Source organism: Pseudomonas sp. GW821-FHT09A09, assembly GCF_059418405.1.
Genome location: NZ_JBWKPU010000043.1, coordinates 1 through 50,251, shown reverse-complemented (window position 1 = coordinate 50,251; position 50,251 = coordinate 1). Strand labels below are relative to the sequence as shown.

Below are 50,251 nucleotides of genomic sequence, written 5' to 3'. Positions count from 1 at the left end.
TGGCGTCCCCTAGGGGACTCGAACCCCTGTTACCGCCGTGAAAGGGCGGTGTCCTAGGCCACTAGACGAAGGGGACAAAACCTTCTGTACAACTGATCAGCGCTGAGAACTGATCGATTCAAAGCCGGTGTGGCCAGACCTTGAACCTGTAAATTGGTGGAGCTAAACGGGATCGAACCGTTGACCTCTTGCATGCCATGCAAGCGCTCTCCCAGCTGAGCTATAGCCCCTCATCGGTGAGGACGGGGCGAATCTTAATGGCGCTTTGGAAGTGTGTCAAATTTATTTTCAACAATTTCCAAAATTTTTTGCCGGGATAACAATCACTTACCGGCGAAACCCCGGAAAACCGGGGTTTCGCCGTGGTAGCAGGCTGATTAAGCGATAGCGCCCAACAGCTTTTCCCACTCTTTGTTTTCTTTCTTCGACACACCACCAAGCAAATCAAGGGCTTGGCGCAGACGGAAACGCGTGAGGTCCGGACCGAGAATTTCCATCGCATCCAGCACCGACACCGAACTCGCCTGCCCGGTGATCGCGGCAAACATCAGCGGCATGGCATCACGCAACTTCAACTCCAGGGATTCCACCACCGCCTGGATCGTCGCGGTGATCGCGTCCTTCTCCCACTGGCGCAGGCTCTCGAGTTTCCACAGGATCAACTGCATCAACTGGCGCACCTGGTCGCCCGAGAGCTTCTTGGACTCAAACAACTTAGGATCCGGGTTCACGCCCCCGGCAAAGAAGAAGCTGGCCAACGGCGCGACCTGGCTGAACGTCTCCACCCTGCCCTGCACCAGCGGCGCGATCTTCATCATGTACTCGGGGTTCAGCGCCCACTGCTGCACACGGCTGGCGAATTCTTCCACCGGCAGGTCACGCAACCATTGGCCGTTGAGCCACGACAGCTTCTCGATATCGAAGATCGGCCCGCCCAAGGAAACGCGGGACAAGTCAAAGTTGTCGACCATTTCCTGCAACGAGAACTTCTCGCGCTCGTCCGGCATCGACCAGCCCATGCGCCCCAGGTAGTTAAGCATCGCTTCAGGCATGAAGCCCATGCGCTCGTAGAAGGTCACCGAGGTCGGGTTCTTGCGCTTGGACAGCTTGCTCTTGTCCGGGTTACGCAGCAGCGGCATGTAGCACAGCTGCGGCTGCTCCCAACCGAAGTACTCGTAGAGCAGGATCAATTTCGGTGCCGACGGCAGCCATTCTTCGCCACGCAGCACGTGGGTGATGCCCATCAGGTGGTCGTCGACCACGTTGGCCAGGAAGTACGTCGGCAGGCCGTCGGTCTTCATCAGCACCTGCATGTCCATGCGGTCCCACGGGATCTCAACGTCGCCACGCAGCATGTCCGGCACCACGCACACGCCTTCACTCGGCACCTTCATGCGGATCACATGGGGTTCACCGGCCGCCAGGCGGCGCGCCACTTCTTCTTTGGACAGCAGCAACGCACGGCCGTCGTAGCGCGGGGTCTCGCCACGGGCCTGTTGCTCGGCGCGCATCTGGTCCAGCTCTTCAGCCGTGCAGAAGCACGGGAACGCGTGCCCCATGTCGACCAACTGCTGGGTGTACTGCTTGTAGATGTCGCTGCGCTCGCTCTGGCGATACGGGCCGTGCGGGCCGCCGACGTCCGGGCCTTCGGCCCAGGTAATGCCCAACCAGCGCAGGGCATCGAAGATCTGCTGTTCCGACTCGCGGGTGGAACGCAGTTGATCGGTGTCTTCGATCCGCAGGATGAATTCACCGCCGTGCTGCTTGGCAAAGCAGTAGTTGAACAAGGCGATGTAAGCAGTGCCGACGTGGGGATCCCCAGTGGGCGATGGCGCGATGCGCGTGCGGACGGTGGTCATGGCAGGTCTCGAATGGGCGATAAAACTGAAAATTGAAACAAGGGGCGAATGGTAACAGCCCCAGGTGGTTGGGCTCCAGCTTGGGTGATTCTGATGGACCGCGCCGCCCCTATCGCAGGCAAGCCAGCTCCCACCTCGAACTGCGAACGCGGTCAAAATGTGGGAGCTGGCTTGCCTGCGATGAGGCCAGGCCAGTCACCGCAAATCACACTGCCAGCAAACGCTCGCGCAACTTGCCAATCTCATCCCGCGTCTGCGCCGCGGCCTCGAACTCCAGGTCCCGCGCCAGTTGGTACATCTTCTCTTCCAGTTGGCGAATACGCTTGGTGATCTCACTCGGCGAGCGCAATTCGTTCTCGTACTTGGCGCTTTCCTCGGCCGCCTTCGCCATGCCCTTGCGCTTCTTGCTGCGCGAGCCCGGCACGGTAGCGCCTTCCATGATGTCGGCGACGTCCTTGAACACGCCCTTGGGCGTAATGCCGTTGGCCAGGTTGAACGCAATCTGCTTGTCCCGCCGACGCTCGGTCTCGCCAATCGCCCGCTCCATGGAGCCGGTGATGCGGTCCGCATACAGGATCGCGCGACCATTGAGGTTACGCGCCGCACGGCCGATGGTCTGGATCAACGAACGCTCGGAACGCAGGAAGCCCTCCTTGTCCGCATCGAGGATCGCCACCAGCGACACCTCCGGCATGTCCAGGCCCTCACGCAGCAGGTTGATGCCCACCAGCACATCAAAGGTGCCCAGGCGCAGGTCGCGGATAATCTCCACGCGCTCCACGGTGTCGATGTCCGAGTGCAGGTAGCGCACGCGCACGCCGTGGTCGGCCAGGTAATCGGTCAAGTCTTCGGACATGCGCTTGGTCAGCGTGGTGACCAGCACCCGCTCCTCCAAGGCCACGCGCTTGGTGATTTCCGAAAGTAAATCATCGACCTGGGTCAATGCCGGGCGGATTTCGATTTCCGGGTCCACCAGGCCGGTGGGGCGCACCAGCTGCTCGATCACTCGGCCCGCATGTTCGGCCTCATAGTTGCCCGGCGTCGCCGACACAAAGATGGTCTGCGGGCTGATGCTTTCCCATTCGTCAAAGCGCATCGGCCGGTTATCCAGGGCCGACGGCAGGCGGAACCCGTATTCCACCAGGGTCTCCTTACGCGAACGGTCGCCCTTATACATCGCGCCCACTTGCGGCACGCTGACGTGGGATTCGTCGATCACCAGCAGCGCGTCCGGCGGCAGGTAGTCATACAGCGTCGGCGGCGGCGCACCGGACTCACGGCCAGACAGGTAGCGCGAGTAGTTTTCGATGCCGTTGCAGTAGCCCAGCTCCAGGATCATCTCCAGGTCAAAGCGCGTGCGCTGCTCCAGGCGCTGGGCTTCCACCAGCTTGTTGTTGGAACGCAGGTACTCCAGGCGCTCGGCCAGTTCCACCTTGATGCCCTCGACAGCCCCCATCAGGGTTTCGCGCGGCGTCACATAGTGGCTTTTCGGATAGAAGGTAAAACGCGGCAGCTTGCGGATGACCTCGCCGGTCAGCGGGTCGAAGGCCGACAGGCTCTCCACTTCATCATCGAACAGCTCGATGCGGATCGCTTCCAGGTCGGATTCGGCCGGGTAGATGTCGATCACATCGCCGCGCACGCGGAAGGTGGCGCGGGCAAAGTCCATGTCGTTGCGGGTGTACTGCAGGCTCGCCAGGCGGCGCAGCAATTCGCGCTGGTCAAGTTTGTCGCCACGGTCGACGTGCAGCACCATCTTCAAATAGGTTTCCGGGCTGCCCAGGCCGTAGATGCAAGACACCGTGGTGACGATGATCGCGTCCTTGCGCTCCAGCAGCGCCTTGGTCGCCGACAGCCGCATCTGCTCGATGTGGTCGTTGATCGAGGCGTCCTTCTCAATGAAGGTGTCGGAGGACGGCACGTAGGCTTCGGGCTGGTAGTAGTCGTAGTAGGAAACGAAGTACTCCACCGCGTTGTTCGGGAAGAACGACTTGAACTCCCCGTACAGCTGCGCGGCCAGGGTCTTGTTCGGCGCCAGCACCAACGTCGGGCGGTTGATCTGCGCGATCACGTTGGCGATGCTGAAGGTCTTGCCCGAACCGGTCACCCCGAGCAACGTCTGGTGCGCCAGGCCGGCTTCAATGCCTTCGACCATCTGGCGAATGGCTTCCGGCTGATCGCCGGCGGGTTCGAAGCGGGTGACGAGCTGGAAATCCGACATAACGTACCTCGTGAAGTCACCCCAGACTCAAAACCGCCAGGGACGAAATAGCTCAGCAACCCGCGAATAGTCATCGCTGGTTGCAGGAAAAAACCATGATAGCTGTAGAAGTGGTGCCGAATGTGACGGGTTTCAAGGCAATCGCCCTACTGGCCATTCCGGATCAATGTTGCAATAAGACTAACGGTCAGCAAATAAACCGAAAAACTTGGCCGAAAAGCCGTTTCGGTTGTCGCCTCAGGCGGTGATGGCCTCTATACTAGCTCCCCGTTTGTGCACCGCTCTAGTGCATTCGGCTGGAGCGCGACACGTCCCTCCCTTCCCCCATAGAGCTGCCGCAAAAATGAGCCTGTTCTCCGCTGTCGAAATGGCACCACGCGATCCTATCCTGGGCCTCAACGAAGCATTCAACGCCGACACACGAACCACCAAGGTCAACCTTGGCGTAGGCGTTTACTGCAACGAAGAGGGGAAGATTCCACTCTTGCGTGCCGTTGCCGAAGCGGAAGCCATTCGCGTGGCGCAACACGCCGCCCGTGGCTACTTGCCAATCGACGGCATCGCAGCCTACGACAAGGCCGTGCAAACCCTGCTGTTCGGCGCTGAGTCGCCCCTGCTGGCCGCTGGCCGCGTCACCACCGTACAGGCCGTTGGCGGCACCGGCGCACTGAAGATCGGCGCAGACTTCCTCAAGCAACTGCTGCCAGATGCCGTCGTGGCCATCAGCGACCCCAGCTGGGAAAACCACCGCGCCCTGTTCGAAACCGCCGGTTTCCCGGTGCAGAACTACCGCTACTACGACGCCGCCACCCACGACGTGAACCGTGCCGGCCTGCTCGAAGACCTCAACGCCCTGCCGCCACAGTCCATCGTGGTGCTGCACGCCTGCTGCCACAACCCGACCGGCGTCGACCTGAGCCCGGCCGACTGGCAGAACGTACTGGACGTGGTCAAGGCCAAGAAACTCGTGCCGTTCCTCGACATGGCCTACCAGGGCTTCGGCGACGGCATCCACGAAGACGCCGCTGCGGTGCGCCTGTTCGCTGAGTCGGGCCTGACCTTCTTTGTGTCCAGCTCGTTCTCCAAGTCGTTCTCCCTGTACGGCGAGCGTGTGGGCGCACTGTCCATCGTCGGCGAGTCCAAGGAAGAAAGCGCGCGCATCCTGTCCCAGGTCAAGCGCGTGATCCGCACCAACTACTCCAACCCGCCGACTCACGGCGCGGCGATCGTGGCAGCGGTGCTGAATAACCCTGAGCTGCGCGCCCAGTGGGAAGCCGAGCTGGGCGAAATGCGCCTGCGCATCCGTGGCATGCGCGAGCAGATGGTCAGCGAGCTGGCCAAGGCTGCTCCGGGCCACGACTTCAGTTTTGTCGGTCGCCAGCGCGGGATGTTCTCCTACTCCGGCCTGACCGTTGAGCAAGTCACCCGCCTGCGCAGCGAGTTCGGCATCTACGCCCTCGACACTGGTCGTATCTGTGTGGCGGCGTTGAACCAGTCGAACATTGATGCTGTGACCAAGGCGATCGTTCAGGTGCTGTAAGCCTTTGCGGTTGTGAAAAAAGGGAAGCCATTGAGTGGCTTCCCTTTTTTAATGCCTGTCGCAAAAAGCCCGGCTCCCCTAGACTGAAGCCAAGCAGCAATCCCGTAGGAGCCCGGCTTGCCGGCGATGGCGCCCTTGAGCATGTCATCGCCGGCAAGCCGGCTCCTACAGGTGGTCCATTCCAAGGCGAGGTGGCGGGCGGTGGGTAGATCGACCGGCTCGAAGCGGATTTTATCGCCGGCCTTGAGCTGGCCCAGTTGCCATAAGTCCGCCTCGATCACCGTGACCGGGCACACGAAGCCGCCCAGGCTTGGGCCATCCGGCCCGAGGATCACCGGCATGTCCCCGGTGAAATCCACCGCGCCGATGGCGTAGGGGTTGTCATGGATGTTCGACGGGTGCAGGCCGGCCTCACCACCATCCGTGCGTGCCCACAATGGCTTGGGCCCAATCAACCGCACGCCGGTGCGGCTGGAGTTGAAATGCACTTCCCATTGAGTGGCGAAGAAGGTGTCGATGTACGCGGGCAGGAAGTATTCCGGCGCGCCGTGTGGGCCGTAGATCACCCGGATCCGGCGCACGTCTGGCAAGGGCTCTGGGACAATCTGTTGCCCGGCACTGGTGTCCTGCAACGGCAGCAGGTGCAACACATCCCCGGCCCGCAACGCGCGCCCGCCGTGCCCGCCAAACTGGCCGAGGGTGAAGGTGCTCTTGCTGCCCAGGTAGTCCGGCACCTGCAACCCGCCGCGCAGGCACAGGTAGCTGCGCGCACCGGCGCCCGCGATCGTGCCGAGGCTCAACACCGACCCGGCCGGGATCAGCAATGCGGTGTTCATCGGCACCGCTTGATCATCCAGCAACAGCGGGATTTCAGCCCCGGTGACGGCAACCACCGCCGCACAGTTGAAGCGCAGCAGTGGCCCGCTCATGGTGATTTCCAAGGCGGCGGTGCCTTCGCTGTTGCCCAGCAGGCGGTTGCCCAGGCGCAGTGCATGGCTGTCCATCGGCCCCGATGGCGGCACGCCCACGGCCCAGTAACCGAGACGACCTGGGTAGTCCTGCACGCTGGTCTGGGTACCGGCGCTGAGTACCTCGAACGTATCGGCGGTATAGACCAAACCTTCCAGGCAACGCGTCCATGGCCGGCCGCTGGCGAAGGGCGCGGCAAGCAGGATCTGGCGCAGGTAGTCGCGGTTGGTTTCCACGCCGTACAGCTGGCTGTCGTTGAGTGCATGATGCAGGGCCAGGCGCGCCTGTTCGCGGGTGGGCGCCCAGGTGATGAGCTTGGCGATCATCGGATCGAAGTAGGGCGGGATCTCGCAACCGGCCTCGACCCAGGTGTCGATTCGCAAACCCTCGGCCACCGGAAACTCTACCTGGGTCAACAAGCCAGGGCTGGGCTGGAAATCCCGGCCGGGGTCTTCCGCGTACAGGCGCGCCTGAATGGCATGGCCCTGAGGCGTTAACTCCAACTCACTCAGCGGCGGCATTTCTCCCGCCGCCAGTTGCACCATCCAGCGCACCAGGTCCACGCCCCACACCTGTTCGGTGACGCCATGTTCCACTTGCAGGCGCGTGTTCACTTCGAGGAAATAGAAGCGACCGTCGGCGCTGTCGAAGATAAATTCCACGGTGCCGGCACTGCGGTAGTTCACGGCTTTTGCCAGGGTGATGGCGGCCGCGCACAAGGCGTCTGCCATGCCGTCAGGCAAGTTCGGTGCCGGGGTTTCTTCGAGGACTTTCTGGTTGCGCCGCTGCACCGAACAGTCGCGCACGCCAAGGGCGACCACCTCGCCGGCGCCATCGCCGAATACCTGCACCTCCAGGTGGCGTGCGTGCTCGATGTACTTCTCGATAAACACACCGGCATCGCTGAAGTTGTTCTGCCCCAGACGCTTGACCGCCTCGAAGGACTCGCTCAATTCCATTGCACTGCGGCATACGCGCATGCCAATCCCGCCACCGCCGGCGGTGCTCTTGAGCATCACCGGGTAGCCCACGTTGTCGGCGGCCAGCAAGGCGGCTTCAAGGCTGTCCAGCAGTTCGGTGCCTTCCAGCAGCGGGATCTGATGCCTCTTGGCCAAGGCCCGCGCCGTGTGCTTGAGGCCGAACACACGCAGTTGCTCCGGTGTTGGACCGATGAAGGCAATGCCGGCGTTTTCACAGGCTTCGGCGAACGCCGCGTTTTCCGAAAGAAACCCGTAGCCCGGATGAATTGCCCGGGCACCCGTGGCCTTGGCGGTGGCGAGGATTTTCTCCACCGCCAGGTAAGTGTTCGCCGCCGCGCCTTCACCAAGGCTATAGGCTTCGTCGGCCTGCTGGATATGCAGGCTGGCCGCGTCGGCTTCGGCATACACGGCGACGCCTGTGACGTGCAGCTCGCGCAAGGTGCGCAGGATGCGGCAGGCAATGGCGCCACGGTTGGCGATCAAGACTTTTTCGAACATGGCAAAACCCTGCGGGCCGTCCCGCACAATGGGGCAAGCGCCCACGGTCGTCCGTGGCGCAAATCTATGGAGTCAATGTGGGGCCAATGTGGGAGCTGGCTTGCCTGCGATAGCGGTTTATCAGCCACCTGATTGGTTGGCTGGCATACCGCAATCGCAGGCAAGCCAGCTCCCACATTTGAACCTCATGGCCTACGCAGGCACTGCCCGGCGCGGGCCTGGCACAGGGTGAACAGCCATTGGCGCAGTTGCTTTACTCTCAGTTCCATACCAGCAGCTCCGCAGGGGTGGGGTTGTACGCATTGCACGGGTTGTTCAGTTGCGGGCAGTTGGAGATCAGCACGATCACGTCCATTTCCGCACGCAGGTCGACGTACTTGCCGGGGGCGGAAATCCCGTCTTCGAAGGTCAGCCCGCCGTCGGCCGTCACCGGCACATTCATGAAGAAATTGATGTTCGGCCCGATGTCGCCTTTACCCAGCCGGCCATCGTGGGCGCAGGCGCGCAGGTAGTTGTCGCGGCAGCTGTGCATGTAGCGTTTTTCCAGGGCGTAGCGCACCGTGTTGCTCTCCTGGGCGCAGGCGCCGCCGAGGGTGTCGTGGCGCCCGCAGGTGTCGTCGACGATGGTCAGCATCGGCTGGCCGAGGTTGGAATACAGCACGCTGCCGGTGCCCAGGTACACGCTGTTCTGCCGACGCAACGTGCGTTGCACGTCGTAGCGTTCGCGCGGGTTCTTGAGGCTGTAGAACAGCGTGTCGACGGCCTGGTTGCCTTCCAGGTCGAGGATGCGCAGGGTCTGCCCGGCCTTGACCTCCATCAGCCAGGGTTCACCGGCGGGAATGGTGGCGCGGTACACGGCCGCATCCGCTTGTTTGATTGCGATAGACATGGCAGCTCCTCAGGCGAACAGACGGTTGGTGTTGATAAAGCCGCGCTCGTTTTCCGGGCGCGAGGTGCGGCAGTGTTCGGCGACGCTGGGGTCGGCGTTCATCCAACTGAGTTTCAGCGGTTGGGGCGCGTAGTCGGGGTTGGGGTCCATCGGGTGTTGCAGGGCGGTGAGCACCACCAGGGTGTCCATCGGCGCATAGAGTTCGATGCAGTCGCCGGCTTTTGAATTACCCGGCACGAAATGCAAACCGCCCTCGCTGTCCACGTTGACGCGACTGAACAGGTTGAGGGTCATCAGCAGGTCGGATAGCCCCAGGCCCCATTTGCCCAGCTCCACCAGCAGGTTGTCGGTGCCGTTGCGAAAGAAGCCGTTGCGCAGTTCCTGATAGCGGCCCTGGCCGTACTTTTCGGCGACTTCGGCGGCGCAGAGCACGCCGCCAATGCTGTCACTCCAGCCGCAGGTGTCGGCGGTAATGGCAGCCAGTACGCGGCCCATGTCCGAGTACAGGCAGTGGCCCGCGGTGAGCTTGGCGGTGTGTTGGCATTTGAGGCTGTCGGGCAGGTTCAGGCGCTCGGTTTTTTCGTTGGCGTTGAGCAACGTCAGGCTGACGTTGGCGCCACCGCGCAGGTCGGTCAGGCGCAACAGTTGGCCGCGCTTGAGCACGAAGGAACGGTGGCCGCCACCGGGGAGCATTTCCTCGGCGAAGGGGGTGAACAGGTGGGTGGATTCGGTCATTTGGAAGTCGCTCCAAGTTCAGCGGCGAGCGCCTTGCGGCGGTCGCTGTTCAAAGGGATGTCGTAGGTGATGCGGGCGCCATAGGCGCCGGGGGCGTGGGGGTCGACGCGGACCTTGTCGAATACCAGCAGGCGGGTGCCCAGGCTGAAACCTTCGCTGAGGTCGTGGGTGACCATGAACACGGTCAGTCGGGTTTCGCGCCACAGTTCCAGCAGCAACTGGTGCATGTCTTTGCGAATGCCCGGGTCGAGCGCGCCGAAGGGTTCGTCCAGCAGCAAGACGCGGGGCTTCATGATCAGTGCCTGGGCGATCGCCAGGCGCTGTTGCATGCCCCCGGAGAGTTGCGCCGGGTACTTGTCGAACGCATGGCCGAGGCCGACTTTTTGCAGCAGGATGGCGGCCTGTTCGCGGGCGTCTTTCTTGGCCTTGCCCAATAGCCGGCCAAGGAAGCGTGAGCGCGGCAGTTCAAGGCCCAGGGCAACGTTGTCGAGCACGCGCAAGTGCGGGAACACCGAGTAGCGCTGGAACACCACGCCACGGCTGGCGTCCGGCTCGGCGGCGAGGGCTTTGCCGTCGAGCAGGATCTGGCCCTTGCTCGCGGTTTCCTGGCCGAGCAGCAGGCGCAGGAAGGTGGACTTGCCACACCCGGAGGTGCCGACCAAGGTGCAGAACTCGCCTTCGTTGACGTGCAGGTTGAGCCCTTCGAGCACCACCTGGTCGCCATAGCGCTGCCACACATTGTTGACGCTGATAAAGCTCATGGCCGCGCTCCCTCGTACCAGGGGAACGCACGTCGGGTCAGGGCCTTGAGGCCCCAGTCCATCAGCCAGGCGAGCAAGGTGATCCACACCACGTAGGGCAGGATCACGTCCATCGCCAGGTAGCGGCGCACCAGGAAGATCCGGTAGCCCAAACCGTCGGTGGAAGCGATGGCCTCGGCCGCAATCAGGAACAACCACGCCGAGCCCAGCATCAGCCGCAGCGAGATCAGCAGGCGCGGCAACAGTTGCGGCAAGACCACACGCAGCATCAGGGTCCAGGTGGAGGCGCCGAGGGTCTGCGCCTTCACCAGCAGCTCGACGGGAATTTCCCGTGCGCGCTGTTCCAGGTCGCGGGCCAGCGCCGGGGTGATGCCGATCACGATCAGCATCACTTTGGACAACTCCCCCAGCCCGAACACGATGAACAGAATCGGCAGGATCGCCAGCGGCGGCACCATCGACAACACCGTCAGCAACGGTGACAGCGGCGCGCCGAACAGCGGCAAGGTGCCGGCCGCAATGCCCAGGCACAGGCCAGCGAGGGCGCTGATGCCCAGGCCAATGCCCAGGCGGCGCAGGCTTGACGCGCTGTCTTGCCACAGCACGTATTCACCGGTGCGCGCGTCGGCACTGAATGCCAGGCGTTTTATGGCGTCGCCCATTTGCACGGCGCTGGGCAGCAGCTTGTCGTTGGGGTTGTCCGCCAGTCGCTCGGCCGAGCCCACGAAGTAGGCGAACAGCAGCAGGGCGAACGGCAGCAGCACCAACAACAGGCGGCTGGAGCGTTCCGGGTGACGGTTGATCAGGCGCATGGCCGGGTCCTCTTACAGCGTGCCGTCGGCCGCCATTTGCACGTAGCGGGGGTCGAAATGCAGCTTGAGGTTGGCGGTGTCGCCGCTGGTCACGCCGTTGGCAAAGCTCATGCCCACCGCGCTGGTGTCCTTGGCGCCTTCGCCGAGCAGGCCGTGTTCAAAGGAGAACTCGGCGACCTTGCGCATGGTGGCCGGCAGTTGCGCGCTGGTGGCAAACGCCAGGGCTTCCTTGGGCGTGGCGAACAGCTTGGTGGTGTCCAGTTGCGCCTGGAACCCCTTGAGGTCGGTGCCGGAGGCCTTGGCCATATGTTCGAGGGCTTCGGTGCTGGCGGCGCCTTTGGCGTTCATCAGCGCGACGGTTTCAAACCAGGCGCCGGTGAGGGCCTTGCCCAGGGCCGGGTTGTCCTTGAGGACCTGGGTATTGACCACCATCATGTCCATGATTTCGCCGGGCACTTTGCTGGAGTCGAACACCTGGGTGACGCCAGGCTTGGCCTTGATCTCGGAAAGCATCGGGTTCCAGGTGGTCACGGCTTGCACCTGGTCGGTGTTGAAGGCCGCGGCGATGTCGGCGTCGGAGGTGTTGACCACTTTCAGGTCTTTTTCCGTGAGGTCAGCCGACTCCAGGGCGCGGGCCAGCAGGTAGTGGGACACGGAGAGTTCCACCAGGTTGACGTTCATGCCCTTGAGGTCGGCCACGGTCTTGCCGGTGCCCTTGATCACCACGCCATCGTTGCCGTTGGAAAAGTCGCTGACCACCAGTGCGGTGCTGTCCACACCGCCTGCGGCGGGAATGGTCAGCGCATCCATGTTGGTCATGGTACAGCCGTCAAACTGGCCGGCGGTGTACTGGTTAATGGATTCGACGTAGTCATTGAGCTGCACCATGTCGATCTTGATGCCGTACTTTTTGGCCCACTTGTCGAGGATGCCCTGGCTGCCGGCGTACTCCCACGGCATCCAGCCGGCATAAATGGTCCAGCACACGCTGAAGTGGTCTTTGGGGGCGGCTTGGGTTTGTACACTCAACACCGCAGCAAAGGCGGCGGCGAGCAAGGCGGGTAAACGCAGTGAGGGCATGGGGCTTCTCCAGTTGATCAAGGGCGAGCAGGAGCAACGCGGCACCGTGAACGGTGGCTTGTCTCCCGGGCTTTTATCCCGCCGTGTAACCTCAACTGGAGGTCGCCAACTCTCGGACCAGCCACTCGCTTTTGGCGAGCCGGAACCCTAGTCGGCCATTGCAAATTGTGGTGCCGCGAACCTGTTTTCAATCCTGCACGCCAGAGGCAAAGCGAGAGTCGTGCCAAGTGGCAGGCACGCCTGAAGATCGCGGGTTTGCGCGATACACGAGAACAGGCAGGGCTGGGTGGTGCGTTGTGCTGGTGCGCGGTCGCACTGAGATGAGGCATCCGTTTCGTCTGAAACAGATGTTTCAACCTGTGTCGGAAACGCACCAGATTCGGTTTTTGATGTCAGATGTTTCGTCATTCAGTGAAAGACGAATGCCGCCCTCCAGCGTCGCTGGAGGTGCTCTTCCGCGGTCCAGGAGGCCGCCATGTATCGACGATTGCTTCTCAGCGCTTTACTCGGTCTGACCCTTTCTGCGTGTGTGCCCTATTACGAGGGCGGCCAGAGCTATTACCGTTCCGAGGTCTACACCGCACCGGCGCCAGCGTATTACTACGGCGGCGGCACGGCGTATCAATACGGGCGCAGTTACTACCCGGCGCCGCGTTACTATGCGCCGCAACCGCGCTATTACTCGGCACCGCGCTACTACCAACCGGCACCGCGCTATTATCCACGGCCCGATTACCGGCCCTACCCGAACCAGGGCTGGGGCAACCGTTGGGGTAATGGCGGTGGCCACAACAGGGGCGGCGGGCATGGCGGGCACGGCGGCCATGGCGGCCGCTAAATGTCGGACAAGTCCGCCAGCGGGTGGCGGCCTTCCCAGGCCTTGTGGAAGTGCGCGTGCACCACGGCGTCGGGAATCGCGTTGATATCCGGCCAGTGCCAGTGAGGTTTCTGGTCTTTATCGATCAAGCGTGCCCGCACGCCCTCGGCGAATTCCGGATGGCGGCAGCAGTTGAGGCTCAAGGTGTATTCCATCTGGAACACCTGGGCCAACGACAGGTGGCGGGCGCGCTGGATCTGTTCCCACACCAGGTGCGCGGTCAGCGGGCAGCCCTCGCTCAAGGTGGTGCCGGCACGCTTGAACAGTGGGTCGGCGTGATCTCGCAGCAGGCTCAAGGCCCGCCAAGCGCAGCGCACATCGCCCACGTCCAGCCATTCGTCGATCTGTGCCCGGCGCGGTAGCCACTGGGCTTCGGGTTGCTGGCCGACCGCTTCCTGGGCCAGGGCCTTGAGCAGGCTGTTGATCTGCATCGCGGTCTGTTCCTGCCAGTTCAGTTGCAGCAAGCCTTCGATCAGTTCGTCTTGCTGGTCATCGCGCAGGAAGCGGTCGGCCAGGCCCAGGTTCATGGCATCACGGCCATTGATATGGGCGCCGGTCAGGCCGAGGAACAGACCGAGCTTGCCGGGCAGGCGTGACAGAAACCAGCTGGCGCCCACGTCCGGGTACAGGCCGATGCTGATCTCCGGCATCGCCAGGCGGCTGGTCGGCGTGACGATGCGCACCGCCGCACTCTGCAACAAGCCCATGCCACCGCCCAACACGTAGCCGTGGCCCCAGCAGATCACGGGCTTGGGGTAGGTGTGCAAGCGGTAGTCGAGGCGGTACTCCGCAGCAAAGAACTGTGCGGCCAACGCCGGCACTTCACCAGGCTGTTCACGGCAGGCCAGGGCCAGGCTGCGCACTTCGCCACCGGCGCAAAACGCCTTGGCGCCATTGCCGCGCAACAGCACACAGACAATGTTGGGGTCTTTGGCCCAGGCGTCCAGGCGTTCGCCCAGCGCCAGGATCATCGGCAGGGACAAGGCATTCAGGGATTTTTCAGCGTCCAGGCTGGCGATGCCCAGGCGGGCACCGTCGCTGCCGGTCAGCTCTTCGAAGTGCAGGTTCATCATGACCTCATTCGGGGGAGTGAAGGTTCAGTATGCTCGCATCCCAGGAAAGTGCCGCAGGTGTGTCAGATCAATTGACAAGCGGGGGCGGCTTTCCTAGGGTTCGCCTCATTCTTTTTTACAAGACCATTCAAACATGACCGACGGCGACCGTATCAAACTCGAACCCAGCTGGAAGCACGCCCTGCGTGATGAGTTCGAAAAGCCCTACATGGCCGAGCTGCGCGAGTTCCTGCGCCTGGAGCACGCGGCCGGCAAAGAGATCTACCCGCCGGGCCCGCTGATTTTCAATGCGCTCAATTCCACGCCGCTGGACAAGGTCAAGGTGGTGATCCTCGGCCAGGACCCGTACCACGGCCCCGGCCAGGCCCACGGCCTGTGCTTCTCGGTGCAACCGGGCGTGCCGACGCCGCCGTCACTGGTCAACATCTACAAAGAACTCAAGCGCGACCTGAACATCGACATCCCCAATCACGGTTGCCTGCAGAGCTGGGCTGACCAGGGCGTGCTGTTGCTCAACACCACCATGACCGTCGAGCGCGCCAACGCCAATGCCCACGCAGGCAAGGGCTGGCAGTTCTTTACCGATCGCATTATCGAGGTGGTCAGCGAGCACCAACCCCACCTGGTGTTCCTGCTGTGGGGCGCCCATGCCCAGGGCAAGCAGAAGCTGGTCGATGCCACCAAGCACCTGGTGCTGACTTCGGTGCACCCGTCGCCGCTCTCGGCGTATCGCGGGTTTCTGGGATGCGGGCATTTCAGCCGTACCAACAAGTTTCTTGAGCAGAATGGCGAGACGCCGATTGAGTGGTGTTTGCCGCCGCTTTAAGCACGCGTGGGGACAACGCAAGCAAGCTTTGCGCCGTAGGCACCTGTGAGTTCTGACAGTATTCAACCTGTCGATTTACGTTTTAACTGTTCTCCTGACCGTAGGCGGAGGGTTCGCACCAGCGCAGTAGCCCATGGTCGCCACATCATGGGTTGCGTTGGGAGAATGAGATGACTGACTCGAAGGTGCGCCAACAGAAAAAAACCGTCGCCCAAAAGGCCCGTCCCAACAAAAGAAAAAAGAGCTCTCCTGCCGGGCTTGCCGCTCCATCGCCAGGGGTGGTGGGCCCACTACCGGAAGACGGCCTTCCACTGTTATGGGACGAAGCCGCACACAAAATCCCCCTGTCAGTTCGGGGCCAGCCTTTCAAAGTCACCATTCCAAGCGTGTGGACGCCCAATAACGCAGCCACAAACGTGCGCACCAACATTGAATACTTCTGGAAGGGCGACCACGTGTGGACCGAGGAGATCCTCGGCCCCTATGATCCCGCCGTCTTGTTCCCGTACACCAAAGCGCTGCCGGCATGGTTGCTGGATACGCCCGGTGTCAGCCAGATGTATTACAAGATCAGTGGGGTATTGTTGCCGACGGGCGAGTCGGAGCGAACGCTGATTGATGTCGACGATCTTGCCCCCAACCAGGATAACCCGGGTGCCGAACTTATATTCGGCCCCGACACACTTGACGGCGTGAGTGATGCCGAGCTCACCGCCGACGCAGGTATCCCCTGTGAAGTTCCACGTTACCTGGTCATGCGCACCGAAGACGTGGTCATGGTGTTCTTTGGGACCATCCCCAATATCGACTATGTCGGCAGTTTTACGGTTGAACGGCGTCACATTGAAGACGGTGACCCACTGCTGTACCTGATTCCCGAGGCAGTTGTTCGCACCAGTGGTGGTGGTGAAAGGTGGGCGTCCTATCGGTTGATGGACCGTGTCGGCAACATCGGACCTTTTTCCGATCCGGTCAAACTCGATATCAACCTGGTTTCCTTGCCCGATTTGCTCCGGCCTTTGGTGCCTCGGGCAGAAACCGATGGCCTGATTGACCTGGATGATATCCGCCAAGGCGTGAGTTTCTCCCTGCAGGAGGTGATAGGGGCGGAGGAGGGCGATACCCTGACTCTGCGCTGGAACACCCATATTCTGGCGACGATTACCGTAGGTGCGACGCAGATCTGGCCCATTTCCGTGGACGTCACGTGGCCGATATTCCTGGTTGGCGGGTTTGACGCTCGATACCCGGTAAGGGTGTGGTACGCGTTTGCGCGGGGTTCGCTCACCAAGAACTCACCGGACACCTTCATTGAAGTCGATGCTACGGTGGCAGGTGATCCCCCGGTCAGCCCCGATCCGATCAACCCCGCGTTGCCGATTGTAACGGTCAAAGGGGTCACCGCGGATAACGTGGTCACTCCCGCAGACTCACCCGGCCCTGCCTTGGTTGAGGTGCCTTTGTTCTTCAATCCGCAGGTGGGGGAAAACCTGCGTCTGTTCTGGGGCAATGACGCCACATTTGCCGATATAAAAGTGGTCGATCCCGGAGATGTCGCCGGGCAAACCGTGCAGCTGTATGTGCCGTGGGCCTTGATCGTCGCGGGGGGTGGGCTGGTAGAGGTTTATTACTGGACCTATAACGGCGTCAATTATCAACGAAGCCGTGCCACCCAGGTTCGTGTTGAGTTGGATACCTTGACGGGGCTGGCAGCGGCAAGCTTGCTGAACAATCACCCGTCTAAAATGATCGCGTGCGATACCGTACCTCAGCCCTATGAGGCGGTCATCCTGGGGATTCCCTGGAGCACGACTCACTTTGAAGTCGGCGATAAGGTCAGGTTGTTCTGGAGCAGTCACCGCACGACCAATGGTGGGGGGGCGCCTATTGCGGGGTCTCAGGTCTGGTTTGAACTGGAACTGACGGACGCCCACAGGACTGCTGGAGTGGCAGAGGTCTACATAGAACCCTTCGACCCGTTGATCACAGTGCCTGGGCTGATTTCAACCAATGGTTCCGGGTTGTTTTACTTCCGTCTCTACAAAATGTCGGGCCCAACCGGCAAGTCAGCTGCCAATTTCGCACGGATTGATCTGATTCGGCCCGGTGGAACGACATGCCTCGCGCCTCCTGCAGGTAAGCCGTCGAAACCCGGCAAAGCAAAAACCCAGTAGAAAACAGGTTGAATGTCAGGGGGGCCTTAGGCCCCCTTGTTGTTTTGATTCAAGCGGGCACTGGCAGGGTTTGATCACATTAAATCAATCGTGCATGTCCTTATTGTCGTCAGCGATGTGCGTAGGGGCGCGACGATAAAACAACGACGACGCAGAAGTGGATAACACGCAAAACTGTCAATGTTGACAGGTGTGCGAATGTTTTTTGGGGCGCTTAATACAAGTGGCTACCTGTCTGTTTTTGAAGCGGGCACGTTATCTAAACTTCCGGAGTCAACCAAGATGGCAAGTTTAAAGAAACCCAAAAATATCAAGGAACCCAAAGCGCCCAAGAAAGCCAAGAAAAAAGCCAAAGCTTCCGGTCGCTCGGTTTTGACAGAGCCTCGATCCACGCGAAGAGCCCCACGGGCAGGCTCACTGGCTGCCATAGACGTGTTGAATGCACTGCCAGATGTGCCCGGTGGCCAGCCTGGTTTGATGAGTCTCCAGACGCTTTACCTGGAGGGTTTGATGATTGAGATCCCCAGATGGTCCCCAGGGGGAGGCGGCCCGTTTGCGAGGTACGCTCTGGAGATCAGGATCAATAATGTGCTCGTGGGGCCCCGTGAGGACCTTGGCCCCAACCTGAATGCCCCCGAGCTGATATGGCCTCGCCCTTACACGTTCGATCAAGCGCAATTGGGTGATCACGGTCTCAAAAACCTGACCTACGAAGTGTTTCATGGTACGACGTCTGATAGTTCGAGTGGGCCCGCGGTCGTTACGGTTGACCGATACGACACACACGCCGGGACCCGGCCGGCCAGAGCAACGCTTCCGGCCTGGGTGGTCAGTGGCAAAGTGACGGTGGAGTTGCTCAACGTTCCGACCAACATTTTCACCGTCACCTGCAGCCCTCGGTTTGATCCTCAGGTAGGGGATCAACTCAGTATTTTCTGGCATTACACGGATCCGACGCCGATTGCCACAGTCACCGATTTGCCCGTCAATAATTTACCGGTGAGCGTTACCTTGGACAAGGCGGACATCTTGGACATGGAGTCAGGCGTCTACCAACTGGCGTATACCTACTACGACCGCGCCGGTAATGAAACGACCTTCCCCCCTTATTTGACGGAGATAACGCTTACAGTTGACCCCAGTCCTTCAAACCTGCAACCGCCTGTCGTGCCCGAAGCGCCGCTGGATCGGGAGGACGCTCAGTTGAATCGCGCCTATGTTCGAATCACGGGCTACGACAACGTTAAAATTGGCCAACAAATCGTTGTCAATTTTAACGGGCTATTGATCTATGCACCGGTGAACAACTTAACGTTCCCTAAAGACATTCCAATACCGTGGAACGTTTTGGCGTCTGGAGGTGAGGATGCCCCTTATATCGCCGATGTCTTTTACGTGGTTGTTGCAGACGGTAATGCCTCGCCGTCTTCCAGCACGATCAGCGTTCCCGTGGATCTGACGGCTCCGGGCCTGATTCCCGATCCGGGTGGCCCCGGTCCGGTCAATCCTAATCTTGGGCTGCTCACAATCACCTCGGCTGGCGGTTTGACCAACGAGATCGGCCCGGGCGATACAGGTAATGCCACGGCCACTTTTGCGGTCTATACCGGCGCTGTGGCAGGTGACCGAATCCAGATTTACTGGAACGGCTCTCCGGCGCTTTTACCACCTTACACCGTTACGCTGGCGGATGAGACGGCTTCACAATTCAGTATCCCGGTTCCTGCGTCAGTCATTGCCCTGGTGGGTAACGGAGTCCACGATGTTTATTACAGCCTCAACAATGGAACCAACAACAATTTCATTGATTCCCTGCCAACCCCAGTCGATGTAAAAGCGTTCGTGATTGGAGATTTGGAACTGCTGCAATATCCAGATGCGCAGGGGACTGGGGCTGACGACGATCCGTTCTTCATTAACTGTGATGATGGCATTACGTCAGGCATCAAAACCAAAATCATCAGCCCGGGCAAATTGAAAGCTGGCGATCAAGTGACCCTGGTATGGGTGATCTATGGGCCTGATGACTTCTTCTCGTCAGTCGTGGTACTCGAACATGAGTTCCCTCCGGTGACCGTCACGTTGGATCACTTTGCCGGACACCCTGGCGAAATATTCACGGTGCCCTACGCCACTTACATCTCCCCCGTCACACAGGGGCGTGTCGAGGCTTATTACAAAGTACTCACGCTGGGGGGGACTCCGGGAGAGTCCGACCCTAGTGCCTTGTACGTCAGTCGGTATCAGCTGGGCGGAGGCGTTTGCGGTTAAAGCGCTGTTTCAAATGCATTGAGTGACGCCCATTAACCCTTGGGGGCAAGCCCCAAGGGTTATCGATGCTGGCTTGAGGGTTCACCTCAAAATTTCGCCCACCCACCATTAAGGAAAGTCCTACAGGGTCGTTGATTCGGCCTACATGAAGTTCCCCTTCGGGTACGTAACCTCGGCGCCTCTGAAAGCCTGAGTCGATGAGTCCTGTAATCGATTGGCTTGTTCAGTCATCCGACTAGAGGTTCTACCCTATGAATACCCAAGTACTCTTCAAGCGCTCGCGCTTGTCTACCGCGATCAAAATCCTGGCGATTGCACCTTTTTCACTGGCGGCAACTCACGTGTCTGCCGTAGACCTGGGCGCAGGTCAGCAACTCGTCATTGATGCCGAGAGCCCGTTTGATCGCTACACCCTGAAAGACGGTGCCAAGCTGACTTCCAACGGTGGTTCGATTCTCAGCGTGCTGTCGCAGAATTCGATCTTTGAAATGAATGGCGGCCAAGTGGTTGCGGGCTCCGAAGACGGCGTTCGGTTGTTCGGCAGCCAGGCAGCCATTCGCGACGCTCACATTTCCAGTGCAAGCGGCATTGGGCTGGTCGTGGGCGAGCAGGATGGTGTGGGCAGTCACGCGGTGGTGTCCAACAGCCTGATTGAAGGGGCCACCTATGGCGTCAACCTGGGGCGGGAAAGCACGCTGCAGATGATGAACACCGATGTCGTCGGTGGAGAGTTCGGTGTGTTGGCGATCGACGGTAACCTGGCCGCCCAAGGCGGCAGTCTGACCGGCGGCACCAATGGTCTTTACGTCTATCGCAGCGGTGGAGAAACCGCACCCACCCGCTTTCACCTTGATGGCACCCGCGTCGTCGGTCAAACCGGTGCCGCCATTGTGGTGGATGGGCCGGGGACGGGAGTTACACCGATTACCCTCAGCAATGGCACCACACTGGAAGGTGGCAACGGCAACATGCTGGAACTGATCAACGGCGGCTCCGCTGACGTACTGGTCAACAACAGCAACCTGGTCGGCAACATCCAGGTCGGCAGCGGCAGTGCGCTGGACCTGAACCTGGATTTCGCCTCGATGACCGGCGACATCATCAACAACGGCGGCACTGCCAATGTGGGCCTGAACAACGGCGCGATCCTCACCGGCCGCCTGGAAAACGTCGACAAGCTGTCGGTCAACAGCGATGCCACCTGGGTGCTGGTCGATGGCCAGGATGAACTCAAGGAACTGTCGATGAATGGCGGTAACGTCAAGTTCGGCGACTCGGGCGCGTTCTACCAACTGGACGTGACCAATCTCAATGGCACGGGCGGCACCTTTATCATGAAGGCGGATTTCTCCACCTTGACGGGTGACTTCCTCAACGTGACAGGGACTTCGTCCGGCGCCCACCAGTTGCTGATCTCCAGCACCGGTGCCGACCCGTTGTCCGATGACCGTTTGCATGTGGTCCACACCGCCGACGGCGGTGCCACATTCAGTCTGGTCGGTGATCGTGTTGATGTGGGTACCTATTCGTACGGCCTGGTCAGCGATAACCGTGACCAGGACTGGTACCTGGACCCGAACAACAAAGTGATCAGCCCGAGCACCAATTCGGTACTGGCGCTGTTCAACGCGGCACCAAGTGTGTTGTTGGGCGAAATGACCACCCTGCGTACCCGCATGGGTGAGTTGCGCTTCAACGATGGCAAATCCGCCGGGTTGTGGAGCCGTGCCTACGGCAACAAGTATGAAGTGTCCAACGACAAGACCGGTCTGGGTTACAACCAATCCCAACGCGGTTTCACCATCGGTGCCGATGCACCGCTGCAAGCCGGTGATGGTCAGTGGTTGATCGGTGCGATGGCCGGCCACAGTACTTCGGACCTGGACCTCAACCGTGGCAGCAAGGCTGAGATCAAAAGCTACTACGTGGGTGGTTATGCCACTTGGCTGGATGCCGAAAGCGGCTTCTACTTCGACGGCGTGCTCAAGCTCAACCGCTTGCACAGCGATTCTGACGTGGCGATGAGCGACGGCAAGAAAGCCAAGGGCAACTACACGCAAAACGCTGTGGGCGCTTCGGCGGAAGTGGGCCGTCACATCAAGTTGGACGATGGCTATTTCGTTGAGCCGTATGGACAAATCGCGGCAGTGATCACCCAGGCCCAGAGCTACACCCTGGACAACGGCCTGCAGGCCAAGGGCGATCGTTCGAGCACGGTGATCGGTGAAGTCGGCGTGACCGCTGGCCGCAACTTCCAACTGGAAAGTGGCAGCGTGTTGCAGCCGTACCTCAAGGCCGCAGTGGCCCATGAGTTCGACCAGAGCAACAAGGTGTTCGTCAATGACAATTCGTTCAATAACGACCTGTCGGGGTCACGCTTGAAGCTGGGCGCGGGCGTGGCGATGTCGGTGTCGCAGAATGTGAAGTTGCATACTGACCTGGAGCACAGCACTGGCAAGAATATCAAGCAGCCATTTGGGGTTAATTTAGGGTTACGGTACGAATTCTGATTCTGAGTACCAGGCACAAGATTCTTGTGCCTGTGTTGCATCACAAAAAACGCCCTGTGCTGCTGAGCACGGGGCGTTTTTTGTGTCAGCGCAGTTCATTCAAGCAAGTTGGCCTTAGTTCTCGCCTTCTTCACACTAGGGCACCAAGCACCAGGCCCAAAATTGATTGTTCGGGTTTCGGCAGTAGATGCCGTTGGGGTACTGGATGCTCCAGACCGCCCTGGATAATGCATCGCATCCACCGTCAAGGCATAGCCAATAGACCGATCCCTGGTCAGTAAACCAAGTACTGGGAGGGCCATAAACCCTCTCCATGAGGTTTATCCCATCGTAGTAGGGCAGGCCCACTGCACCGGACAACGAGTTACGCCAACTGATCGCTTGATTGAATGTCAAGCCCGAATTATATGTGTACAGTTGCCATACATTTCTCACCGATACTGGATACGAGACGGTATTGCCAAGGCTATCCCGTGCATCGATAACCGTGTCGCCGTTGTGCCTTCCGATTACTTTACCGGTTGCTGCCGCTACGGTCGCTATACCCGTATTTCTGGATGAATAGGAAATCGAACCTGTACCGCCGGAGGCCGTACGAGTTTGAGTGTTGCCGATGTAGTCTTGCCCATTGTGGTTCAGAGTGGGCGCGTAAATCGCACGGCCATGTAAATTCATCTGGGAGGTATCAATGGTGAGCGCGGGGGCTTGTTTGATCTGATACGCCACTGGTTTGAGCTTGATTGCTGTCGCTTTGTCAGCCATCTCGTCCAATGACACATGGGCTTGAACTGTTACTGACGTCCCGTTGGGAAGAGCCATCAAGTACGCCTTCTGAATCAAGTTCACCGTTTGTTTGGCAGCGAACTCCGCGGCGCTGACTACGACGCCGTTTCGCACATTCTGGTCGCCAGAAGTGTGCAGGATATCGACGAACACCGGTTGTCCAGCCTTGAAAAATGGCCACTGCGTAACGCGCACATTGTTGGCGCCATTGGCAGTAATAACCCCTCCCACCGCTTCAGGTACGCTCACTAATTCAGGTGTTTGTTCCGACAGCGCATCCACGTTAACGGTCAGCTTAGGAGACTCAATAACGTTTCCGTTGCGCTGCACTTCAGCATGCGCGGTGAAGGGCTCACCCAAATAAGCTGCGACAAAGTCACTGCCGTAGGCAAACGTGATGTAGTCATGGCCTGCATCCGGAACGCCGGGTTTAGACGGGATAGAGGGCATTCCCAGACCTGGCTTGCCCTGCACCACCAGTGTCACAAGATCTGTAGGCTGCATCAGATATTTGACCCTGAATGTGACGATACGAGGCGAGGGCGTCCAGACGTTCAGCGGATTAAGTTGCGTGACGCAAGGTGACACAAAGGTGCTTTCGAGCAGGCTTGGGCAGTCGGTGATTTGCAGCATCGCGCCTACGTTGACGATCAACGGTAGAGATTTGAGCGGTGTGTCTGTAGGCAGTGTCCTGACTTCCCAGTGCAGTGTCATGGTGCCTTCTTTGTTCGCCAGCACAATCGCGCGCGCAATCGTGAAAGGCAGCGGTGAGTTAAACCAGGTGGGCGTCACTTTCAACCACGCGGTGGTGATACTGCCACCTGGTTTGCTGCCAATGGCAACAACCCGGACCTCATCGTTCAGGGCGATGCTCGAATGTGGATGGACGAGTGCCTTCAGGTTGCCTTTGCTGACGAGTTCATCAAATACATGGTCAGGCGGTGGTGCTTCTGGCGAAGTAGGAGGCGGCAGTGTCACCGCAATGTCGCCCACCTGAACGACTACCGATTTCGACGGACGAGTGGTGTCGTCATTGACCACATAGTACGCCTTGAAAGATGAACCCTCCAGAGGGGCGAATACGCTGGAGTAGTCCAGAAAGTAGTCGAGGTCTCCCGTGCCTGCGATCTCAGTGTATTTCGCATACACAGGGGTGCCGTCCAGGGCCTTGCCTTCGATGATCAGGTCGACCTTGTCACTGGGGTCTTGTCCGAAGAAGGGCACGGTAATTTCCACTGGATCAGTATCTACCGGCAGGACACCGCCTACGAGCCCTTTGACCACGGGGGCTGGCCGGCTGTTGTCAACAGGCGTGCCGCGCATGCTGTAAACGACGGCATTGGAGGGCGTATTCGCCTCACCCACTCGCACGCGTTCGTAAGTAATCAACAAGCGGCCCCCCGCAAGTTTTTTGGCAAACTCCAATGGTATGGGAACGTAAATTCGCAACGCGTTGGGCTGTGGTATGTCAGCGGTTTCGATATGCTTGAGAGGCTCACCTGTCGAGGTAAGCCCTAGATAGGTGACAAGTACTTGGTCGTTGAGGGCCCAGCCATAATTTCTGATTGATATTTCAGTGTTCAGGTCGCTCAATTGTGCATCAGTGTCAATGAAGTCTTCGTCTGAACCCCCGTCGTAATCGGATTCAAGCACATACGGTTCAGGCAACAACGGGCCGGTGCCCCCGCCCACATTGTTTTGTATAAGCCTTGGAATCGAAAAGCCGTGGGACTGATTGCCGGCCTTATCCCGCACGAACCATTCAAAAATGTTTACACCGGGCGTTACCTGCTGCCAGGTGCCATAGTTGATAGTGATAACGATGGGCGCGCTGCCGGAGGCCTCAAAACTGGTGACTGTGTGGGTGACGATCACCCCGCCAATACTGATGAAGATCACATCACCTTCTTTGCGGTGGTAGACCTGATCCACCAGCGGGTTCACCGGGTAATCATCAATGATCACCTTGATGCCGAGTTGAGCGGCCGCCTGGGTGATGATGCCGAAGGCTTCGATGGTGGGATCTTCGAAGCGGGGACGCGCCAGGTTTTCATTGATGGTGGGGGTACTGGCCTGTGGGTCTAGGCCCCCGGGCGCTTTGGTGTCCACCCAGACGTTCAAAAGGGTGGTCTCCTCGACGACACCGCTCAAGCGCCTGACGAAGCCTTGCAGTGTGTTGTTTGCCTGGTCGATAAACCGAACGGACTCAATGTTCAGCGTAATATCCTTGCCAAGGGTGGCGTCAGTGTCGGAGACGTTGTAGTTGGCGACTTCCAAACCATTGAGTTCAACCCAGACAAAGTCATTCTCGGCCTGCTCGAGCCAGGCGTAGAGGATGTAGATGACGCCGAGGGCGCTGACTGTCAGGGCGGCGTTATTGAGGGCTCCGTCGGTGCCGACGATGGGAGTGAGATTCGGAATATAGGGGTACAGCGCAGCGAAGGGCTGTCGGGATGACGGTGGCCTGTGAAAGCCTGGGGGGCAGCCTCCAGGATCAGGCCTGTCAGGTAGGCGCCCCCCAGGTTTTCTACCAGGTTTTCTGCGTTGCACTATGGGTACGCAGCCGCAGGGCACGGCTGGCGGCTGGGTTTGATCAGATGTCAAATCCGTCGATGTGCAGCTACAGGTGGTAGCTGGTAGGGAGTTTTGATCATGTGTCATGACGGGATACCTGTCTGAGTATTAATCAAGAGCACGACCCGTGATTCATCGTTGAATTGAGTCGAGGCCTTGATTCAGCGCTCCGCCTCACGGCCTGACCAGCTGTGAGAATTGACAGTTCAGACCAGCGGCCGTAGCTCGTTGCGAGCCACGCCCGTCCAGGTCAAGGTTGGCGGTTCCAGTGCCGGAACAACGGCTCCGCCAGAAACAACACAAACAACAAGCGCATCACCTGCATCGCCGTCACCAACGGCACCGACAGTTGCAGGGTTTCGGCGGTGAGGCTCATCTCGGCAATGCCGCCGGGCATCATGCCCAGGGTCAGCGAGCGCAAGTCCAAATGAGTCAGCGCACTCAACCCCACCGCCGCCAACGTCGCCAGTGCCATGGTCAGCGCGGTGCCGATCAAGGTGCGGCCCATGAACGAAGGCGCGCGGCGAAAGAACTGCCGGTTGAAGTGGCAACCCAGGCCGCTGCCGATCAACCATTGGCCGATCTGGCTGCCGCCATCGGGCAAGCCGATGTGCAGATCCCACACAACGCTGGCAGTCGCACTCACCAGTAAGGGCCCGAACAGCCACGGGTTCGGCTGGCGTAAACGTTGCCAACCCCAGGCCACCAGTGCGCCCATCGGAAACAATGCGAACAGCCAAGGCCAACTGACCGGTGCCGGATGAAACTGTGGCGTGCCGCCTTCAAGCAGGTACTTGAAGATCGCCGGCACACACAGCACCACCACCAACACCCGCAGACTCTGCCCCGCCGCGACACGGCTGAGCACCGCGCCGTTGCGTGCGCCGAGGTTGACCATCTCACCGGAACCGCCCGGCATGCTGGAGAAAAACGCCGTGGCGCGGTCTTCACCGCTGCGGCGCATCAACCACACGCCGACAATGCTCGACAGGCTGGTGACCAGTGCGCCGAAGAAGATCAGCCCGAAGTGGCTCATCACCTGCTCGATCACCACCGGGGTGAAGTGCAGGCCAATGCCGATGCCCACCACCCATTGGCCGCATTTGCGCCCGCCGGGAATCTCCGCCAACTGCCACGGCGTGAGGCAACGCACCAGAATGATCGCCAGCAACGAGCCGACCATGTACGGCAAAGGCCAGCCGACCAGGCTGGCCAGGTAACCGCCGGCCAGGCCGACCAGCGGTGTTCCCCACCAATGTTTAAAGGTGACCTCAGACATCGGCCAGGGCACGACGCTGCAGGGCACGTTTGCGGTAGATGCGCACCAGCGGGAAGGCCAGCATCAGCGCGGTCAGTACCCACACACCAAAGGTGATCGGGCTCGACCAGAGGATGTCCAGCGCTCCGTTGGAGATCGACAGTGCACGGCGCAGGTTCTGCTCCATCAGGCCGCCGAGGATAAAGCCCAGCAGCACCGGCGACAGCGGGAAGTCGAGCTTGCGCAGGATATAACCGAAGATGCCGATACCGACCATCAGGAACAGGTCGAAGGTGGTGGCGTGAACCGCGTACACACCGATCGCGGTGATGATGGCGATCACGGGTACCAGCGCCCAGTTCGGCACGGCGAGGATGCGCGTGAAGATACGGATCATCGGGATGTTGAGGATCACCAGCATGATGTTGGCGATGAACAACGACGCGATCAGGCCCCAGACGATGTCGGGTTGCTGTTGGAACAACAGCGGACCCGGGGTGATGTTGTACAGCGACAGGGCGCCGATCATCACCGCCGTGGTGCCCGAACCGGGTACGCCGAGGGTCAGCATCGGCACCAGGGCGCCGCAGGCAGAAGCACCAATGGCGGTTTCTGGGGCGGCGAGGCCGCGCATGTCGCCCTGGCCGAATTTGCCGCTGGCACCGGCCAGGCGTTTTTCGGTCATGTAGGCAACGGCCGAGGCCAGGGTGGCGCCGGCGCCGGGCAACACGCCCATGATGAAACCCAGCAGGCCGCAGCGGATGTTCACCACGAAGACCGCCGAGGCTTCCTTGAAGTTGAACAGCATGCGCCCGGTGGCTTTGACCGCTTCCTGGCCGCGGTGGGTTTTTTCCAGTAGCAGCAGAATTTCGCTGATGGAAAACAGGCCCAAGACCAGCACGACAAATTGAATGCCGTCGGTGAGGTGGATGTTATCGCCGGTAAAACGGTACACGCCGCTATTCGCGTCGATACCGACCGCCGACAGGAACAGGCCGATCAGCGCCGCCACGAAGGTCTTCAGCGGTTTGTCACCGGCCATGCCACCGAGGCAGACAATCGCGAACACCATCAGGACGAAATATTCCGCCGGGCCGAAGGCAATCGCCCATTTGGCCAGCAGCGGAGCAAACAGCACCATGCCGCAGGTGGCGATAAAGGCTCCGATGAACGAACTCCACGCCGACAACGACAGCGCCACACCGGCCAGGCCTTTGCGGGCCATCGGGTAGCCGTCGAGGGTGGTCATCACGGTGGAGGCTTCGCCCGGGATGTTCAACAGGATTGAGCTGATACGGCCGCCGTATTCGCAGCCCAGGTACACGGCTGCCAGCAGGATCAACGCCGACTCTGGCGGCAGGCCCAAGGCAAACGCGATGGGGATCAACAGCGCAACGCCGTTGATCGGGCCCAAACCCGGCAACAGGCCGACCACGGTGCCGATCAAGGTGCCGCACAGCGCGGTCACCAGGTTGTAGGGGGACAGTGCAACGCCGAAGCCCTGACCCAAATAGCTGAAAGTATCCATGTCAGTTCTCCAGAACGTCGAGCAGGCCGAGGGGCAGCGGTACATCCATGGCTTTGTCGAACAGCAGGTACAAGCCGATGGCCATCAACGTGACGATCACCACGCTCGGCAACCAGCGGCCACCGTACAGGCGGGCCATGGGGATGCCGATCAGCATGCTGCTGAGGATGAAACCCAGGGGTTCGAAGGTGCCGGCAAACACGATCAGCAGCGCTACGCAGATGCCGATCTTGATCAGGGTTTCGCGGTCCAGCGCCGGTTCGTCTTCGGTGTGCTTGGTGGGCTGTGGGCGAAACAGCATGTAGATCAGGCCCAGGCTCATCAGCCCAAGCATCAGCAGCGGGTAGGCGCGCGGCCCCACCGGCTCGTAGGAAAACGCGGCCTGGTACGGCCACGCCATCAGCGCGAGACCGGCACAGACCAACAGCATCACGCTGGCGAAAATGCGTTGTAAAAGCATAGGAAGCTCCTAGGCCGCTTTTGTGGGAGCGGGCTTGCCCGCGAAAAATCCAAGGACGCCGTGCGTGTCCAGGCAGCACGCGTCATCGTTGATGTCTTTCGCGGGCAAGCCCGCTCCCACAGAAGGGCGTTTATTGGATCAGGCCGAACTCTTTGGCCAGCACTTTGTAGTCAGCCACCTGTTTCTTCACGTAGGTGTCCAGCTCGGGGCCGGTCATGGCGAACGGGAACAGCTCGCGCTGGTCACGCAGCTTGGCGAACTCGTCGGACGCCAGCAGTTTGTCGAACGCGTCTTTCCACCAGGCGTAGTCGGCATCGCTGACTTTTGGCCCGAGGTAGAAGCCGCGCACTACTGGCCAGACGATGTCGTAGCCTTGCTCTTTGGCCGTCGGAATGTTCTTCATTTCTGGCTCGTCCAGGCGCTGCTCGGAGAACACCGCCAGCAGGCGCATGTCACCGCTGAGGATGTGCGGCATGGAGTCGGAGATGTCGGTACTGCCGACCTGAATGTGACCACCGAGCAGGGCCGTGGCGATTTCACCGCCGCCTTCGAGGGCCACGTAACGCAGCTCGCGCGGATTGATCCCGGCGGCCTTGGCGATCAGGGCGGTTTGCATCCAGTCCTGGCTGCCGACGGTGCCACCGGAACCGATCACCACGCTGCCCGGATCTTTCTTCAGGGCTTTGACCAGGTCGTCGAGGGTCTTGTAGGGCGAATCGTTTTTCACCGCGATGGCACCGTAGCTGGTGCCGACGGCTGCCAGCCATCGCACGGCGCTTTCATCGAAGCGGCCGAACTTGCCCTGGGCCAGGTTCAACAACGAACCGCTGGACCATGCCACCAGGGTGCCGGCGTCCGCAGGGCGCTGTGCGACCACCGCGTTGTAGGCCACCGCGCCCACGCCACCCGGCATGTAGGTCACGCGCATTGGCTTGCTCAGCAGCTTTTCGTTGACCAGCGCGCTTTGCGCCAGCTTGCAGGTCAGGTCAAAACCACCGCCTGGCGAGGCCGGAGCGATGCACTCCGGGCGCTTGGGCTCGTCGGCGGCCAACAGTTGGCCGGCGAACATCATGCAGCCGGCGGCGAGGGCCAATTTACGCAGTGAAAAGGTCATCTGTTTATCTCCGTCTTTGTTGTTATGAGTGGCTACTTACCAGAGGGCACTTACCAGAGAGCGACGCTGTAGCTGACCAGCAAGCGCACTTCATCCGCATCACGGGCCGAGTAGTTGGTGCGGTAGGTGGCATTGCGCAGGCGCACGGCCACATCCTTGAATGTGCCGCTCTGCACCACGTAGCGGATCTCGCTGTTGCGTTCCCATTCCTTGCCGGTCTCGCCGTTCTTGAGCTTGATGTTGTCACCCGACAGGTAACGGCTCATGAAACTCAGGCCGGGAATGCCCAGCTTGGCGAAGTCATAGTCGTAGCGGGCTTGCCAGGAGCGCTCTTCGGCGCCGGCAAAGTCGTTGATCTGCACGAAGTTGACCAGGTACGGGTCGCTGCCATCCACATACGGGAACGCGCTGTCACCGAACATGCGCTGGTAGCCGGCGCTGAGCTTATGGCCATTGAGGCCATAGCTGAACAGGCTGCTGAAGGATTTGTTGTCGATCTTGCCGCCACGGGCGCTGCCGGTGTCATCACTGATGGCCAGGCGCAGGTCGGTGCCGAAGGTGCCGGGGCCCATCGGGCGCGCGGCGACCAGGCCGAGGAAGTGCTGGCGGTACACGTCGTCGAGCTGGGCGAAGTGGTAGCTGCCGGTGATCTTGTCGGCGAATTTGTAGTCGGCGCCACCGAAGTTGAAGTGCTTGCCGGTGGCTGCGGTCAAGAAGCGGCTGTTCTTGTTGTTGAGGGCGATATCTTCGTAGTTGGTGTCGTCGCGGTCCTTGGCTTTGTCCAGGCGGCCAGCGGTGAACACCAGGTTCTTGAACTCTTTGGAGGTGATCAGGCCGCCGTTGAAGGTCTGCGGCAGGATGCGGCCATCGTTGGGCTTGAGGATCGGCAATTCCGGGATCAGCGAGCCGATCTTCAACTCGGTGGCGGAGATTTTTACTTTGCCGGTCAGGCCCAGCTTGGAATACTCATTGGCAGCGCGACCGTCGTCGTGGGTTGGCAACAGGCCGGTGCCGGTGCGGTCGGGGCTGGAGTCGAGCTTGACCCCGAGCATGCCCAGCGCGTCCACGCCAAAACCGACGGTGCCGTCGGTGTAGCCCGATTGCAGATTGAGCATGAAGCCCTGGGCCCATTCGTCGCGCTTGGATTGTTGGGCGCTGGTGCCGTCGCGAAAGTCGCGGTTGAAGTACATGTTGCGGGTTTCGAGGGTGGCGCTGCTGTCTTCGAAAAAGGCAGCCTGGCTGAGCGGCGAGAAGCCGGCAAAGGCAGCGGCACTGGCGAGGGCGGTCTGGGTCAGGCGGGAAAAACGCACAGGCGAGGAGGCCTGGGGCTGTGTCGACAGCATCGTTGTGTACTCCGTTATTGTTCTTATTTTGGCGAAAACGCTTCGAGGCGTTTTTCGGGCGCTACGGATCAGGTAGCTGGGCGGGCAGAACCCACCGTTGCCCGATGCTAAAGGGCGAAGCTTTCACTAACCTTTCAGTTGCCTTTCAATGTTTTCGGGCTTCACAGGGCAGGTAGCGCCTGTAAACTGCCCGGCAAAGCGTGGCGTCGACCATGCCCGAATGAGGTAAAAAAACCATGCGTGTCCTCCTGGTTGAAGACCATTTGCAGCTCGCCGAAAGTGTCGCCCAAGCGCTCAAGAGCACGGGTTTGACCGTCGACGTGTTGCACGATGGGGTGGCCGCGGACCTGGCCTTGAGCAGCGAGGAATACGCGGCGGCGATCCTCGACGTGGGGCTGCCGCGCATGGACGGTTTCGAGGTATTGGCACGCTTGCGCGCCCGTGGAAAAAACTTGCCGGTGCTGATGCTGACGGCTCGCAGCGATGTGAAAGACCGCGTGCACGGCTTGAACCTGGGCGCCGACGACTACTTGGCCAAGCCGTTTGAACTGACGGAACTGGAGGCGCGGGTCAAGGCGCTGTTGCGACGCAGCGTGTTGGGAGGCGAGCGTCAGCAGGCCTGTGGGGTGCTGGTCTATGACCTGGATACGAGGCGCTTCACCGTCGGCGGCGAGCTGATGACGTTGACCTCTCGCGAGCAGGCGGTACTGGAGGCGTTGATCGCTCGCCCGGGCCGCGTGATGAGCAAGGAACAACTGGCCTCCCAGGTGTTTGGCCTGGACGAAGAAGCCAGCCCTGACGCGATTGAGATCTACGTGCACCGCCTGCGCAAGAAACTCGATGGCCAGCCCATCGCCATCGTGACATTCCGCGGTCTCGGCTACCTGCTGGAAGCCCGCGATGCATAAGCCCAGCAGCCTGCGCTGGCGGCTGCTGTGGAACCTGGCGCTGTTGCTGGTGCTGTTGATGCTGGCCAGTGGCATGAGTGCTTACTGGAATGGTCGCGAGGCGGCCGATACGGCCTACGACCGCACGTTGCTGGCCTCGGCGCGCACCATCGCAGCGGGCCTGACCCAGGTGGACGGCACCCTAAGCGCCAATGTGCCGTATGTGGCCTTGGATACGTTTGCCTACGACAGCGCCGGGCGTATTTATTACCAGGTCAATGACATCGACCAGAAGCTGATCTCGGGTTACGAGCACCTGCCCGGCCCACCGCCCGGCACGCCGCGCACCGATGATTATCCGGCGCTGGCACGCTTTTACGACGCCGTGTATCAGGGCCAGCCAGTGCGCGTGGTGAGCCTGCTCAAGGCCGTCTCCGAGCCGAACATGAACGGCATGGCGGAAATCCGCGTGGCGGAAACCGACGAAGCACGGGTGGCCATGGCTCGCAGCCTGATGGCCGACACCTTGCTGCGCTTGGGCATGCTGGCCATTGGTGCGTTGATGTTGGTGTGGTTCGCCGTAAGTGCGGCGCTGCGCCCGTTGGAGCGCCTGCGAACGGCGGTAGAAGAGCGCCAGCCCGATGACCTGCGCCCACTGCCGCTGGTGGAAGTGCAGCATGAGTTCGGCCCGTTGGTGCGTTCCCTCAACCACTTCACCGAACGCCTGCGCGGGCAGTTTGAACGCCAGGCGCAGTTTATTGCCGATGCGGCCCACGAGTTGCGCACGCCGCTGGCGGCGCTCAAGGCCCGGCTCGAACTGGGCCTGCGTGCCGAAGAACCGGCGACCTGGCGCAGTACCCTGGAAACAGCGGCCCAGGGCACTGATCGCCTGACGCACCTGGCCAATCAGTTGCTGTCCCTGGCGCGCATCGAAAATGGCGCCCGGGCGATTGCCGAAGGTGGCGCGCAATTGCTCGACCTCAGCCAATTGGCCCGTGAGCTGGGCATGGCCATGGCGCCTTTGGCCCACGCACGAGGTGTTGCGCTGGCCCTGGAGGCGGATGAACCGGTGTGGTTGCGCGGGGAGCCGACGCTGCTCAATGAACTGCTGAGTAACCTGGTGGATAACGCCCTGGCCCACACGCCACCGGGTGGTAATGTGATTTTGCGCGTGACGACGCCGGCAGTGCTGGAAGTAGAAGACGATGGCCCCGGTATCCCGCTGGATGAGCGGGACCGGGTGTTCGAGCGTTTTTACCGACGCAACCAGCAAAGCATGGGGTCAGGCCTGGGGCTGGCGATTGTCGGGGAGATCTGTCGGGCACACCTGGCGCAGATCAGCCTGCATGATGGCGAGTTGGCGGGGTTGAAGGTGCGGGTGAGTTTTATCGCGGGTGATCAATAAAACATCGAACGCGCCTCATCCAGCTCGGCGCGCAGCGCGTCGCTGTAAGGGTCTACGCGCAGCTTCTTGATCGCCGGAAGACTGGAGACAGCCACACTCGCCAGCGGGTGTTGGGTGCCACGATGGCAATACAGCACGGCGACCTGCACCAGGTCGATGTAATCCAGGGTGGCCGAGTCGCGTTCCAGGTCCAGATACTGGCCCGGCAGGTTCGCCAGCATTTCCGGGAAGTCCCAGCCACGCAGCAGTTTGTCGCCCAGTACGGGATGGATGCTGTCGATCACATGGTTGAGGCTGACCGGGTCGGACAGCAGCTCGTAGTGGTCTTCGGCGTAGGTGAGGATCGGTAGCACGCCGATCTGGTGCACCAACCCGCCGAGCGCGGCCTGATCCGGCTTGAGCTGGCTGTGGCTGCGGCACAGGGCGTAGCTCACGCCCGCCACTTCCAGGCTGCGACGCCAGACGTCGCGCATCTTCTGCTCGACGGCTTCGGAGCGGGCGTGAAAGATCTGTTCCATCACCAGGCCAATCGCCAGGTTGCTGCTGTAGTTGGTGCCCAGCCGAGTGATTGCGGTGTGCAGGTCGGTGACTTCCTGGGACGCGCGCAGCAGCGGGCTGTTGACCACTTTGATCAGGCGCGCCGACAGCGCGGTATCGCGACCAATCACTTTGCTTAAGTGGCTGATGCTGATATCCGGGTCTTCTGCGGCCTGACGGATGTTCAGGGCCACTTCCGGTAATGTCGGCAGAACCAGGTCATCGTTATCGATGGCCGTCACCAAAGCCTGTTGGACTTTTTCCGCCAGCTTGTTCATTCATGCTCTCTAGGGTGTTGCAAAAAGGTACGGCGATCAGCGCTGGATCTCTCGGTCACGGTCGAGCGTGTAAGGCAGGTCATGCAGTTGCAGGCTGGGGCCTTCCAGTGTGCCTAAGTGCACATCGCCACTATCGGCAGCTTCGGCTTGCAGCACGGCAAGAAGTTCAATCGTCTGGTCAGCTTTTGCCGCCAGCACCACTTCGCCGATCGAGCTGTTGTGGCTAGGGGAAAACAGCGGGGTGCCTGGCTCGGGCATATGCGGCGCATCGAGGCTCAAGCGGTACAGGCGACGCTTGAGTTTGCCCAGGTACTGCATGCGCGCGACGATTTCCTGGCCGGTGTAGCAGCCTTTCTTGAAGCTGACGCCGCCTACGGCTTGCAGGTTGAGCATCTGCGGGATGAACAGCTCGCGGGTTTGCGGCATGACCTGGCCGATGCCGGCACGCACTTGGCCGAGCAGCCAGTCATTCAAGTCAGCTTCTTTCAATTGGGCGGCCAATTGGCCGTGCACAGCATCGGCCTGGTCGGCAGGCACCCAGAGCTCGGCGCGACCAGGGGAGACGCGGATGGCGATCAGCGAATCGGTACGTGCGACGCTGTCGTTTTCAGCCGGCAGCTCAAGGCCGAGGCTGGCCAGGGCTTGATCCGCCTCCACCAGGCCGAAGCGTGCCCATGCAGCGCTTTCGTCGGTGAGCTTGGATTTGGAGAACACGGCGTATTTTTTCAGGTCGGCCAGTTGCGGTTCGAGCAGCTCGGTGGCCATGGCCAGGAGTACGCCATCACCATGCAACAGGATGCGAAAGCTCGACTGCATGCGGCCTTTTTGCGTGCAGCGCGCGCCGAGGCTAGCCTGGGTATCGCTCAGGTAATTGAGGTTGCAGGTCAGTTGCCCTTGCAGGAACTTGGCAGCGTCGGCGCCGCGGACGGCGAGAACGCCTTCGTGGGACAGGGGGCAGAAGAAAGCAGAGTCAGCCATGGGTCATCGCAGGTCAAAAAGTCATGGGTGCATCATAGAGGGGCGCCCGGCAAATGGATAGTTTCCGTATGGGGCGACCAAAGCCGACTGTTCCAGTGCCGTCGGGGCTGTATACTTGCCGCCTATTTGAGGAGCGCTCCATGGTCGAAGATGTAGAAATCAATCGTCTCTTCTGGCACAGCCGTCGTGGCATGCTGGAGTTGGACGTGTTGCTGGTGCCTTTCACCAAAGAGGTCTACGCGACCCTCAACCAGGTCGATCGCGACCTCTACGTCCGGTTGCTGACCTGCGAAGATCAGGACATGTTCGGCTGGTTCATGGAACGTTCCGAATCCGAAGACCCAGAGCTGCAGCGCATGGTCCGGATGATCCTGGACCGTGTCCAGCCCAAGTAACCGATTCGAATGCCGCTGGCAGGCCTCACGGTTATTGCTGGCGGCGTATCTTTTTGCCCAGCTGTTCGCGCTGGGCGCCTGTTTACTTGTTGATTTACTTTATTCGAGCCTCGGCCTGCTGGTGTGCTTGGCGCATGCCGCCTGGGTTTTACCGCGACACATCCTGCTGATTCACCGTTCGTCGGCTTGTGGCCTGCGCCGTGACGAGGACGGCTGGCAGCTGTTCAGTGCAGAGCGTGGTTGGCACAGTGTGCAGCTGTGCCCCGACAGCCTGGCGTTGCCGTTGATCGTGGTGCTGCGCTATCGGGTGCCGGGAAAGGGGTGGGTGCGCTCGATCTGTGTGCCGAGGGATTCGCAGGTCGCCGATGTGCACCGGCGCCTGCGGGTACGCCTGAAGTTCAGCCGCCGTAGGTGGTTGGCACCAGGATAGTGTCCCGGGCTTCGGGCAGCATCTGCGGGTAGTCGAGGGTGTAATGCAGGCCCCGGCTTTCCTTGCGCTCCATGGCCGAGCGGATCATCAACTCCGCCACCTGGGCCAGGTTGCGCAGCTCGATCAGGTCGCGGCTGACTTTATAGTTGCTGTAGAACTCGTCAATTTCATCAAGCAGCAAGCGCACGCGATGCTGTGCGCGTTGCAGGCGTTTGTTGGTGCGCACGATCCCTACGTAGTCCCACATGAACCGTCGCAGCTCGTCCCAGTTGTGGGCGATGATTACGTCTTCATCCGAATCGGTCACCTGGCTGGCGTCCCAGCGGGGCAGGGCGGCGGGCACTGCGATGCGTGGCAGTTGTTCGAGGATGTCGGCCGCCGCTGAGCGGGCGTAGACGAAGCATTCGAGCAAGGAATTGCTGGCCATGCGGTTGGCGCCGTGCAGGCCGGTGAAGCTGGTTTCGCCAATCGCATACAGGCCCGGCACGTCGGTGCGGCCGTGCTGGTCGACCATCACGCCACCGCAGGTGTAGTGCGCGGCCGGCACCACGGGGATCGGGCCTTTGGTGATGTCGATATTGAAGGCCAGGCAGCGTTCATAAACGGTGGGGAAGTGGGTCTTGATGAAGGCTTCGGGCTTGTGGCTGATGTCGAGGTAGACGCAGTCGATGCCTAGGCGCTTCATTTCGTGGTCAATGGCGCGGGCGACGATATCGCGCGGGGCCAGTTCGGCGCGCGGGTCGAAGCGCTGCATGAAGCGCTCGCCGTTGGGGAGTTTCAGGTGGGCGCCTTCGCCGCGCAGGGCTTCGGTAATCAGGAAACTCTTGGCTTGCGGGTGATACAGGCAGGTGGGGTGGAACTGGTTGAATTCCAGGTTGGCCACCCGGCAGCCCGAACGCCAGGCCATGGCAATGCCATCGCCGCAGGCCCCGTCGGGGTTGCTGGTATAGAGGTAGACCTTGGCGGCGCCGCCTGAGGCAAGAATAGTGAAGCGTGCGCCATAGGTGTCGACTTCGCCACTGGCGCGGTTGAGCACGTAGGCGCCGAGGCAGCGCTCGCCTTCCAGGCCCAGGCGTTTTTCGGTGATCAGGTCGACGGCGACGCGTTGCTCCAGCAGTTCGATGTTGGGGCGCTGGCGGGCTTGGTCGAGCAGGGTCTTGAAAATTGCCGCGCCGGTGGCGTCGGCCGCGTGGATGATGCGGCGGTGGCTGTGGCCGCCTTCGCGGGTCAGGTGGAACTCGAAGCCGCCGTCGTCACTGCTGGCGTGTTCGTCGCGGGTAAAGGGCACGCCTTGGTCAATCAGCCATTGGATGGCTTCGCGACTATGCTCGACGGTGAAGCGCACGGCCTCTTCGTTGCACAGGCCGCCACCGGCGTTGAGGGTGTCTTCGACGTGGGATTGCACGGTGTCGGTGTCGTCCAGCACGGCAGCGACGCCGCCCTGGGCCCAGAATGTCGAGCCATTGGCCAGGTCGCCTTTGCTCAGTACCGCAATCCGCAGGTGGCTGGGAAGGGTCAGTGCAAGGCTCAAACCGGCCGCGCCGCTACCAATCACCAGGACATCGTGTTGAAACTGTTGGCTCATTTGAAGGATTCCGCAAAAAGCGATCCGAAGGGGTGGCGCAAACAGGACGCCTGGATCGGCGAATCAAAGGGTCACACGGGCCACTAGTATATAGAGGGGGGGAGCGGCACAATAGCCGGGCATTCGTGGCAATGTGAGATTACGGTGCACGGCTTGGGTCAGATCGGCCAGTTATTGAAACGGGAACTTTTTGCATAGCCCCGAACTCAATAGCAGGTTGCCCGAAAGCTGGGAAAACGTTGAGTTTATTGGCCCGTCGGGAGCATTGGACGCGTCAGAAAACCGGCGACAAGATTATTCGCGCAGCCGGCGATGCCCGCGCTGCGTTTTTCGTGTGTGCCAAATCAGTGCGTGCCGGAAACTTGCTTGAAGGGGGAGAACTTTTGCGAAAAGTCCGAGTCTATGTTTGCAAGCCTGATCGTTTAGTTATGCAAGCCTCCTTCAAGTACAACGAGGAGTGTTCATGCTAACCCAGGAAGAGGATCAGCAGCTTGTCGAGCGCGTTCAGCGCGGCGATAAGCGGGCATTTGATCTGCTAGTGCTGAAATACCAGCACAAAATTCTCGGGTTGATCGTGCGGTTTGTGCACGACACCCATGAAGCGCAGGACGTTGCACAGGAAGCCTTTATCAAGGCCTATCGTGCACTTGGTAATTTTCGCGGTGACAGTGCGTTTTATACGTGGCTGTATCGCATCGCCATCAACACGGCGAAGAACTATCTGGTGTCTCGCGGACGCCGCCCGCCAGATAGTGATGTGAGTTCAGAAGATGCAGAATTTTACGATGGTGATCACGGCCTCAAAGATCTCGAGTCGCCGGAGCGTGCATTGCTGCGCGACGAGATCGAAGGAACCGTTCATCGCACAATTCAGCAACTGCCAGAAGATTTACGTACGGCGTTAACTTTGCGTGAATTCGATGGTCTGAGTTACGAAGACATTGCGAGCGTCATGCAGTGTCCGGTGGGGACTGTAAGGTCACGGATCTTCCGGGCCCGGGAAGCCATCGATAAAGCCTTGCAACCGTTGTTGCAGGAAAACTAAAGACAGCGGCGACAGCCAAGAGAGGAACCGCCATGAGTCGTGATGCCCTGCAGGAATCGCTGTCCGCAGTGATGGATAACGAAGCGGATGAACTGGAACTTCGTCGAGTGCTCAATGCATTTGATGACGCCGAAACCCGTGATACCTGGTCTCGTTACCAAGTCGCTCGGGCGGTGATGCACAAGGATCTTCTAATCCCTCGTCTGGATATTGCTGCGGCCGTTTCTGCCGCGTTGGCCGATGAAGCCGTTCCGGCAAAAGCTGCTCGTGGACCTTGGCGTAGCCTAGGCCGCCTGGCAGTTGCTGCCTCGGTAACTGTTGCAGTATTGGCGGGTGTTCGCCTGTATAACCAGGACGAAATTGCTGGTGCCGAACTGGCCCAACAGACCCAACAGCCGGTGATGGCTGGACCTCAGGTCAAAGGCCCTGCGGTATTGGCCGGCTACAAGGAAAGCTCTGACAGCACCGGCCCGATGGCCAATGGTGTACTGCAAGGGCAATCCGGCTGGCAGGACCAGCGTCTTCCAGGCTACCTGCGCCAACATGCACAGGAATCGGCTCTGAAAGGCACTGAAAGCGCCCTGCCTTATGCGCGTGCCGCAAGCCTGGAAAACCGCTGATTCGTAAGGAGCTCTATGCGCGCCATACCGCTCCTTACGCTTTTGCTCAGTGGTTGGTTTGCACTCCCCGCCCACGCCGATGAAGCCCAAGACTGGCTGACTCGACTTGGGCGTGCAGAGCAGCAGCAAAGCTTCGAAGGTTCGTTCGTCTATGAACGTAATGGCAGTTTTTCTACCCATGACATCTGGCATCGTGTCCAGGACGGTCAGGTCCGAGAGCGGCTTTTGCAGCTCGATGGTTCCGCCCAGGAAATTGTGCGGGTAGATGGCCGAACCCAATGTGTCAGCGGCACGCTCGTGGCCGGCCTTGGCAACTCGCGCGAGGGTTCTTCCCCTGCGCTTGATCCGCAAAAACTCACTCAATTCTATGATCTGGCTGTCATCGGTAAATCCCGTGTGGCCGGTCGCAATGCCGTGATTGTTTCAATCACGCCCCGCGACCAATACCGCTATGGGTTTGAGTTGCATCTGGATCGCGAAACAGCGCTGCCGCTCAAGTCGTTGCTACTCAATGATCAAGGGCAGTTGCTGGAGCGCTTCCAGTTCACGCGCTTGAATACTTCGGTGACCCCGGACGATCGCAACCTGCAGCCCAGCAGTGAATGCACGCCTGTCGCGGTTTCCGACGGCAAGGCCCCGCAAGTGCCTGCCACTCAGGCCTGGCATCTTGATTGGTTGCCCCCTGGTTTCCAGCTCACCAACAGCAGTGCACGCAAAGACTTCGAGACAAAATCCACCGTCGACAGCCTTATGTATGACGATGGGCTTGCGCGTTTTTCGGTGTTTCTTGAGTCGACCGACGGTGCGAGCGTCACCGAGACCCGCACTCAGCTGGGCCCGACTGTTGCAGTGTCTCGCCGCCTGAATACAGTCGAGGGTGAGGTGATGGTGACGGTTGTCGGCGAAGTGCCCATCGGCACGGCCGAGCGCATTGCGCTCTCGGTACGCGGTGAAAAGACCGCTGCAAAACCATGAGCCGTTAATCCTATGTTCATCCTGATCTTTCAATGTCGTTGCATGCCAGGTCTGTTGCCGAGAGCATGAAATGTCCGGATCGGTATTTTCACTTGCAAAAATCCCCTATGTTTTTTATAGGTCAGGGCCTGTTGGCTCTGGCCTTGTTTTGTTCGCGGAACAAAGATGTCGGTGGCAGTTTCCGGCGTTTCTTGAACCCTGTCGCTCAACCCTGCTCGTCGTAACGGGAGCTGTATGTCGATACCACGTTTGAAGTCTTACCTATCCATAATTGCCACGGTATTGGTGCTGGGTCAGGCCGTGTCTGCGCAAGCAGCCGAACTGCCTGACTTCACCCAACTGGTTGAGCAGGCCTCGCCCGCTGTGGTGAACATCAGCACCACGCAGAAATTGCCGGATCGCAAAGTGTCGAACCAGCAGATGCCAGACCTGGAAGGCCTGCCACCGATGCTGCGCGAGTTCTTCGAGCGTGGCATGCCGCCGCAACAGCGTTCTCCTCGCAGCGGTGGCGGTCAGCGTGAGGCGCAGTCCCTGGGTTCGGGCTTCATCATTTCGCCGGATGGCTACATCCTCACCAATAACCATGTGATTGCCGATGCGGACGAGATCCTCGTCCGCCTGGCCGATCGCAGCGAGCTGAAAGCCAAGCTGGTGGGCACAGACCCACGTTCTGACGTGGCCTTGCTAAAAATTGACGGCAAGGACCTGCCCGTGCTGAAGCTGGGTAAATCCCAGGACCTGAAGGCCGGTCAGTGGGTTGTCGCGATCGGTTCGCCATTTGGCTTTGACCATACCGTCACCCAAGGTATCGTCAGCGCCATCGGCCGTAGCTTGCCAAACGAGAACTACGTGCCATTCATCCAGACCGACGTGCCGATCAACCCGGGCAACTCCGGTGGCCCGCTGTTCAACCTGGCCGGTGAAGTCGTGGGGATCAACTCGCAGATCTACACCCGTTCCGGTGGTTTCATGGGCGTATCCTTCGCGATCCCGATTGACGTGGCCATGGACGTTTCCAACCAGCTGAAAAGCGGTGGCAAGGTCAGCCGCGGCTGGTTGGGCGTTGTGATCCAGGAAGTGAACAAAGACCTGGCTGAGTCCTTCGGCCTCGACAAGCCAGCCGGTGCCTTGGTTGCGCAGATCCAGGACGATGGTCCGGCTGCCAAGGGTGGCCTGCAAGTGGGTGACGTGATCCTGAGCATGAACGGCCAGCCCATCGTCATGTCGGCTGACTTGCCGCACTTGGTCGGCGCACTCAAGGCGGGTAGCAAGGCCAAGCTTGAAGTGATCCGCGACGGCAAGCGTCAGACTGTTGAACTGACCGTCGGTGCGATTCCTGAAGAGGGCGCAACCCTGGATGCTCTGGGCAACGCCAAGCCCGGCGCGGAGCGCAGCAGCAATCGCTTGGGTATTGCCGTGGTCGAACTGACCGACGAGCAGAAGAAGAGCTTCGACCTCAAGAGCGGCGTCGTGATCAAGGAAGTTCAGGACGGCCCGGCCGCCCTGATCGGCCTGCAGCCTGGTGATGTGATCACTCACCTGAACAACCAGGCGATCAACTCCACCAAGGAATTCACCGATATCGCCAAGGCGTTGCCGAAGAATCGTTCGGTGTCGATGCGTGTCCTGCGTCAGGGCCGCGCCAGCTTCATTACCTTCAAATTAGCCGAATAATCCGGCAGTAAAAGAAAAGCCCCGCCTTCGTTAAGCGAAGACGGGGCTTTTTTGTGGGCGATGGGTTTAGCTCATCATCCCTTTGACCAGGCGTTCCTGTTCGATCAACTCACGCTGGCGTGCGTCGATACGCGAAGACAGAGGAAAGTTGTTGCCGGCCCGGCGCTTGGCGAAATCCAGTTGCTGAATGGCCTGTTGGAAGTCGCCCACCAAGGCAAAGTATTCGGCGCGCGCCTGGTGCAGTCCGATGATATTGCCGGACAAACCGCGCGTCTCGGCGACCTGGTACCAGACGTCCGGGTCATCAGGGCGGGACTTGAGCAACCCATCCAGCGCCTTCTCCGCATCGGCCGTGCGATTCTGTTTAAGCAACAGGTCCACCCGCACCTGGTTCAGCGGATAGTTACCGGGGTATTGGGTGAGCATGCGATCAGTGCGTTGCTGGGCATCCGGAAAGCGGCTGTTGGCAATGTCCAGTTCGATCTGCGCCAAGTTATACGTGATGTCGTTGGGGGCTTTCGCCAGCAGGGGCGCCAGGCTTTCCCGCGCTTCTTTGTACTGGGTGCCCTTGATCTGGGCGATGGCCAGCCCATAACGCGCCACATCGTTTTTCGGGTTTTCATCCAGCTGCGCCTGGAAGCGTTTGGCTGCCAACCCAGGCGTGTCTTCGTATTGCAACTGCACCCGAGCGCGAATCAACTGGTAGCGCAGGCTGTCTTCCTTGCCACCGGGCTTGGCCTGTTCCGCGCGGTTGCGGGTGTCAGCGATTCGGGACTCGGTCACCGGGTGTGTCAGCAGGAATTCCGGTGGCTTGGCATCGAAGCGGTACTGACGCATCAGGCGTTCGAACATGGTGGGCATGGAGCGGGGGTCGTAGCCGGCCTTTTCCAGGTTGAGGATGCCGATACGGTCCGCCTCCTGTTCGTTCTGACGGGAAAAGCGGCGCTGCTCCTGGATCGCTGCTGCCTGGCTGCCGGCAATGGCGGCAATCCCAGCATCACCTGCACCGGCTGCCGCCGCGATGATGCCGCCGAGCAAAGCGGCCATCATCGGGATCTGCATGCGCGATTGCGCTTCTACGCCCCGGGCGAAGTGACGCTGGGACAAGTGGGCCAATTCGTGGGCGAGTACCGAAGCATATTCACCCTCGGTCTGGGCATTGAGAAACAGGCCGCCGTTGACGCCCACGATCCCGCCAGGTGCGGCAAAGGCGTTGAGCTGCGGGCTGTTGATCAGGATGAACTCCAGGCGCCGGTCATTGACCTGGCTGGTCTCTACCAGTTTATACACGCTGGTTTCGACGTAGTCCTTGAGCTGAGGGTCATTGAGTTGCGAGACCTGGCCGCGCAGGTAAGCGAGCCATGCGCGACCCAGTTGGTATTCCTGTTGCGGCGAGACAATGGCAGAACTGGCGTCGCCAAGTGACGGCAGGTCGTCAGCAAAGCCCGGAGAGGCCAGCAGGCAAGCCAGCGTCAGCAGGGTAGGGCGCAAAAAAGTCATGCACAAAGCCTTTCGACAAAGAGCTTACTGTAGCCGGACACTGAGCTTCGGACCAGATATTCTAAGCAGCCCGAACCCATGCCCGGAGTAAATTCATGACCGACGCTGTAGCCTTTGACGCCGAGCTTGATGCCAGTGGACTCAATTGCCCGTTGCCTTTGCTGAAGGCCAAGCTGGAACTCAATCGACTGGCCAGTGGTGCGGTGCTCAAGGTAACCGCCACGGACGCTGGCTCCCAGCGGGATTTCCGGACGTTTGCCAGGCTGGCTGGGCATACGCTGTTGCACGAAGAAGATGTCGCCGGCGTGTACCGCTATTGGTTGCGCAAGGCCTGAACCGTTTGCCCACACCCTCCGAGGTTGATTGATGTTCAAAGTGTTACGAGACTGGATTCAGCGCTACTTCTCCGATGAGGAGGCCGTGGTGCTGGCAGTCCTGCTGTTCCTGGCCTTTACGGCGGTACTCACCCTAGGTGGCATGCTGGCTCCTGTGCTGGCAGGCATGGTGCTGGCTTACCTGATGCAAGGTCTGGTGACCACGCTGGAGCGTATGCGCCTGCCAGGTGGCGCCGCAGTTGGGCTGGTGTTTGCTCTGTTCATGGGTGTGTTGCTGGTCTTCATCGTGGTGGTCGTGCCGTTGTTGTGGCATCAGTTGATCACCTTGTTCAACGAACTGCCGGGCATGCTCGCCAAATGGCAATCGCTGTTGTTGTTGCTACCTGAGCGCTACCCGCACTTGGTGTCGGATGAACAGGTATTACAGGCCATCGAAGTGGCGCGCGGCGAGATCGGAAAGTTCGGGCAATGGGCGTTGACCTTTTCCCTGTCCAGCTTGCCGTTGCTGGTCAACATTATGATCTACCTGGTGCTGGTGCCGATCCTGGTGTTTTTCTTCCTCAAGGATCGCGCCATGATCGGCCGCTGGGTGCGTGGCTACTTGCCGCGTGAGCGGGCGCTGATCACGCGGGTGGCCGAGGAAATGAACCGGCAGATTGCCAACTACATCCGTGGCAAGGTCATCGAGATCGTGATTTGCGGGGGCGTCACCTACATCGCCTTTGTCGCGCTTGGACTGAACTATGCAGCACTGCTGGCATTGCTGGTGGGGGTATCGGTGGTGGTGCCGTATGTGGGGGCGGTGGTGGTGACCGTGCCGGTGATGTTGATCGCGTTGTTCCAGTGGGGTTGGAGCGACCAGTTCATCTACCTGATGGCGGTATACGGCATTATTCAGACCCTGGACGGCAACGTGCTGGTGCCGCTGCTGTTTTCGGAGGCCGTCAATCTGCATCCAGTGGCAATTATCTGTGCGGTGTTGTTGTTTGGTGGGCTGTGGGGATTCTGGGGGGTGTTCTTTGCGATCCCCCTGGCGACGCTATTCAAGGCCGTACTGGATGCGTGGCCGCGGCAAGAACCGGTGGTTGCGCCGCTGCTTTAAACGTTGTGGGGGAATTTAAGATGCTATCGCCGGCAAGCCAGCTCCTACAGGAGAATGCGTTCCACCTGTAGGAGCCGGCTTGCCGGCGATGCGATCAAACGGTTGCCGCAGCAATCATGCCTTGTTCAAGGCTTGTGCCGCTGCCAAAACGGCATCCACATGCCCCGGCACTTTCACGCCGCGCCATTCCTGACGCAGCACGCCATCCTTGTCGATGAGGAAAGTGCTGCGGTCCACGCCCAGGTATTCCTTGCCGTACAGCTTCTTCAGCTTGATCACGTCAAACAGCTGGCAAACCGCTTCGTCCTTGTCACTGATCAGCTCGAAGGGAAACGCCTGCTTGCCCTTGAAATTTTCGTGAGATTTCACGCTGTCGCGCGAAACGCCGAACACTTCGGTGTTGGCCGCCTTGAAGGCTGCGTACTGGTCACGAAAACCCTGGCCCTCGGTGGTGCAACCCGGGGTGCTGTCCTTGGGGTAGAAGTAGATCACCACTTGCTTGCCCTTGAGGGCTGCAAGGCTGAAGGTCTGGCCGCTGGTGGCCTGGGCTTCGAAATCGGCCACAGGTGTATCGAGAGCTACCGGCATGGGATCTTCCTTACATTGGGTTCTGTGGGCGCCATGGTTCGATCAGGGCGTCGAGGTTCAAGGCGTCGGCGAAGTCCAGGAACTGGTCGCGCAGCCAACTGATCTGCACACCGGGCGGCAAGGTCACGGTGAAGGTGGCGTTGAGCATGGTGCCGCCGGTCTGCGGTGCCTGGTAAGTGTCGCAGGTCAGGTTTTCCAGTTCGACGTTGTGGTCGATGAAGAACTGGCACAGCTCGTTGACGATGTCCGAGCGGTAGGCCGAACTGACGTAGGCAACATAAGGCAGCGCCTGCGGGCGGTTCTCCAGTGCGGCGCTGCGCACGACATTCACGGTGAAGTCGTGCTTCTTGGCAAGGCCCGGCAAGCCGGTTTCCAGGCGCGCCAGGGCGTCCCAGGTGCCGGAGATCTGCAGGACCAGTGCACTGCACTCGCCATGGCGGGTCAGGCGGGAGGTCACGACGGCGCAGCGGTTCTCATGGCTGGCGCGGCACAGGACGTTGGTCAGCTCCATGGGGTTGGCGCCGAGGGCACTGATAACAAGGAATTGTTCGCGAACTGTGGGGGTGGACATGCAGCCTTCCTAAAGCGATGAGCGGTCGATACCGTATGGGCCGTATCGATCAAAGGATGAAGGGTAGCGAAAAGCGTCGCCAAGGGCTAGGAGGTGGCGTTTTCATTACGTGACCGATTGGATTTCATCCTGTGTGAAGTGATGCATTGGCCCAATGATGGCATTGCCTGTCGTTTAGTTACGTCAGAACGCATCCTCACGTGGTACTTCGCTTGTACAAGCATCTTGGCGCCAGTACCATTACGGCTCTCTTTTTCCGGCAGGAGCGGTTGCATGATTGCGGGCAGTATGGTGGCACTGGTCACACCCATGGATGCACAAGGTCATCTCGACTGGGACAGCCTGGGCAAACTGGTGGACTTCCACCTGCAAGAAGGCACCAACGCCATCGTGGCGGTCGGCACCACAGGTGAGTCGGCCACCCTCGATGTGGAAGAACACATCCAGGTCATCGAATTTGTCGTCAAGCGTGTTGCGGGCCGCATCGCCGTGATCGCTGGTACGGGCGCCAACTCGACGCGCGAAGCGATCGAGCTGACCAAAAACGCCAAGAAGGCCGGCGCCGATGCCTGCCTGCTGGTGACCCCGTACTACAATAAGCCGACCCAGGAAGGTTTGTACCAGCACTTCCGCGCTATTGCCGAAGCGGTCGATATCCCGCAGATCCTCTACAACGTACCTGGCCGCACCGCATGCGACATGCAGGCTGCTACCGTGATCCGTCTGTCCACCGTGCCGAACATCATCGGTATCAAGGAAGCCACGGGCGACCTGCAGCGCGCCAAGGACATCCTGGCCGGCGTGAGCAGCGACTTCCTGGTCTACTCCGGTGACGACGCCACGGCGGTCGAGCTAATCCTGCTGGGCGGCAAGGGCAACATTTCCGTGACTGCCAACGTGGCTCCGCGTGCCATGAGCGAAATGTGCGCCGCCGCCATCGCCGGTGACGCAGTGACCGCGCGTGCTATCCACGAGAAGTTGATGCCGCTCAACAAGACACTGTTTATCGAATCCAATCCTATTCCCGTGAAATGGGCGCTGACTGAAATGGGCTTGATGCCGGACGGTATCCGTCTGCCGCTCACCCGCCTCAGCGAAGCCTGTCACGAACCGCTGCGACAGGCCCTGCGCCAGTCCGGCGTCCTGGTTTAATTGAGGAAGCACTACGCATGAAGCGATTGGCCGGACTTTCCGCACTTGCCTTGATTATCTCCAGCACCAGTGGCTGCGGTTGGATCTGGGGCCCGGAAGGCTACTTCCGTGACCGCGGTAGCGATTACCTGGAAGCCCAAGCAACCAAACCGATGCAACTGCCACCGGATGTCAACGTCGCCAAGCGCCTTGACCCGTTGTTGCCGATCCCGCGTAACGTTGCCGACGACACCACCAAGGGTGAGTACGTGGTGCCGCGTCCGCAGCCGATCTCGGCCGTGGCAGATGCCAGCGACTACAGCCTGCAAAAGAGTGGCGACAACCGCTGGATCATGGCCCAGCGTCCACCTGCCGAAGTCTGGCCGGTGGCCCTGCAGTTCTTCCAGGACAATGGTTTTCGCATTGACGAGCAGCGCCCACAGACTGGTGAGTTCACCACCGCCTGGCAGCAGGGCAGCGAGCTGTCCGCCAGCATGGCCAAGCGCCTGCAGGCCGGCGGTGTAGCCGCCGACAGCGAAGCCCGTGTGCGTGTGCGCATCGAGCCTGGCGTGCAGCGCAATACCAGTGAAGTCTACGTGGTCAGCGCCGAGCGTCCTGCCGGCAGCACTGCCAACGTCGACTTCACCAACCGTTCGGTCAACACCGGCGTGGATTCCGCGCTGGTCGACGAGATGCTGGCCAGCATGAGCCGCATTTCCGAGAAGGGCGGTTCCGTTTCCCTGCTCGCCGCACGTGACTACGACACGCCTAACCGTGTCAGCCTCACCGAAGACGGCAGCGGCAACGTGGTGTTGAACCTCGGTGAAGACCTGGACCGTGCCTGGGCCAGCGTCGGTCGTGCGTTGGAGCAAGGTCCTTGGCGTGTTGAAGACATCAACCGTAGCCTGGGCCTGTACTACATCAACGTGGCTGAAAAGGCCGAGAAGAAAGATGAAGAGCCAGGTTTCTTCGGCAAGTTGTTCGGCAGCAAGCCGACCAAGGAAGAGATCGAGACCCGTGCCGAGCGTTACCAGGTTCGTTTGAGCAAGGTGGGCGACAGCGTACAAGTGACCGTCGAGAAGAACATCAATACCGTTGCGCCAGCTGAAACGGCTCGCAAAGTACTGGGCGTGATTCAGGACAACCTGGGCTGATCCGATGCGTTTTGCCGTTCTCGGCAGCGGTAGCCAAGGGAACGGCACGCTGATCGCACATGACGACACGTATCTGCTGGTGGATTGTGGTTTCTCGTTAAAAGAAACCGAGCGGCGCCTGCTGCGCCTGGGGGTTCACCCCGCGCAGCTGAGCGCGATTCTGGTGACCCACGAACATGCCGATCACGTGCATGGCGTGGGGTTACTGTCTCGGCGCTACAATCTGCCGGTGTATCTCAGCCGTGGCACGTTGCGCGGGATGCGCAAGCCCATTGAACCTACTGGTTTCCTGGTCGGTGGCGAGAATCTGCAAATCGGTGCGCTGAGCATCGATGTGATTGCGGTAGCGCACGATGCCCGCGAGCCGACGCAATACGTATTCAGTGGGGGAGAGCGGCGCTTTGGCGTGCTCACCGACCTGGGGTCGTACTGCGCCAAGGTGCTGGAAGGGTATCGCGACCTCGATGCGTTGATGATCGAGTCCAATCACTGCCGAGACATGCTGGCTCGCGGTCATTACCCCTACTTTCTCAAGCAGCGGGTGGGTGGCGAGCTGGGGCATTTGAACAACCACCAGGCGGCGTACCTGGTGTATGAGTTGGGCTGGCAAGACCTGCAACACCTGGTCCTGGCCCACCTGAGCAGCAAGAACAACCTGCCGCAGCTTGCCCGGCAATGTTTTGTCGACACCCTTGGGTGCGACCCGGACTGGCTGCAACTGGCCGATCAAGATTCAGGGCTCGACTGGCGACACATCGCCTAGCCCACCCTTTAGTAAGCGGAGCCCATCATGGAAAAGCGTGAAGAACTCTACCGCGGTAAAGCCAAGTCGGTGTACAAGACCGACGATGCCAACCGCCTGATCCTGCTGTTTCGCAACGACACCTCGGCGTTCGACGGCAAGCGTATCGAACAACTTGATCGCAAAGGCATGGTGAACAACAAGTTCAACGCCTTCATCATGCAAAAACTCGAAGCGGCCGGTATTCCGACCCAGTTCGACAAACTGCTGGGCGACAACGAGTGCCTGGTCAAGAAGCTGGACATGATTCCAGTTGAATGCGTCGTGCGTAATTACGCGGCTGGCAGTCTGGTTAAGCGCCTGGGCGTGGAAGAGGGTCTCAAGCTTAATCCTTACACGTTTGAACTGTTCCTGAAGGACGACGCCAAGGGCGATCCGTTCATCAACGAATCCCACGTTGTGGCTTTCGGCTGGGGTACTGCTGAGCAACTGGCGCGCATGAAGGAGTTGTCCCTCAAGGTCAACGACGTGCTGAGCAAGTTGTTCGACGATGCGGGTCTGCTGCTGGTCGACTTTAAGCTTGAGTTCGGCGTGTTCCACGACGGCTCCATCGTCTTGGGCGATGAATTCAGTCCGGACGGCTGCCGCCTGTGGGACAAGGACACTAAGAAGAAGATGGACAAAGACCGCTTCCGCCAGGGCCTCGGTGATGTGATCGAAGCCTACGAAGAAGTCGCCAATCGTCTGGGTGTACCGCTTTAATCGACGCAAGCATCTGATAGCACGGAAAAAAATCGCTTTTGGGGTTTGCTTCTGCGAAACACGCTGTTATGATGCGCGCCGTTGGAGAGATGCCAGAGTGGCCGAATGGGACGGATTCGAAATCCGTTGTACCTTCACCGGTACCTAGGGTTCGAATCCCTATCTCTCCGCCATATAAGTACAGAAAGGCCCCATTTTATGGGGCCTTTTTGCATTCTGCGGTTTCTGTTTCCCTTCGCCCTTTATTTACGTGCTTTTGCTCTGCTGTTCTTTAAGAGGGCTTTCGCGTTTTTGGAGCTTTTCTGACCTTTATGACAGAAATGTGAAGAAAGGCGTTGACGGCAGATTATATCTGTCTATAATTCGCCCCACTTCCGGCGCAGTCGAAACGGAAAACTCCTTGATAAACAATGGGTTATGTA

40 protein-coding genes, 3 tRNA genes, 1 pseudogene and 1 riboswitch are annotated in these 50,251 nt (G+C 60.1%); of the genes and pseudogenes, 21 read left to right on the top strand and 23 right to left on the bottom strand.

All coding sequences use genetic code 11. The annotated features are described in order from the left end of the window. The 4 genes from AC07OV_RS27035 to uvrB form a co-directional block, all read right to left on the bottom strand. Window positions 1-76: transfer RNA gene (locus tag AC07OV_RS27035), tRNA-Glu, on the bottom strand. 78 nt (window positions 77-154) lie between these two features. After that, window positions 155-230, bottom strand: a tRNA-Ala gene (locus AC07OV_RS27030). Window positions 231-377: 147 nt separating this feature from the next. Next, window positions 378-1,859: a glutamate--tRNA ligase gene (gltX, locus tag AC07OV_RS27025; protein WP_025856465.1), complete on the bottom strand. Its 1,482-nt coding sequence runs from the start codon at window positions 1,857-1,859 to the stop codon at window positions 378-380. A gap of 205 nt (window positions 1,860-2,064) precedes the next feature. Beyond that, window positions 2,065-4,080: an excinuclease ABC subunit UvrB gene (gene uvrB, locus AC07OV_RS27020; RefSeq protein ID WP_176998708.1), complete on the bottom strand. Its 2,016-nt coding sequence runs from the start codon at window positions 4,078-4,080 to the stop codon at window positions 2,065-2,067. Between the two features lie 343 nt (window positions 4,081-4,423). Between uvrB and AC07OV_RS27015 the strand changes: the two genes are divergently transcribed. Next, window positions 4,424-5,620 (top strand): amino acid aminotransferase, encoded by a 1,197-nt coding sequence (locus tag AC07OV_RS27015; protein ID WP_176998707.1) that lies wholly within the window; start codon window positions 4,424-4,426, stop codon window positions 5,618-5,620. Between the two features lie 146 nt (window positions 5,621-5,766). On the opposite strand, the pseudogene AC07OV_RS27010 reads toward AC07OV_RS27015, so the two are convergent. The 6 genes and pseudogenes from AC07OV_RS27010 to AC07OV_RS26985 form a co-directional block, all read right to left on the bottom strand. Then, window positions 5,767-8,067: pseudogene (locus AC07OV_RS27010) on the bottom strand (5-oxoprolinase/urea amidolyase family protein); the annotation flags it as partial. A 259-nt stretch (window positions 8,068-8,326) separates the two neighbouring features. After that, window positions 8,327-8,956 (bottom strand): urea amidolyase associated protein UAAP2, encoded by a 630-nt coding sequence (locus AC07OV_RS27005; RefSeq protein WP_494997673.1) that lies wholly within the window; start codon window positions 8,954-8,956, stop codon window positions 8,327-8,329. Window positions 8,957-8,965: 9 nt separating this feature from the next. After that, entirely contained in the window at window positions 8,966-9,691 is a 726-nt protein-coding gene (locus AC07OV_RS27000; RefSeq protein WP_494997674.1) for an urea amidolyase associated protein UAAP1, read from the bottom strand. Next, a complete protein-coding gene (locus tag AC07OV_RS26995) occupies window positions 9,688-10,452 on the bottom strand; it encodes an ABC transporter ATP-binding protein (RefSeq protein ID WP_495093322.1) in 765 nt (254 codons plus the stop codon). Before AC07OV_RS26995 ends, AC07OV_RS27000 begins: the two co-directional genes overlap by 4 nt. Further along, entirely contained in the window at window positions 10,449-11,264 is an 816-nt protein-coding gene (locus AC07OV_RS26990; RefSeq protein ID WP_494997676.1) for an ABC transporter permease, read from the bottom strand. The genes AC07OV_RS26995 and AC07OV_RS26990 overlap by 4 nt, the downstream gene beginning before the upstream one ends. Window positions 11,265-11,276: 12 nt before the next feature. Beyond that, the gene (locus tag AC07OV_RS26985) at window positions 11,277-12,344 is read right to left on the bottom strand and encodes a putative urea ABC transporter substrate-binding protein (protein ID WP_495093321.1); all 1,068 of its coding nucleotides are present in this window, start codon (window positions 12,342-12,344) and stop codon (window positions 11,277-11,279) included. 60 nt (window positions 12,345-12,404) lie between these two features. Next, window positions 12,405-12,506: riboswitch (guanidine-I (ykkC/yxkD leader) on the bottom strand. 313 nt (window positions 12,507-12,819) lie between these two features. Between AC07OV_RS26985 and AC07OV_RS26980 the strand changes: the two genes are divergently transcribed. Further along, window positions 12,820-13,182 (top strand): hypothetical protein, encoded by a 363-nt coding sequence (locus AC07OV_RS26980; protein WP_495093320.1) that lies wholly within the window; start codon window positions 12,820-12,822, stop codon window positions 13,180-13,182. Here the strand turns inward: AC07OV_RS26980 and dspII are convergent. Then, a complete protein-coding gene (gene dspII / locus AC07OV_RS26975) occupies window positions 13,179-14,291 on the bottom strand; it encodes an enoyl-CoA hydratase/isomerase DspII (protein WP_495093319.1) in 1,113 nt (370 codons plus the stop codon). The two genes, AC07OV_RS26980 and dspII, sit on opposite strands and share 4 nt — an antisense overlap. Window positions 14,292-14,427: 136 nt before the next feature. On the opposite strand from dspII, the gene ung reads away from it, so the two are divergent. From ung to AC07OV_RS26955, 4 genes are all read left to right on the top strand, one after another. Next, a complete protein-coding gene (ung, locus tag AC07OV_RS26970) occupies window positions 14,428-15,120 on the top strand; it encodes a uracil-DNA glycosylase (protein ID WP_176999194.1) in 693 nt (230 codons plus the stop codon). 170 nt (window positions 15,121-15,290) lie between these two features. After that, a complete protein-coding gene (locus AC07OV_RS26965; RefSeq protein ID WP_495093318.1) occupies window positions 15,291-17,294 on the top strand; it encodes a hypothetical protein in 2,004 nt (667 codons plus the stop codon). Between the two features lie 198 nt (window positions 17,295-17,492). Continuing rightward, window positions 17,493-19,565, top strand: a complete 2,073-nt coding sequence (locus AC07OV_RS26960; protein WP_495093317.1) for a hypothetical protein — start codon at window positions 17,493-17,495, stop codon at window positions 19,563-19,565. A gap of 251 nt (window positions 19,566-19,816) precedes the next feature. Then, window positions 19,817-22,075, top strand: a complete 2,259-nt coding sequence (locus tag AC07OV_RS26955) for an autotransporter outer membrane beta-barrel domain-containing protein (protein ID WP_494997681.1) — start codon at window positions 19,817-19,819, stop codon at window positions 22,073-22,075. Between the two features lie 135 nt (window positions 22,076-22,210). On the opposite strand, the gene AC07OV_RS26950 is transcribed toward AC07OV_RS26955, so the two are convergent. The 6 genes from AC07OV_RS26950 to AC07OV_RS26925 all read right to left on the bottom strand — a co-directional run bounded on the left by AC07OV_RS26950 (window position 22,211) and on the right by AC07OV_RS26925 (window position 31,135). Then, complete coding sequence (locus AC07OV_RS26950; protein WP_495093316.1) at window positions 22,211-25,519, bottom strand: immunoglobulin-like domain-containing protein; 3,309 nt, start codon at window positions 25,517-25,519, stop codon at window positions 22,211-22,213. A gap of 163 nt (window positions 25,520-25,682) precedes the next feature. Then, window positions 25,683-26,711, bottom strand: coding sequence for an AbrB family transcriptional regulator (locus AC07OV_RS26945; protein WP_176999189.1), 1,029 nt, complete (start codon window positions 26,709-26,711; stop codon window positions 25,683-25,685). Next, window positions 26,704-28,218: a tripartite tricarboxylate transporter permease gene (locus AC07OV_RS26940; RefSeq protein ID WP_176999188.1), complete on the bottom strand. Its 1,515-nt coding sequence runs from the start codon at window positions 28,216-28,218 to the stop codon at window positions 26,704-26,706. The genes AC07OV_RS26945 and AC07OV_RS26940 overlap by 8 nt, the downstream gene beginning before the upstream one ends. A gap of 1 nt (window position 28,219) precedes the next feature. Further along, complete coding sequence (locus AC07OV_RS26935; protein ID WP_176999187.1) at window positions 28,220-28,678, bottom strand: tripartite tricarboxylate transporter TctB family protein; 459 nt, start codon at window positions 28,676-28,678, stop codon at window positions 28,220-28,222. A gap of 130 nt (window positions 28,679-28,808) precedes the next feature. Further along, on the bottom strand, window positions 28,809-29,792 hold the full coding sequence (locus AC07OV_RS26930) for a Bug family tripartite tricarboxylate transporter substrate binding protein (protein WP_176999186.1): 984 nt from the start codon (window positions 29,790-29,792) through the stop codon (window positions 28,809-28,811). 50 nt (window positions 29,793-29,842) lie between these two features. Beyond that, window positions 29,843-31,135, bottom strand: a complete 1,293-nt coding sequence (locus AC07OV_RS26925; RefSeq protein ID WP_494997683.1) for an OprD family porin — start codon at window positions 31,133-31,135, stop codon at window positions 29,843-29,845. Window positions 31,136-31,371: 236 nt separating this feature from the next. Between AC07OV_RS26925 and AC07OV_RS26920 the strand changes: the two genes are divergently transcribed. Both AC07OV_RS26920 and AC07OV_RS26915 read left to right on the top strand, forming a co-directional pair. Then, window positions 31,372-32,043 carry a response regulator gene (locus AC07OV_RS26920; RefSeq protein WP_010212220.1) on the top strand — a complete coding sequence of 224 codons (672 nt, stop codon included), beginning with the start codon at window positions 31,372-31,374 and terminating at the stop codon, window positions 32,041-32,043. After that, the gene (locus tag AC07OV_RS26915; RefSeq protein WP_494997684.1) at window positions 32,036-33,427 is read left to right on the top strand and encodes a sensor histidine kinase; all 1,392 of its coding nucleotides are present in this window, start codon (window positions 32,036-32,038) and stop codon (window positions 33,425-33,427) included. The genes AC07OV_RS26920 and AC07OV_RS26915 overlap by 8 nt, the downstream gene beginning before the upstream one ends. Here the strand turns inward: AC07OV_RS26915 and AC07OV_RS26910 are convergent. Both AC07OV_RS26910 and ygfZ read right to left on the bottom strand, forming a co-directional pair. After that, window positions 33,421-34,242, bottom strand: coding sequence for an HDOD domain-containing protein (locus tag AC07OV_RS26910; protein ID WP_176999183.1), 822 nt, complete (start codon window positions 34,240-34,242; stop codon window positions 33,421-33,423). The genes AC07OV_RS26915 and AC07OV_RS26910 overlap by 7 nt on opposite strands. A gap of 36 nt (window positions 34,243-34,278) precedes the next feature. After that, entirely contained in the window at window positions 34,279-35,220 is a 942-nt protein-coding gene (gene ygfZ, locus AC07OV_RS26905; protein ID WP_494997685.1) for a CAF17-like 4Fe-4S cluster assembly/insertion protein YgfZ, read from the bottom strand. A gap of 140 nt (window positions 35,221-35,360) precedes the next feature. Between ygfZ and AC07OV_RS26900 the strand changes: the two genes are divergently transcribed. Together AC07OV_RS26900 and AC07OV_RS26895 are read left to right on the top strand one after the other, a co-directional pair. Next, a complete protein-coding gene (locus AC07OV_RS26900; protein WP_176999181.1) occupies window positions 35,361-35,615 on the top strand; it encodes an FAD assembly factor SdhE in 255 nt (84 codons plus the stop codon). After that, window positions 35,599-36,045, top strand: a complete 447-nt coding sequence (locus tag AC07OV_RS26895; RefSeq protein WP_494997686.1) for a hypothetical protein — start codon at window positions 35,599-35,601, stop codon at window positions 36,043-36,045. The genes AC07OV_RS26900 and AC07OV_RS26895 overlap by 17 nt, the downstream gene beginning before the upstream one ends. On the opposite strand, the gene nadB is transcribed toward AC07OV_RS26895, so the two are convergent. After that, window positions 36,014-37,630: an L-aspartate oxidase gene (gene nadB, locus AC07OV_RS26890; protein WP_494997687.1), complete on the bottom strand. Its 1,617-nt coding sequence runs from the start codon at window positions 37,628-37,630 to the stop codon at window positions 36,014-36,016. The genes AC07OV_RS26895 and nadB overlap by 32 nt on opposite strands. Window positions 37,631-38,093: 463 nt before the next feature. On the opposite strand from nadB, the gene rpoE reads away from it, so the two are divergent. The 4 genes from rpoE (at window position 38,094) to AC07OV_RS26870 (ending at window position 41,944) form a co-directional block, all read left to right on the top strand. After that, on the top strand, window positions 38,094-38,675 hold the full coding sequence (gene rpoE / locus AC07OV_RS26885; protein WP_003172477.1) for an RNA polymerase sigma factor RpoE/AlgU: 582 nt from the start codon (window positions 38,094-38,096) through the stop codon (window positions 38,673-38,675). 32 nt (window positions 38,676-38,707) lie between these two features. Beyond that, window positions 38,708-39,295, top strand: a complete 588-nt coding sequence (locus tag AC07OV_RS26880; RefSeq protein ID WP_065882095.1) for a sigma-E factor negative regulatory protein — start codon at window positions 38,708-38,710, stop codon at window positions 39,293-39,295. A gap of 15 nt (window positions 39,296-39,310) precedes the next feature. Then, a complete protein-coding gene (locus AC07OV_RS26875) occupies window positions 39,311-40,270 on the top strand; it encodes a MucB/RseB C-terminal domain-containing protein (protein WP_494997688.1) in 960 nt (319 codons plus the stop codon). A 234-nt stretch (window positions 40,271-40,504) separates the two neighbouring features. Continuing rightward, on the top strand, window positions 40,505-41,944 hold the full coding sequence (locus AC07OV_RS26870; RefSeq protein ID WP_176999177.1) for a DegQ family serine endoprotease: 1,440 nt from the start codon (window positions 40,505-40,507) through the stop codon (window positions 41,942-41,944). Window positions 41,945-42,010: 66 nt separating this feature from the next. On the opposite strand, the gene AC07OV_RS26865 is transcribed toward AC07OV_RS26870, so the two are convergent. Continuing rightward, window positions 42,011-43,444, bottom strand: coding sequence for a M48 family metalloprotease (locus AC07OV_RS26865; RefSeq protein ID WP_176999176.1), 1,434 nt, complete (start codon window positions 43,442-43,444; stop codon window positions 42,011-42,013). 95 nt (window positions 43,445-43,539) lie between these two features. On the opposite strand from AC07OV_RS26865, the gene AC07OV_RS26860 reads away from it, so the two are divergent. Then, the gene (locus AC07OV_RS26860; RefSeq protein ID WP_176999175.1) at window positions 43,540-43,779 is read left to right on the top strand and encodes a sulfurtransferase TusA family protein; all 240 of its coding nucleotides are present in this window, start codon (window positions 43,540-43,542) and stop codon (window positions 43,777-43,779) included. Between the two features lie 31 nt (window positions 43,780-43,810). Beyond that, entirely contained in the window at window positions 43,811-44,881 is a 1,071-nt protein-coding gene (locus AC07OV_RS26855) for an AI-2E family transporter (RefSeq protein ID WP_494997689.1), read from the top strand. 114 nt (window positions 44,882-44,995) lie between these two features. Here the strand turns inward: AC07OV_RS26855 and AC07OV_RS26850 are convergent, their stop codons facing one another. Together AC07OV_RS26850 and AC07OV_RS26845 are read right to left on the bottom strand one after the other, a co-directional pair. Next, a complete protein-coding gene (locus AC07OV_RS26850; RefSeq protein ID WP_494997690.1) occupies window positions 44,996-45,469 on the bottom strand; it encodes a peroxiredoxin in 474 nt (157 codons plus the stop codon). Window positions 45,470-45,479: 10 nt separating this feature from the next. Continuing rightward, a complete protein-coding gene (locus tag AC07OV_RS26845; protein WP_176999172.1) occupies window positions 45,480-46,040 on the bottom strand; it encodes a glycine cleavage system transcriptional repressor in 561 nt (186 codons plus the stop codon). A gap of 273 nt (window positions 46,041-46,313) precedes the next feature. On the opposite strand from AC07OV_RS26845, the gene dapA reads away from it, so the two are divergent. From dapA to AC07OV_RS26820, 5 genes are all read left to right on the top strand, one after another. Next, window positions 46,314-47,192 (top strand): 4-hydroxy-tetrahydrodipicolinate synthase, encoded by an 879-nt coding sequence (gene dapA, locus AC07OV_RS26840; RefSeq protein ID WP_176999171.1) that lies wholly within the window; start codon window positions 46,314-46,316, stop codon window positions 47,190-47,192. Between the two features lie 17 nt (window positions 47,193-47,209). Beyond that, a complete protein-coding gene (bamC, locus tag AC07OV_RS26835) occupies window positions 47,210-48,325 on the top strand; it encodes an NlpB/DapX family lipoprotein (protein WP_178921057.1) in 1,116 nt (371 codons plus the stop codon). Between the two features lie 4 nt (window positions 48,326-48,329). Further along, window positions 48,330-49,088 (top strand): MBL fold metallo-hydrolase, encoded by a 759-nt coding sequence (locus AC07OV_RS26830; RefSeq protein ID WP_495093315.1) that lies wholly within the window; start codon window positions 48,330-48,332, stop codon window positions 49,086-49,088. 27 nt (window positions 49,089-49,115) lie between these two features. Continuing rightward, a complete protein-coding gene (gene purC / locus AC07OV_RS26825; RefSeq protein ID WP_010212191.1) occupies window positions 49,116-49,829 on the top strand; it encodes a phosphoribosylaminoimidazolesuccinocarboxamide synthase in 714 nt (237 codons plus the stop codon). A gap of 83 nt (window positions 49,830-49,912) precedes the next feature. Next, window positions 49,913-50,002: transfer RNA gene (locus AC07OV_RS26820), tRNA-Ser, on the top strand. Window positions 50,003-50,251: the final 249 nt, after the last annotated feature.

What these genes read in the sequence shown, in the direction of transcription:
- purC (WP_010212191.1), top strand. Translation starts at nt 49,116, where the DNA reads ATGGAAAAGCGTGAAGAACTCTACCGCGGTAAAGCCAAGTCGGTGTAC.
- bamC (WP_178921057.1), top strand. Translation starts at nt 47,210, where the DNA reads ATGAAGCGATTGGCCGGACTTTCCGCACTTGCCTTGATTATCTCCAGC.
- AC07OV_RS26920 (WP_010212220.1), top strand. Translation starts at nt 31,372, where the DNA reads ATGCGTGTCCTCCTGGTTGAAGACCATTTGCAGCTCGCCGAAAGTGTC.
- nadB (WP_494997687.1), bottom strand. Translation starts at nt 37,630, where the DNA reads ATGAGCCAACAGTTTCAACACGATGTCCTGGTGATTGGTAGCGGCGCG.
- AC07OV_RS26995 (WP_495093322.1), bottom strand. Translation starts at nt 10,452, where the DNA reads ATGAGCTTTATCAGCGTCAACAATGTGTGGCAGCGCTATGGCGACCAG.
- AC07OV_RS26855 (WP_494997689.1), top strand. Translation starts at nt 43,811, where the DNA reads ATGTTCAAAGTGTTACGAGACTGGATTCAGCGCTACTTCTCCGATGAG.
- AC07OV_RS26870 (WP_176999177.1), top strand. Translation starts at nt 40,505, where the DNA reads ATGTCGATACCACGTTTGAAGTCTTACCTATCCATAATTGCCACGGTA.
- AC07OV_RS26980 (WP_495093320.1), top strand. Translation starts at nt 12,820, where the DNA reads ATGTATCGACGATTGCTTCTCAGCGCTTTACTCGGTCTGACCCTTTCT.
- uvrB (WP_176998708.1), bottom strand. Translation starts at nt 4,080, where the DNA reads ATGTCGGATTTCCAGCTCGTCACCCGCTTCGAACCCGCCGGCGATCAG.
- AC07OV_RS27005 (WP_494997673.1), bottom strand. Translation starts at nt 8,956, where the DNA reads ATGTCTATCGCAATCAAACAAGCGGATGCGGCCGTGTACCGCGCCACC.
- AC07OV_RS26915 (WP_494997684.1), top strand. Translation starts at nt 32,036, where the DNA reads ATGCATAAGCCCAGCAGCCTGCGCTGGCGGCTGCTGTGGAACCTGGCG.
- rpoE (WP_003172477.1), top strand. Translation starts at nt 38,094, where the DNA reads ATGCTAACCCAGGAAGAGGATCAGCAGCTTGTCGAGCGCGTTCAGCGC.
- AC07OV_RS26930 (WP_176999186.1), bottom strand. Translation starts at nt 29,792, where the DNA reads ATGACCTTTTCACTGCGTAAATTGGCCCTCGCCGCCGGCTGCATGATG.
- AC07OV_RS26865 (WP_176999176.1), bottom strand. Translation starts at nt 43,444, where the DNA reads ATGACTTTTTTGCGCCCTACCCTGCTGACGCTGGCTTGCCTGCTGGCC.
- AC07OV_RS26900 (WP_176999181.1), top strand. Translation starts at nt 35,361, where the DNA reads ATGGTCGAAGATGTAGAAATCAATCGTCTCTTCTGGCACAGCCGTCGT.
- AC07OV_RS26955 (WP_494997681.1), top strand. Translation starts at nt 19,817, where the DNA reads ATGAATACCCAAGTACTCTTCAAGCGCTCGCGCTTGTCTACCGCGATC.
- AC07OV_RS27000 (WP_494997674.1), bottom strand. Translation starts at nt 9,691, where the DNA reads ATGACCGAATCCACCCACCTGTTCACCCCCTTCGCCGAGGAAATGCTC.
- AC07OV_RS26940 (WP_176999188.1), bottom strand. Translation starts at nt 28,218, where the DNA reads ATGGATACTTTCAGCTATTTGGGTCAGGGCTTCGGCGTTGCACTGTCC.
- AC07OV_RS26860 (WP_176999175.1), top strand. Translation starts at nt 43,540, where the DNA reads ATGACCGACGCTGTAGCCTTTGACGCCGAGCTTGATGCCAGTGGACTC.
- AC07OV_RS26880 (WP_065882095.1), top strand. Translation starts at nt 38,708, where the DNA reads ATGAGTCGTGATGCCCTGCAGGAATCGCTGTCCGCAGTGATGGATAAC.
- AC07OV_RS26875 (WP_494997688.1), top strand. Translation starts at nt 39,311, where the DNA reads ATGCGCGCCATACCGCTCCTTACGCTTTTGCTCAGTGGTTGGTTTGCA.
- AC07OV_RS26965 (WP_495093318.1), top strand. Translation starts at nt 15,291, where the DNA reads ATGACTGACTCGAAGGTGCGCCAACAGAAAAAAACCGTCGCCCAAAAG.
- AC07OV_RS26990 (WP_494997676.1), bottom strand. Translation starts at nt 11,264, where the DNA reads ATGCGCCTGATCAACCGTCACCCGGAACGCTCCAGCCGCCTGTTGTTG.
- gltX (WP_025856465.1), bottom strand. Translation starts at nt 1,859, where the DNA reads ATGACCACCGTCCGCACGCGCATCGCGCCATCGCCCACTGGGGATCCC.
- AC07OV_RS27015 (WP_176998707.1), top strand. Translation starts at nt 4,424, where the DNA reads ATGAGCCTGTTCTCCGCTGTCGAAATGGCACCACGCGATCCTATCCTG.
- AC07OV_RS26830 (WP_495093315.1), top strand. Translation starts at nt 48,330, where the DNA reads ATGCGTTTTGCCGTTCTCGGCAGCGGTAGCCAAGGGAACGGCACGCTG.
- AC07OV_RS26850 (WP_494997690.1), bottom strand. Translation starts at nt 45,469, where the DNA reads ATGCCGGTAGCTCTCGATACACCTGTGGCCGATTTCGAAGCCCAGGCC.
- AC07OV_RS26845 (WP_176999172.1), bottom strand. Translation starts at nt 46,040, where the DNA reads ATGTCCACCCCCACAGTTCGCGAACAATTCCTTGTTATCAGTGCCCTC.
- AC07OV_RS26960 (WP_495093317.1), top strand. Translation starts at nt 17,493, where the DNA reads ATGTTTTTTGGGGCGCTTAATACAAGTGGCTACCTGTCTGTTTTTGAA.
- AC07OV_RS26945 (WP_176999189.1), bottom strand. Translation starts at nt 26,711, where the DNA reads ATGTCTGAGGTCACCTTTAAACATTGGTGGGGAACACCGCTGGTCGGC.
- ygfZ (WP_494997685.1), bottom strand. Translation starts at nt 35,220, where the DNA reads ATGGCTGACTCTGCTTTCTTCTGCCCCCTGTCCCACGAAGGCGTTCTC.
- ung (WP_176999194.1), top strand. Translation starts at nt 14,428, where the DNA reads ATGACCGACGGCGACCGTATCAAACTCGAACCCAGCTGGAAGCACGCC.
- dspII (WP_495093319.1), bottom strand. Translation starts at nt 14,291, where the DNA reads ATGAACCTGCACTTCGAAGAGCTGACCGGCAGCGACGGTGCCCGCCTG.
- AC07OV_RS26910 (WP_176999183.1), bottom strand. Translation starts at nt 34,242, where the DNA reads ATGAACAAGCTGGCGGAAAAAGTCCAACAGGCTTTGGTGACGGCCATC.
- AC07OV_RS26925 (WP_494997683.1), bottom strand. Translation starts at nt 31,135, where the DNA reads ATGCTGTCGACACAGCCCCAGGCCTCCTCGCCTGTGCGTTTTTCCCGC.
- AC07OV_RS26985 (WP_495093321.1), bottom strand. Translation starts at nt 12,344, where the DNA reads ATGCCCTCACTGCGTTTACCCGCCTTGCTCGCCGCCGCCTTTGCTGCG.
- AC07OV_RS26935 (WP_176999187.1), bottom strand. Translation starts at nt 28,678, where the DNA reads ATGCTTTTACAACGCATTTTCGCCAGCGTGATGCTGTTGGTCTGTGCC.
- dapA (WP_176999171.1), top strand. Translation starts at nt 46,314, where the DNA reads ATGATTGCGGGCAGTATGGTGGCACTGGTCACACCCATGGATGCACAA.
- AC07OV_RS26950 (WP_495093316.1), bottom strand. Translation starts at nt 25,519, where the DNA reads ATGACACATGATCAAAACTCCCTACCAGCTACCACCTGTAGCTGCACA.